The 43128-nt window shown below is 72.8% G+C and carries 36 protein-coding genes and 4 pseudogenes; 20 read left to right on the top strand and 20 right to left on the bottom strand.

Annotation, left to right across the window (positions count from 1 at the left end; genetic code table 11):
* A pseudogene (locus E4P40_RS08310) lies at positions 1 to 673 on the top strand (Asp-tRNA(Asn)/Glu-tRNA(Gln) amidotransferase GatCAB subunit B); the annotation flags it as partial.
* On the opposite strand, the gene E4P40_RS08305 reads toward E4P40_RS08310, so the two are convergent.
* Positions 674 to 1822, bottom strand: coding sequence for a PQQ-dependent sugar dehydrogenase (locus E4P40_RS08305; protein WP_135158249.1), 1149 nt, complete (start codon positions 1820 to 1822; stop codon positions 674 to 676). It lies immediately after the preceding pseudogene.
* 50 nt (positions 1823 to 1872) lie between these two features.
* Here E4P40_RS08305 and E4P40_RS08300 point away from each other — a divergent pair, with 50 nt between their 5' ends.
* Positions 1873 to 2814, top strand: a complete 942-nt coding sequence (locus E4P40_RS08300) for a 2-hydroxyacid dehydrogenase (RefSeq protein ID WP_209305225.1) — start codon at positions 1873 to 1875, stop codon at positions 2812 to 2814.
* Here E4P40_RS08300 and E4P40_RS08295 read toward each other — a convergent pair.
* Both E4P40_RS08295 and E4P40_RS08290 read right to left on the bottom strand, forming a co-directional pair.
* On the bottom strand, positions 2808 to 3194 hold the full coding sequence (locus E4P40_RS08295) for a PH domain-containing protein (RefSeq protein WP_245160207.1): 387 nt from the start codon (positions 3192 to 3194) through the stop codon (positions 2808 to 2810). The genes E4P40_RS08300 and E4P40_RS08295 overlap by 7 nt on opposite strands.
* 23 nt (positions 3195 to 3217) lie before the next feature.
* On the bottom strand, positions 3218 to 4039 hold the full coding sequence (locus tag E4P40_RS08290; protein WP_209305226.1) for a helix-turn-helix transcriptional regulator: 822 nt from the start codon (positions 4037 to 4039) through the stop codon (positions 3218 to 3220).
* Between the two features lie 82 nt (positions 4040 to 4121).
* Between E4P40_RS08290 and ilvD (E4P40_RS08285) the strand changes: the two genes are divergently transcribed.
* The 5 genes from ilvD (E4P40_RS08285) to ilvC (E4P40_RS08265) all read left to right on the top strand — a co-directional run bounded on the left by ilvD (E4P40_RS08285) (position 4122) and on the right by ilvC (E4P40_RS08265) (position 12358).
* Positions 4122 to 5831: a dihydroxy-acid dehydratase gene (gene ilvD / locus E4P40_RS08285; protein ID WP_209305227.1), complete on the top strand. Its 1710-nt coding sequence runs from the start codon at positions 4122 to 4124 to the stop codon at positions 5829 to 5831.
* 39 nt (positions 5832 to 5870) lie between these two features.
* The gene (locus tag E4P40_RS08280) at positions 5871 to 8573 is read left to right on the top strand and encodes a GGDEF domain-containing phosphodiesterase (protein ID WP_135158250.1); all 2703 of its coding nucleotides are present in this window, start codon (positions 5871 to 5873) and stop codon (positions 8571 to 8573) included.
* 316 nt (positions 8574 to 8889) lie between these two features.
* On the top strand, positions 8890 to 10758 hold the full coding sequence (locus E4P40_RS08275; protein WP_135158251.1) for an acetolactate synthase large subunit: 1869 nt from the start codon (positions 8890 to 8892) through the stop codon (positions 10756 to 10758).
* Entirely contained in the window at positions 10758 to 11285 is a 528-nt protein-coding gene (ilvN, locus tag E4P40_RS08270; protein WP_135158252.1) for an acetolactate synthase small subunit, read from the top strand. The genes E4P40_RS08275 and ilvN (E4P40_RS08270) overlap by 1 nt, the downstream gene beginning before the upstream one ends.
* Positions 11285 to 12358, top strand: coding sequence for a ketol-acid reductoisomerase (gene ilvC, locus E4P40_RS08265; protein WP_167762153.1), 1074 nt, complete (start codon positions 11285 to 11287; stop codon positions 12356 to 12358). The genes ilvN (E4P40_RS08270) and ilvC (E4P40_RS08265) overlap by 1 nt, the downstream gene beginning before the upstream one ends.
* Positions 12359 to 12424: 66 nt before the next feature.
* Here ilvC (E4P40_RS08265) and E4P40_RS08260 read toward each other — a convergent pair whose 3' ends face one another.
* Complete coding sequence (locus tag E4P40_RS08260) at positions 12425 to 12976, bottom strand: hypothetical protein (RefSeq protein ID WP_135158254.1); 552 nt, start codon at positions 12974 to 12976, stop codon at positions 12425 to 12427.
* A 106-nt stretch (positions 12977 to 13082) separates the two neighbouring features.
* Positions 13083 to 13829 (bottom strand): hypothetical protein, encoded by a 747-nt coding sequence (locus E4P40_RS28510; RefSeq protein WP_135158255.1) that lies wholly within the window; start codon positions 13827 to 13829, stop codon positions 13083 to 13085.
* Between the two features lie 138 nt (positions 13830 to 13967).
* Here E4P40_RS28510 and serA (E4P40_RS08250) point away from each other — a divergent pair, with 138 nt between their 5' ends.
* Both serA (E4P40_RS08250) and E4P40_RS08245 read left to right on the top strand, forming a co-directional pair.
* A complete protein-coding gene (gene serA / locus E4P40_RS08250) occupies positions 13968 to 15569 on the top strand; it encodes a phosphoglycerate dehydrogenase (RefSeq protein WP_135158256.1) in 1602 nt (533 codons plus the stop codon).
* A 16-nt stretch (positions 15570 to 15585) separates the two neighbouring features.
* Positions 15586 to 16608, top strand: a complete 1023-nt coding sequence (locus tag E4P40_RS08245; protein WP_135158257.1) for a 3-isopropylmalate dehydrogenase — start codon at positions 15586 to 15588, stop codon at positions 16606 to 16608.
* Positions 16609 to 16611: 3 nt separating this feature from the next.
* Here E4P40_RS08245 and E4P40_RS08240 read toward each other — a convergent pair whose 3' ends face one another.
* Entirely contained in the window at positions 16612 to 17010 is a 399-nt protein-coding gene (locus tag E4P40_RS08240; RefSeq protein ID WP_135158258.1) for a hypothetical protein, read from the bottom strand.
* A 223-nt stretch (positions 17011 to 17233) separates the two neighbouring features.
* Between E4P40_RS08240 and cimA (E4P40_RS08235) the strand changes: the two genes are divergently transcribed.
* Positions 17234 to 18820 carry a citramalate synthase gene (gene cimA, locus E4P40_RS08235; protein WP_135158259.1) on the top strand — a complete coding sequence of 529 codons (1587 nt, stop codon included), beginning with the start codon at positions 17234 to 17236 and terminating at the stop codon, positions 18818 to 18820.
* A gap of 9 nt (positions 18821 to 18829) precedes the next feature.
* Here cimA (E4P40_RS08235) and E4P40_RS08230 read toward each other — a convergent pair whose 3' ends face one another.
* Both E4P40_RS08230 and E4P40_RS08225 read right to left on the bottom strand, forming a co-directional pair.
* Complete coding sequence (locus tag E4P40_RS08230; RefSeq protein WP_167762152.1) at positions 18830 to 19159, bottom strand: putative quinol monooxygenase; 330 nt, start codon at positions 19157 to 19159, stop codon at positions 18830 to 18832.
* 10 nt (positions 19160 to 19169) lie between these two features.
* Positions 19170 to 19547, bottom strand: a complete 378-nt coding sequence (locus tag E4P40_RS08225) for a VOC family protein (RefSeq protein WP_135158261.1) — start codon at positions 19545 to 19547, stop codon at positions 19170 to 19172.
* Between the two features lie 44 nt (positions 19548 to 19591).
* Between E4P40_RS08225 and E4P40_RS08220 the strand changes: the two genes are divergently transcribed.
* Positions 19592 to 20404, top strand: coding sequence for a fumarylacetoacetate hydrolase family protein (locus E4P40_RS08220; protein ID WP_135158262.1), 813 nt, complete (start codon positions 19592 to 19594; stop codon positions 20402 to 20404).
* Positions 20401 to 21585, top strand: a pseudogene (gene gltX / locus E4P40_RS08215) (glutamate--tRNA ligase); the annotation flags it as partial. The gene E4P40_RS08220 and the pseudogene gltX (E4P40_RS08215), both read left to right, overlap by 4 nt.
* A 150-nt stretch (positions 21586 to 21735) precedes the next feature.
* Here the strand turns inward: gltX (E4P40_RS08215) and gltX (E4P40_RS08210) are convergent.
* A pseudogene (gene gltX / locus E4P40_RS08210) lies at positions 21736 to 22728 on the bottom strand (glutamate--tRNA ligase); the annotation flags it as partial.
* Positions 22725 to 23537 carry a fumarylacetoacetate hydrolase family protein gene (locus E4P40_RS08205; protein WP_135158262.1) on the bottom strand — a complete coding sequence of 271 codons (813 nt, stop codon included), beginning with the start codon at positions 23535 to 23537 and terminating at the stop codon, positions 22725 to 22727. The pseudogene gltX (E4P40_RS08210) and the gene E4P40_RS08205, both read right to left, overlap by 4 nt.
* 44 nt (positions 23538 to 23581) lie before the next feature.
* Here E4P40_RS08205 and E4P40_RS08200 point away from each other — a divergent pair, with 44 nt between their 5' ends.
* Both E4P40_RS08200 and E4P40_RS08195 read left to right on the top strand, forming a co-directional pair.
* Positions 23582 to 23959 carry a VOC family protein gene (locus E4P40_RS08200; protein WP_135158261.1) on the top strand — a complete coding sequence of 126 codons (378 nt, stop codon included), beginning with the start codon at positions 23582 to 23584 and terminating at the stop codon, positions 23957 to 23959.
* A gap of 10 nt (positions 23960 to 23969) precedes the next feature.
* The gene (locus E4P40_RS08195; RefSeq protein WP_167762152.1) at positions 23970 to 24299 is read left to right on the top strand and encodes a putative quinol monooxygenase; all 330 of its coding nucleotides are present in this window, start codon (positions 23970 to 23972) and stop codon (positions 24297 to 24299) included.
* A gap of 9 nt (positions 24300 to 24308) precedes the next feature.
* On the opposite strand, the gene cimA (E4P40_RS08190) is transcribed toward E4P40_RS08195, so the two are convergent.
* The gene (cimA, locus tag E4P40_RS08190; protein WP_135158259.1) at positions 24309 to 25895 is read right to left on the bottom strand and encodes a citramalate synthase; all 1587 of its coding nucleotides are present in this window, start codon (positions 25893 to 25895) and stop codon (positions 24309 to 24311) included.
* A 223-nt stretch (positions 25896 to 26118) separates the two neighbouring features.
* Between cimA (E4P40_RS08190) and E4P40_RS08185 the strand changes: the two genes are divergently transcribed.
* Positions 26119 to 26517, top strand: coding sequence for a hypothetical protein (locus E4P40_RS08185; protein ID WP_135158258.1), 399 nt, complete (start codon positions 26119 to 26121; stop codon positions 26515 to 26517).
* Between the two features lie 3 nt (positions 26518 to 26520).
* Here E4P40_RS08185 and E4P40_RS08180 read toward each other — a convergent pair whose 3' ends face one another.
* A complete protein-coding gene (locus E4P40_RS08180; protein WP_135158257.1) occupies positions 26521 to 27543 on the bottom strand; it encodes a 3-isopropylmalate dehydrogenase in 1023 nt (340 codons plus the stop codon).
* Between the two features lie 16 nt (positions 27544 to 27559).
* On the bottom strand, positions 27560 to 29161 hold the full coding sequence (serA, locus tag E4P40_RS08175; RefSeq protein WP_135158256.1) for a phosphoglycerate dehydrogenase: 1602 nt from the start codon (positions 29159 to 29161) through the stop codon (positions 27560 to 27562).
* A gap of 138 nt (positions 29162 to 29299) precedes the next feature.
* On the opposite strand from serA (E4P40_RS08175), the gene E4P40_RS28505 reads away from it, so the two are divergent.
* Both E4P40_RS28505 and E4P40_RS08165 read left to right on the top strand, forming a co-directional pair.
* The gene (locus E4P40_RS28505) at positions 29300 to 30046 is read left to right on the top strand and encodes a hypothetical protein (protein ID WP_135158255.1); all 747 of its coding nucleotides are present in this window, start codon (positions 29300 to 29302) and stop codon (positions 30044 to 30046) included.
* Positions 30047 to 30152: 106 nt separating this feature from the next.
* On the top strand, positions 30153 to 30704 hold the full coding sequence (locus E4P40_RS08165; protein ID WP_135158254.1) for a hypothetical protein: 552 nt from the start codon (positions 30153 to 30155) through the stop codon (positions 30702 to 30704).
* 66 nt (positions 30705 to 30770) lie between these two features.
* On the opposite strand, the gene ilvC (E4P40_RS08160) is transcribed toward E4P40_RS08165, so the two are convergent.
* The 5 genes from ilvC (E4P40_RS08160) to ilvD (E4P40_RS08140) form a co-directional block, all read right to left on the bottom strand.
* Positions 30771 to 31844, bottom strand: coding sequence for a ketol-acid reductoisomerase (ilvC, locus tag E4P40_RS08160; RefSeq protein ID WP_167762153.1), 1074 nt, complete (start codon positions 31842 to 31844; stop codon positions 30771 to 30773).
* Positions 31844 to 32371, bottom strand: a complete 528-nt coding sequence (gene ilvN / locus E4P40_RS08155; protein WP_135158252.1) for an acetolactate synthase small subunit — start codon at positions 32369 to 32371, stop codon at positions 31844 to 31846. Before ilvN (E4P40_RS08155) ends, ilvC (E4P40_RS08160) begins: the two co-directional genes overlap by 1 nt.
* Positions 32371 to 34239: an acetolactate synthase large subunit gene (locus E4P40_RS08150; protein WP_135158251.1), complete on the bottom strand. Its 1869-nt coding sequence runs from the start codon at positions 34237 to 34239 to the stop codon at positions 32371 to 32373. The genes ilvN (E4P40_RS08155) and E4P40_RS08150 overlap by 1 nt, the downstream gene beginning before the upstream one ends.
* A gap of 316 nt (positions 34240 to 34555) precedes the next feature.
* Complete coding sequence (locus E4P40_RS08145) at positions 34556 to 37258, bottom strand: GGDEF domain-containing phosphodiesterase (RefSeq protein WP_135158250.1); 2703 nt, start codon at positions 37256 to 37258, stop codon at positions 34556 to 34558.
* 39 nt (positions 37259 to 37297) lie between these two features.
* Positions 37298 to 39007 (bottom strand): dihydroxy-acid dehydratase, encoded by a 1710-nt coding sequence (gene ilvD, locus E4P40_RS08140; RefSeq protein WP_209305227.1) that lies wholly within the window; start codon positions 39005 to 39007, stop codon positions 37298 to 37300.
* 82 nt (positions 39008 to 39089) lie between these two features.
* Between ilvD (E4P40_RS08140) and E4P40_RS08135 the strand changes: the two genes are divergently transcribed.
* Both E4P40_RS08135 and E4P40_RS08130 read left to right on the top strand, forming a co-directional pair.
* Entirely contained in the window at positions 39090 to 39911 is an 822-nt protein-coding gene (locus E4P40_RS08135) for a helix-turn-helix transcriptional regulator (RefSeq protein ID WP_209305226.1), read from the top strand.
* A 23-nt stretch (positions 39912 to 39934) separates the two neighbouring features.
* Complete coding sequence (locus E4P40_RS08130; protein ID WP_245160207.1) at positions 39935 to 40321, top strand: PH domain-containing protein; 387 nt, start codon at positions 39935 to 39937, stop codon at positions 40319 to 40321.
* On the opposite strand, the gene E4P40_RS08125 is transcribed toward E4P40_RS08130, so the two are convergent.
* Positions 40315 to 41256 (bottom strand): 2-hydroxyacid dehydrogenase, encoded by a 942-nt coding sequence (locus E4P40_RS08125; RefSeq protein ID WP_209305225.1) that lies wholly within the window; start codon positions 41254 to 41256, stop codon positions 40315 to 40317. The two genes, E4P40_RS08130 and E4P40_RS08125, sit on opposite strands and share 7 nt — an antisense overlap.
* Before the next feature lie 50 nt (positions 41257 to 41306).
* On the opposite strand from E4P40_RS08125, the gene E4P40_RS08120 reads away from it, so the two are divergent.
* Positions 41307 to 42455: a PQQ-dependent sugar dehydrogenase gene (locus E4P40_RS08120; protein ID WP_135158249.1), complete on the top strand. Its 1149-nt coding sequence runs from the start codon at positions 41307 to 41309 to the stop codon at positions 42453 to 42455.
* Here E4P40_RS08120 and E4P40_RS08115 read toward each other — a convergent pair.
* Positions 42456 to 43128, bottom strand: a pseudogene (locus E4P40_RS08115) (Asp-tRNA(Asn)/Glu-tRNA(Gln) amidotransferase GatCAB subunit B); the annotation flags it as partial.

Here is a 43128-nt window from a genome sequence, read left to right as displayed (position 1 = left end):
CGAGGACACCGGCACGACCTCGCCGGGCCGCAGCAAGGAGGAGGCGACCGACTACCGGTACTTCCCCGAGCCCGACCTCGTGCCCGTCGCACCCGACGAGGAGTGGGTCGCGAAGCTGCTGGCCACGCTCCCCGAGCTGCCGGCCGCGCGCCGCACCCGGCTGTCGGACGAGTGGGGCATCGCACCCACCGAGATGGCCTGGCTCGTCAACGCCGGCGCCGTCGAGCTGGTCAGCGACACCGTGGCCGCCGGTGCCTCGCCCGCCGACGCCCGCAAGTGGTGGCTGGGCGAGCTGGCCCGCCGCGCGAACGACGCCGGTGTCGAGCTGGGGGGACTCGCCGTGACGCCGCAGCAGGTCGCGGAGCTCGTCGGCCTCGTCTCGGCCGGCACCATCAACGACCAGCTGGCGCGGCAGGCCCTGGACGGCGTGCTCGCGGGCGAGGGCGGTCCGGCAGAGGTCGTGGAGAGCCGCGGCCTGGCCGTCATGGGGGAGTCCGACGAGCTCGTGGCGGCCGTCGACGCCGCGATCGAGGCGAACCCGGACGTCGCCGAGAAGGTGCGCGGCGGCAAGGTCCAGGCGATCGGTGCACTGGTCGGCGCGGTCATGAAGACCACCCGCGGCAAGGCCGACGCCGCCACCGTCAAGCGGATGCTCGAAGAGCGGCTCAGCTGATCACAACGGCGAGTTGCCTGCCGAGGACGGGGGGAGGATGCGCAGCACCTTGTCGTCGTCCTCGGCGGGCGTGCCGACGCCGTCCTTGTTCGACGTCGTGATCCACAGCGCGCCCTCGGTGTCCAGGACGACGGTGCGCAGCCGCCCGTACTGACCGCCGAGGAACTCCTCGGGGTCGCCGACGACGGCCCCGGCGTCGTCGAGGGTGAGCGCGGTGATCCGCTCGCCGTCCAGCGCGCCGAGGAAGATCGCTCCCGGCGCGGCCGCGCACCCGCCCAGGCCGCCCTCCTCGGCGGGCACCTCGGCCAGCGGCGGGGCCAGCGCGTAGTTGGCGCCGAGCGTCAGCGCATCGATCTGGTCCGGGCCCGTCGTGGCGGCGTCGGTGGCCGCGTCGGTCGCGTAGACGGCGGTCTCACCGGTCGCACAGATGGCGGTGACGTCGCGGTGCCCCCGGCTGAAGACGATGTCCCCGTTGACGGGTCGGCCGAAGACGTCCATGCGCAGGACCTTGCCCCCGGTCGACGTGGGGTCCGTCGCGAGGGCGGGGTTCCCGGCGTCGCCGGTGCCGACGAGCAGGTGGCCGTCGAGGCCGAAGACCAGGGCGCCGCCGTTGTGCACGTCCCCGCGCGGGATGCCGGTGAAGACGTCGTTGGGCGTGCCGCCGATCGGGAAGCGGACGACGCGGTTGTCGGTCGGCGTGGTCATGTACGCGTAGACGAGGCCGTCCTCGAGGAACGTCGGCGACAGGGCCAGCCCCAGCAGCCCGCCGTCCCCGGAGGTGTCGATGCCGGGCACCGTCATCAGCTCCCGGGCGGGGGAGCGGTCGGGGAAGACCTGGATGATCCGGCCGGTGTCCCGCTCGCCGACGAGCGCCGAACCGTCGGGCATCAGCGTCAGGCCGGTGGGCACGGTCAGCCCGGAGGCGACGACGTTGGGGTCGCCGTCGGTGTCACCGGAACCGGGCTGCGCGGGCTGCCCGGGGACGGGCGCCTGCGAGGACGGGGGCCCGACCTCGGGCGGTGCTCCCTCCGGCTTCGGCCGGAACGGGCCGGACGGCTCGTAGCCGTCGCTCCCGCAGCCGGTCAGCACGGTGCCGGCGAGCAGGAGGACGACGGGCCAGGAAGCCCGTCCGCCGGTCCGCCGCCTCACCTGCTTCACAGTACGTGCGCTTCCTGGGGACCCGCCTAGAGTCGCTGCTCGTGCCTTCCCCGATCCTCCCGCCGGACGAGACCCTCCACGTGCTGGTGCCCTCGCGGGCCATCGGCAGCGCGATCGAGGCGGTCTCGCCGCGCGTGCGCGCCCACCGGATCGACGCCGGCGACGGCCCGCCGGAGGGGGAGGCGGCCCTGGCGCAGATGTGGGTCCCGCGCGCCGGTGGAGTGCCGGACGGCGACTTCCTGGAGGCGCTGCCCCGGTTGAAGCTGGTCCAGCTGCTCAGTGCCGGAGCCGAGCTGTTCGTCGACCGGCTGCCCGACGGGGTGCTCCTGTGCAACGCGCGGGGAGCGCACACGCCCTCGACCGCCGAGTGGGCCGTGACCGCCACCCTCGCCGTGCTGCGCGGGATTCCCTTCTTCGTCCGGGAGCAGGAGGCCGGGCGGTGGACGTTCGGCACCCACTCCTCGCTCGTCGGAGCGCGGGTGCTGCTGGTCGGGGCCGGCGACATCGCGCAGGCCATCGGCCGGATGATGGCGGGCTTCGACGTCGAGCTCACCTACGTCGGGCGGTCCGCGCGCGAGGGGGTGCACTCCACCGCGGAGCTGCCGGAGCTCCTGCCGCAGGCCGACGTCGTGATCGTCATCGTCCCCGTCACGCCGGAGACGACCGGGATGGTCGACGCCGGCTTCCTGGCCGCGATGAAGGACGGCGCTCTGCTGGTCAACGCCGCGCGGGGCGTCGTCGTCGACACCGGGGCGCTGCTGGCAGAGCTCTCCAGCGGCCGGCTCCGGGCCGCGCTGGACGTCACCGACCCCGAGCCGCTGCCGGCGGGGCATCCACTCTGGTCGGCGCCCGGACTCCTGCTGACACCGCACGTCGGGGGCGCGGTCCCCGAGACCAACGCGCGCGCGGCGGCGGCAGTCGTCGCGCAGGTGACCCGACTCCTGGCCGGCGAGCCGCCGGCCGACGTGGTCGACCGCTACTGACCGGCCGAGGGGGGAGCCGGCACCTCGATCCGGCCGCCGGAGAGCTCCGCCAGGCGCGGCAGGTCGCGGGCGCGGATGACCGGCACGCGCACCTCGGTGCCACCGGTGGTCACCAGCCAGAGGGCGCCCCGGTCGGCCACCCGGATGCCGGCGAGCTCCGGCCACCGCACGGTCCGGCTGCCGACGAGCGAGTGCACCGTGAGCCCGTCGTCGCCGACGTCGACGCCGCTGCGCAGCACCCAGAGCGCGACCGCCAGCGGGAGGAGGAAGACGACCAGCGTCCACGCGCTCGCGGTGGCGAGCGGGACGGCGCACAGCGCCAGGAAGGCGACCGGGACCAGCGCGGTCCGGTTCATGCGCAGCCGGGCGGTGGTGCTCACGACGGCCGATCCTCCCAGACGGGTCAGGCGGCGAGGCGGGACAGGCGGGCGGCTGTCTCGCTGCCGTCGGCGGCCGTGTAGACGACCAGGTGCAGGCCCGGGGCATCGGCGGGGGTGAGCTGGTGGTGCTCCAGCAGGAGGGTGCCCACCACCGGGTGCTCGAAGCGGCGCTCGCCGGAGCTGAACCGGTCCACGTCGTGGCTGGCCCAGCCCTCGCGGAAGTGCGGGCTGGCCGCCCGCAGCCGGTCGACCAGGTCCGCGACGTCGCGATCTGCCAGCCGTGGGCCGACCTCCGCCCGGAATTGGGTGAGGAACCGCCGGCTGTCGGTCGTCCAGTCGCCCAGGAGTTCGCGGACGGCTGGGTCGGTGAACACGAGCCACAGCAGGTTCCGGTCGGACGCCGGCACCCGGGCCACCCCGGGGTAGAAGCGCTCGTAGGCCCGGTTCCAGCCCACGATGGCCCAGTTCGCCGTGATCGCGTAGGCGGGGGAGGTGCCGAGGGCGTCCAGCAGCCGTTGCACGTGCACCGGCATCGCGTCGGCGTCCTCGCCCGGTGGCCGGCCGCCGTGTCCGGACAGGTGCAGCACGTACTCGTGCTCGGCCGGTGTGAGCAGCAGCGTCCGGGCCAGGGCGTCGATGACCTGCCGCGACGGCCGGATGTCCCGGGCCTGCTCCAGCCACGTGAACCAGGTGTGGCTCACGCCCGCGAGGAGGGCGACCTCCTCCCGGCGCAACCCGGGGGTGCGCCGGTTGCCGCCCGCGGGCAGGCCGACGGCGCGCGGGTCCAGCTGACGGCGCCGCGAGCGGAGGAACTCCGCCAGCTCGCGGCGGGTGGCGACGGTCACGCGACCCCCTTCGATGGTGGTGTCGGTACCAGTATCGAGGCAGCCAGTGAGCGGCTCGGTCACCGGCCTACGATCGGCGACCGTGACCACCGTGGAGGACCGCCCCGCCGGCAGCGAGACCGCCGATCTGAAGCCGCGCAGCTTCGAGGTGACCGACGGCGACGCCAGGGCGCCGGCTCGCGCCATGCTGCGCGCCGTCGGCATGGAGGACGAGGACTTCGCCAAGCCGCAGATCGGCGTGGCGTCGTCGTGGAACGAGATCACCCCCTGCAACCTCTCCCTGGACCGGCTGGCCAAGCGGGCGAAGGAGGGCGTCCGCGTCGCGGGCGGGTTCCCGCTGGAGTTCGGCACCATCTCCGTGAGCGACGGCATCTCCATGGGGCACGAGGGCATGCGCGCCTCGCTGGTCTCACGCGAGGTCATCGCCGACTCCGTCGAGACGGTGATGTTCGCCGAGCGCCTCGACGGCTCGGTGCTGCTGGCCGGCTGCGACAAGTCGCTGCCCGGGATGCTCATGGCCGCGGCCCGCCTCGACCTCGCGGCCGTCTTCCTCTACGCCGGCTCGACGCTGCCGGGCAAGCTCGGCGACCGCGACCTGACGATCATCGACGTCTTCGAGGGCGTCGGCGCCTGTGCCGCGGGCAAGATCACCCGCGAGGAGCTGACCGCCATCGAGAAGGCCACCTGTCCCGGCGAGGGCGCCTGCGGCGGCATGTACACCGCCAACACCATGGCCAGCGCGGCCGAGGCCCTCGGCATGAGCCTGCCGGGCAGCGCGGCCCCGCCGGCCCCGGACCGGCGCCGCGACGCGTTCGCCGTCGCCTCCGGGGAGGCGGTCGTGCAGATGCTGCGCAAGGGCATCACCGCGCGGCAGATCATGACGAGGAAGGCGTTCGAGAACGCGATCACCGTCGTCATGGCGCTCGGCGGCTCGACCAACGCCGTCCTCCACCTGCTGGCGATCGCGCACGAGGCGCAGGTGGACCTGACGCTGGAGGACTTCAACCGGATCGGCGACCGCACGCCGCACCTGGCCGACGTCAAGCCGTTCGGCCGCTTCGTCATGACCGACATCGACCGCATCGGCGGCGTCCCCGTCGTCATGCGCGCGCTGCTGGACGCGGGCCTGCTGCACGGCGACGCGCTCACCGTGACCGGCAAGACCATGGCGGAGAACCTCGCCGAGATCGCCCCGCCGGACCCCGACGGCGCGATCATCCACGCGATGAACGACCCGATCCACAGGACCGGGGGCCTCTCCATCCTCCGCGGGTCGCTCGCCCCCGAGGGCGCGGTCGTCAAGTCCGCCGGCTTCGACGCGGCCACCTTCGAGGGCACCGCGCGTGTCTTCGACGGCGAGCAGGGCGCCATGGACGCCGTCACCGAGGGCACGCTCAAGCCGGGGGACGTGGTGGTCATCCGGTACGAGGGACCCCGCGGGGGCCCGGGCATGCGCGAGATGCTGGCCGTGACCGGCGCGATCAAGGGAGCCGGGCTCGGCAAGGACGTCCTCCTCCTCACCGACGGCCGCTTCTCGGGCGGGACGACGGGGCTCTGCATCGGGCACGTGGCCCCGGAGGCGACCGACGGCGGACCCATCGCCTTCGTCCGCGACGGGGACCGCATCCGCCTCGACCTCGCCGCCCGCACCCTCGACCTCGTCGTCGGCGAGGCCGAGCTGGCCGCGCGCAAGGAGGGGTGGACCCCGCTCCCGCCGCGCTACACCACGGGTGTGCTCGGCAAGTACGCCAAGCTCGTGGGCTCGGCGGCGCAGGGCGCCATCTGCGGCTGAGCCGCCGGAACACGCGATTCGGGGACACCCCTCGAACGGGTGACCCGACCCCCCGCCCGGCTTGTCACCCTCGGTGAGCATGCCGAGGTAGCGGGTGTGGACTTCCGTCGATGGTGGCTGCTCGCAGCGGTCGTGCCGGTGCTCGTCGCCTGCGCGGTGGCCGTGGGCGACCCCGCCCTGAGCCTGGTCGGCGACCTGGGCGTCGTGGCCGCCGGTCTCACCGCCTCGGCCGTCCTCTGGGTGGTCGGTGGCCGGCGGCCGCAGCGGCGCAGCTGGCGCCTGCTCGCGGCGGCCCCGCTGCTCCCGGTCCTCGGCACGCTGCTGTCCAGCGTCGTCGACCCCGCCGACCCACTGCAGTTGGTCGTCCTGCGCTGGGTGCCCACCGTGCCCGGCTACCTCATCGCCATCGTGGCCATCCTCTCGCTCGTCGACCGGAAGCGACTGCGCAACGGCGGGCTCCGCCTCGTGGTGGAGCTGGCCCTGTTCTCCGCGGCGTCCGTAGTCGTGGTCCAGCTCCTGGTCGTGGGTCCCGCCGGCAGCTGGTCTCACCTGGCCGTCGCCGAGCAACTGGTCCTCGCCGCCGCCGTGGTATCCACCTCGGCCACCATGGCCGCCGCCCTCACCGTGCTCGGCGTGATCGAAGGGCGCCGTCAGCGGATGGCGCTCGTCCTGCTGGCCGGCGCCGTCCTGCTCACCTCCGGCCGCGGACTGGCCACGCGGGCCCTCCTCGGCGACTGGATGGTCGGCGTGGACCTCAGCCGGTTCCTCGTCGCCGGCGGCCTGGGCCTCCTCGCGGCGGCCGTGCTGATCGACCCCGGATTCGACCCGGACGGCGGCGTTCCGGCTGCCAAGGGCCGCACCACCGAGCTGGGACAGCTCCTGCCGCACGTGGCGATGGCCATCGCGATCGTCGTCCTCGGCGCCGTGCCCATGGCGGGCCACGTGCCGACGGCGGTCAACTTCGTCGGTGCCGTCGTGTGCGTCGTCCTCACGGCGGTGCACCGCTGGGTCACCAGTCGCGACGCGCGGCGCATGGCCGGGCGCCTGCGCCGCAGCGAGGCCTACTTCCGCTCCCTGGTGCGCTCGAGCGGCGACGCGGTCGTCATCCTCGACGACAAGCTGCAGATCACCTGGGCGTCGCCGGCGCTCGACCGGGCCCTCGGCCCGGCCGCGGCCCGGCTGCTCGGCCGCCGCCTGCTCGACGCCGTCCACCCCGAGGACGTCGCCGCGCTGACCGGTGCCCTGCCGGCGTCGCCCTGCGAGGCGATGCCGGAGGACGCGCACCACCTGCTGCTGCTGCGGCTCCAGGACGACGAGGGGGTGTGGCGCTACCTCGAGGCCGGTGTCTCGGACCTGCGGGACGACCCGGACGTCGGCGCCGTCGTCCTGCACTGCCGGGACATGACCGAGCGGCACGCCCGCGAGCAGGCGCTGCAGAGCGTGGCCTACACCGATCCGATGACCGGGCTGCCCAACCGTGCCGGCATCCTGCAGACCCTGCAGGCCGAACTGGCCGACGCCGACCGCGGGCCGTCGTCCCTGCTGATGATCGCGCTCGACGGCCTCGCCGAGGCGCGGGAGAGCGCCGGCCGCGAGACCGTGACCGCGGTGATGGCCGAGATCGGCCGTCGCCTGCGCTCCACCGTGCGCGGCGAGGACACCGTCGCCCGGATGGGCGGTGGCGCCTTCGCCGTCCTCGCCCACGGCGGGGACGGCGACGCCGACCGGCTGGCCGCGCGCTGCCTGTCCGTCGTCGAGCAGCCGTTCGTCACTCCGGCGGGCCTGCTCGAGCTGACCGCCGGCGTGGGTGTCGCGCCCCTCGAGGCGGGACTCGGAGTCGACGAACTGCTCGCACACGCCGACCTGGCCGTGCGCGCATCCCACACCAACGGTGCGGGTTCGGCCGCCCGCTACTGCCCGTCACTCGGTGAGGCGGCCGCCCGGCAGGAGCGGCTGCGCGCCGACCTCCAGGGCGCCTGCGCACGCGACGAGCTCTTCCTCCTGGTGCAGCCGATCGTCTCCATCGCCGAGGAGCGCATCACCGGTCTGGAGGCGCAACTGCACTGGCGGCACCCCGAGCTCGGCGAGATCCCGCCGGCCGAGTTCCTCTCCCTCGCCGAGCGCACCGGTCTCATCGGCGAGGTGGTGCGCTGGGCCCTCGAGGAGGCGACCTCCGTCGCCGCCGGGCTGCCCGGCGGCGAGCAGCCGTTGCGCATCGGGTTCAAGGTGCCCGCGCGGCATGCCGCCACCGGCACCCTCGTCGCCGATGTCGAGCACGCGCTGAACCGGTCCGGGCTCGCCCCCGAGCGGCTCGTGCTGCAGGTCTCCGCCTCCACGGTCATGGCCGCTGACGACCGCACCGGCATGGACATCACGTCGCTGCGGCTGATGGGCGTGCACGTGGCCCTGGACGGCTTCGGCAGCGGCAACTCGACGCTGGCGCACCTCACCCAGCTGCCCATCGACATCGTCCGGCTCGACCGGACGATGATCGCCCGCATCGACCGCGACCCCCAGAGCCGGGCCCTCTGCGAGTCGGTCATCGGCATCGCCAAGGCGCTCAGCATCGACGTCGTCGCCGAAGGGGTGGAGACCCCCGCCCAGCTCGCCGCACTGGCCGGCTTCGGCTGCGACTTCGCCCAGGGCTTCCTCATCTCGCGCCCGGTGCCGCTGGGCCGGCTGACCGCGATGCTCGCCGACGGGGCGGGGTCGCTGTTGCCCGGCTTCGTGAGCCGCGTGTGACCGGGGACCGGCGCCCGCACCCTGGCCCCGCGCCCGCGTCGCCGCCTTCGATCCTCGCCGTCCTCGACGTGGGTCGGCCGGAAATGGACACCGGTGTCCATCTGGTGGGACGGGCCGGTTGACGGCTCGACCGACCGAGGCGCACAGTGTGCAGGTGCCACGCGCCTGCCTGCTCGTTCCTGGCTGCCCGCGCAGCCTCGTAGTCGCCTAGCGCGTCGGTCTGCGACCGACGCGCTGACCCCTCCGTGCCTGTGGCACGAGGGGTTTTTTGTTGCCCGAACACCCGTCAGCCCAGCAAGGCCAGGAGAACGCCGAGATGACCACCACCCCGAGCGAGCAAGCCACCCGGGAAGCCGCCGCGTCGCTGGCCGGTGTCGAGACCGCTGCCCGCACCGTCGCCGAGGCCGCCGCCGAGCCGGCCACCGGCATCACCGGCGCGCAGAGCCTCGTCCGGTCGCTGGAGGCCGTGGGCGTCGAGGTCATCTTCGGGATCCCGGGCGGCGCGATCCTCCCGGCCTACGACCCGCTGTTCGACTCCAAGGTGCGGCACGTCCTCGTCCGCCACGAGCAGGGCGCCGGCCACGCGGCCACCGGCTACGCGCAGGCGACCGGCAAGGTGGGCGTCTGCATGGCCACATCCGGCCCCGGGGCCACCAACCTGGTCACGCCGCTGGCCGACGCGCACATGGACTCGGTGCCGATCGTCGCCATCACCGGTCAGGTGCCCAGCCACGCCATCGGCACCGACGCGTTCCAGGAGGCCGACATCCGCGGGATCACGATGCCGGTCACGAAGCACAACTTCCTGGTGACCGACGCCGCCGAGATCCCGCAGCGGATCGCCGAGGCCTTCCACCTGGCGGCGACCGGCCGGCCCGGACCGGTCCTGGTCGACATCCCCAAGGACGTCCTGCAGGCGACCACCGACTTCGCCTGGCCGCCGCGCATGGACTTGCCCGGCTACAAGCCGACGACGCGTCCGCACGGCAAGCAGGTCCGCGAGGCGGCGTCGCTCATCGCCGCTGCGTCCCGGCCCGTCCTTTACGTCGGTGGCGGCGTGCTCAAGGCCGGTGCCACCGAGCAGCTCGCCGAGCTCGCCGAGCTGACCGGGGCTCCCGTCGTCACCACCCTGATGGCCCGCGGTGCCTTCCCGGACAGCCACCCGCAGAACCTGGGCATGCCCGGCATGCACGGCAACGTCACCGCGGTGACCGCGCTGCAGAAGGCCGACGTCCTGGTCGCCCTCGGCGCCCGCTTCGACGACCGCGTGACGGGTCAACTGTCGACCTTCGCGCCGCACGCGCAGGTGGTGCACGCCGACATCGACCCGGCCGAGATCGGCAAGAACCGCAAGGCCGACGTGCCGATCGTCGGGGACGCGAAGGAGACGATCGTCCAGCTGGTCGAGGCGCTGCGCGGCGAGCGGGAGACCGTCGGTGCCGCCGACCTCTCCGCCTGGTGGGCGCAACTCGACGACTGGCAGCAGCGCTACCCGATGGGCTACGACTGGCCCGAGGACGGCACGCTCTCGCCGCAGTACGTCATCGAGCGGCTCGGGGCCATCGCCGGCCCCGACGCGATCTACACGGCAGGCGTCGGGCAGCACCAGATGTGGGCCGCGCAGTTCGTCAGGTACGAGAAGCCCAACACCTGGCTCAACAGCGGCGGGCTCGGGACCATGGGGTACGCCGTCCCGGCCGCCATGGGCGCGAAGTACGGCCGGCCGGAGGCGACGGTCTGGGCGATCGACGGCGACGGCTGCTTCCAGATGACCAACCAGGAGCTGGCCACCTGCGCCATCGAGGGCATCCCGATCAAGGTGGCCGTCATCAACAACGGCAACCTGGGCATGGTGCGGCAGTGGCAGACCCTGTTCTACGAGGGCCGCTACTCCAACACCCGACTGCACGCCCAGGACGCCGACGGCAAGCCGAAGGCGGTGCGCATCCCCGACTTCGTCACGCTGGCGGAGGCACTGGGCTGCGTGGGCCTGCGCTGCGAGACCAAGGACGACGTCGACGCGGTGATCGAGAAGGCCATGGCGATCGACGACGCCCCGGTGGTCATCGACTTCGTGGTCGGCCACGACGCCCAGGTGTGGCCGATGGTCGCCGCGGGCGCGAGCAACGACGACATCCTGGCCGCGCGCGACGTGCGGCCCGTGTTCGGAGAGGGACAGGTCTGATGACACGCCACACGCTGTCGGTGCTGGTCGAGAACAAGTCCGGCGTGCTGGCCCGCGTCTCGGCCCTGTTCAGCCGGCGCGGGTTCAACATCGAGTCCCTCGCCGTCGGGCCGACGGAGAACCCGGACCTCTCCCGCATGACGATCGTGGCGGACGCCGAGTCGGCGCCGCTGGAGCAGATCACCAAGCAGCTCAACAAGCTGATCGAGGTCATCAAGATCGTCGAGCTGGACGGCGGCGCCGCGGTGCAGCGCGAGCTCCTCCTGGTCAAGGTGCGTGCGCCGATGGCCGAGCGCACCCAGGTGCTGCAGACGGCCGAGCTCTTCCGGGCCCGGGTGGTCGACGTCAACCCCGACACCGTCACCCTCGAGGCGACCGGCACGCCGGAGAAGCTGCAGGCGCTGCTCGCCGTCCTCGCCCCGCTGGGCATCAAGGAGATGGCGCAGTCGGGCACCGTCGCGCTGGGCCGCGGTCCGCGGTCGATGAGCGGCGCCGGTACGTTGCGGCCCGTCGAGCGCACCGCCTGATCCCAGAGACCTACCGAGAAACAGACGAAGGGACGTACCACCGCATGGCCGCCGAGATCTTCTACGACGACGACGCCGACCTCTCCATCATCCAGGGGCGCACCGTCGCCGTCCTGGGCTACGGCAGCCAGGGGCACGCGCACGCGCTCTCGCTGCGCGACTCCGGGGTCGACGTCCGCGTCGGCCTGCCCGAGGGCAGCAAGAGCCGCCCCAAGGCCGAGGCCGAGGGCCTGCGGGTCGTCACGCCGGCCGAGGCGGCCGCCGAGGCCGACCTGATCATGATCCTGGCGCCGGACCACGTGCAGCGGACTCTGTACGCGGACTCCGTCGAGCCCAACCTGCAGGACGGCGACGCGCTGTTCTTCGGCCACGGCTTCAACATCCGCTTCGGCTACATCAAGCCGCCGGCCGGCGTCGACGTCGCGATGGTCGCGCCCAAGGGCCCCGGCCACCTCGTCCGCCGCGAGTTCGAGAACGGCAAGGGCGTGCCCTGCCTCGTGGCCGTCGAGCAGGACGCCACCGGCTCGGCGCTGCAGCTCGCGCTGTCCTACGCCAAGGCCATCGGCGGCAGCCGCGCCGGCGTCATCAAGACCACCTTCGCCGAGGAGACCGAGACCGACCTCTTCGGCGAGCAGGCCGTGCTCTGCGGCGGCGCCAGCGCGCTCATCACCGCGGGGTTCGAGACCCTGACCGAGGCCGGCTACCAGCCCGAGGTCGCCTACTTCGAGTGCCTGCACGAGCTCAAGCTCATCGTCGACCTCATGTATGAGGGCGGCATCGCCAAGCAGCGCTGGTCGGTGTCCGACACCGCCGAGTACGGCGACTACACGTCGGGTCCGAAGATCATCGACGCCCGCGTGAAGGCCGCGATGGGCGACGTCCTCGCCCGGATCAAGGACGGCTCGTGGGCGGCGGAGTTCATCGCCGACCAGGACGCCGGTGCGCCCGACTTCAAGCGCCGTCGCGCCGAGGCCGAGGCGCACCCGATCGAGGAGACCGGGCGCAAGCTGCGCGGCCTCATGAGCTGGGTCTCTGCGTCCGACGACTACACGGGCACCGCTGCCCGGAGCTGATCGGCGACGAAGAGAGCCCCCGCGACCGATCCGGTGGCGGGGGCTCTCTCGTGCGGCGGGGTGTGCTCAGTACGTGATGCCCCGCGAGGCGTAGAACTGCTTGGACTGCGGGTTGAGCAGCAGGAACACCACGATGCCGGGCAGGACGAAGCCCAGCAGGCCGCTCAGGATCGAGGCGCCCTCGATGACCGCCCAGATCGTGGTGAGCAGGTTGACGCCGATGGCGACGTAGCTGATCAGGAGCAGCAACCGCGGCGACTTGTCCTGGATCACCTGGATGCCGGCCCAGAGGAGCGCCGCCGAGACGGCGATGGACAGCAGCAGCAGCAGGCCGTAGACCGCACCGAAGGCGAACGCCAGGCTCAGGGCGAGCAGGCCGAAGAGCAGCCCGAGGCCACCCCAGACGATGCCGATGATGCCGGCGGCGGTCACCATGCCCGGGCGCTGGCCGGGAGCTGCCGGCCCGCCGGAGTAGGCAGGCGCACTGCCGTACCCCTGCGGGCTCTGGACGCCGTACCCCTGGGCGGGCGGCGGAGGCGGAGCGCTCCAGCCGGGCTGTCCCTGCGGAGCACCCCCCTGGGGAAGGTTCGGGTCGGAACCGGGGGTGGGGCTGGACATGCAGCTTCCTCCTAGTCGTCCTCCGCCACGCTGGCGGACCGGTGGCGGAGTGTAAGGCCCGTCACACCTATCCAGGAGGTGCGACGGCCCGATCGAGGTACAGCCGTTACCGGCCGCGCTGGGCGCGCTTCGCGGCGAAGAACTGCGCGGACGCCTTCATGGACAGCAGGACGACGATCGCCACGGCGGCCAGGAGCAGCAGCAGGTTGAACACGATGCCGCCGCCGCTGGTGGTGTCGTCGCCGAGGCTGCCGAGGAAGCCGATCAGGGTGAGGGCCAGGGCGATCGAGCCTCCGACCAGGAGCATCACCCGGCTGCGGCCGGACAGCGCCCACACCGAGCCCCAGATCATGACCACCGTCCAGGCCAGGGCGATGATGCCGAAGACGATGAGCACGCCGCCGACCGCGCCGGCGATCGCACCGAAGCCGGGGATCTCGTCGTCCACGCTGTCGCCGGCACCGGAGGCCACCGCCCCCCCGATGATGGCGGCGAGGGAGACCAGGACGCCGAAGGCGCCGAAGATGAAGCCGAGGACGGCGGCGGTGATGACGTGCGGCGGCTTGGCCGGCGCCGCGGACGTCCCGTACTGCCCGTAGGCCTGCCCGTACTGCTGCGGGTAGCCGGCCTGCTGCCCGTAGGCGGGCTGCTGGCCGTACTGGTCGCCGTAGGGCGCGGGCTGGGCGTACTGCTGCTGCCCGTACTGCTCCTGCCCGTACTGCGGCTGACCCGACGGGGGCTGGCCGTACTGGGGCTGCTGGCCGTACTGGGGCTGCTGTCCGTAGGCGGAGCTTCCCCCGCTCTGGCCGTAGGGGTCGGGCTCGGAACGACCCTGGTCGTCGGTCTGGCTCATGATCTCCTCCGTCGGCGCCGGTGGTCCCGACTGTCTCCAGCGGTCAGGATGTCGGTGCGGCCGACCGCGCACAAGGACGTGACCCCCGGACGGGTGCGGTGTCGTCCCACTGTGTGGGCGCTCCTAGGCTGTCGCCCTGTGACCACGTCCCCGCCCGTCGTCCTGATCGCCGAAGAGCTGGCCCCCAGCGTGCTGGAGGTGCTCGGGAGCGACGTCGAGATCCGGCACGTCGACGGCGCCGACCGGGCCGCGCTCCTGCCGGCGCTCGCCGACGCGGCGGCGGTGATGATCCGCAGCGCCACGCAGATCGACGCCGAGGCGCTGTCGGCCGCGCCCAACCTCAAGGTGGTCGCCCGTGCCGGGATCGGGCTGGACAACGTCGACGTCGCCGCCGCGACCGAGCGCGGCGTCATGGTGGTGAACGCGCCCACCTCGAACATCGTCAGCGCCGCCGAGCACGCCGTGGCGCTGCTGCTGGCGGCCGCCCGCCAGATCCCGGCCGCCGACGCGTCACTGCGCGAGGGCGCGTGGAAGCGGTCGAAGTTCATGGGCGTCGAGGTCACCGACAAGACCGTCGGCGTCGTCGGCCTGGGCCGCATCGGCATCCTCGTCGCGCAGCGGCTGGCCGCGTTCGGCGTCACCCTGATCGCCTACGACCCCTACATCCAGCCCGGCCGCGCCGCCCAGCTCGGGGTCCGGCTGGTCCCGCTCGAGGAGCTGCTCCGCGAGGCGGACTTCATCACGATCCACCTGCCCAAGACGCCGGAGACCGTGGGCCTCATCGGTGCCGCGGAGCTGGCCACGACGAAGCGTGGCGTGATCATCGTCAACGCCGCCCGGGGTGGGCTGGTCGACGAGCAGGCGCTGGCGGACGCGCTGAAGTCGGGCCAGGTCGGCGCCGCGGGCATCGACGTGTACGCCAAGGAGCCCACCACCGACAGCCCGCTGTTCGGGCTGCCCAACACCGTGGTCACCCCGCACCTCGGCGCCTCCACCACCGAGGCGCAGGACAAGGCCGGCACCGCCGTGGCGCGGTCGGTGCGCCTGGCGCTGCAGGGCGAGTTCGTACCCGACGCGGTCAACGTCCAGGCCGGTGGCGTGGTCGCCGAGGACGTCCGGCCCGGCCTGCCCCTGGGCGAGAAGCTCGGCCGGGTCTTCACCGCGGTCGCCGGTGGCCTGGCCCAGTCGGTCACCGTCGAGGTGCGCGGCAAGATCGCCGAGTTCGACGTGTCGGTCGTGCAGCTCGCCGTCCTGAAGGGCGTGTTCTCCGACGTCGTCGAGGAGCAGGTGACCTACGTGAACGCGCCGCTCCTGGCCGAGCAGCGCGGCCTGGAGGTCGCGCTGTCCAGCGATGTGGAGAGCCCCGATTACCGCAACCTGATCACCGTGCGCGGCGCGATGGCCGACGGCACGCAGGTCACCGTCTCCGGCACGCTGTTCGGCAAGAACCAGGTGCCGAAGCTGACCGAGGTGAACGGGTTCGACATCGACCTCGACCTGTCGGGCTACCTGCTCTTCTTCATCTACACCGACCGTCCCGGCGTCGTGGGCACCGTCGGCGCGGCGCTCGGCGAGGCCACGATCAACATCGCTGGGGCGCAGGTCAGCCGCACCACGCGCGGCGGCGAGGCCCTGATGGCGGTCACCGTCGACAGCCCGGTACCCGCGGAGCTGCTCGAGGACATCGCCGGCCGGATCGGTGCCCGCGAGGCCCGGTCCGCAGACATCACCCCCGTCTGACCTAGGGTCGGCAGCCATGCGCCTGGCAGTGATCCCTGGAGACGGCATCGGCCCCGAGGTGGTCGACGAGGCCCTGAAGGTCCTCCGCGAGGTGGCACCCGACATCGAGAGCACCTCCTACGACCTCGGTGCGTCCCGCTGGCAGCGCACGGGCGAGCTGCTGCCCGACGCCGTGCTCGAGGAGCTGCGCGAGCACGACGCGATCCTGCTCGGCGCCGTCGGTGACCCCGGCGTCCCGCCGGGGATCCTCGAGCGCGGGCTGCTGCTGCGGTTGCGCTTCGAGCTCGACCACCACGTCAACCTGCGGCCGGCGCGGCTGTTCGACGGCGTGGCGAGCCCGCTGGCCGCTCCGGGTGCGATCGACATGCTGTGCATCCGCGAGGGGACCGAGGGCCCCTACGTCGGCAATGGAGGCGTCCTCCGGAAGGACACCCCGCACGAGGTCGCGACCGAGGTCTCGCTCAACACCGCGTTCGGCGTCGAGCGCGTGGTCCGGTACGCGTTCGAGCGGGCGGTGGTCCGCCCGCGCAAGCACCTCACGCTGATCCACAAGACCAACGTGCTCACCCACGCGGGCGGGCTCTGGTCGCGCACGGTCGAGGAGGTGGCCGCGGAGTTCCCCGAGGTCACCGTCGCCTACCAGCACGTCGACGCCGCCTCGATGTTCTTCATCACCGACCCGGGCCGCTACGACGTCATCGTCACCGACAACCTGTTCGGCGACATCGTCACCGACATCGCCGCCGCGGTGACCGGTGGCATCGGGCTGGCCGCGAGCGGCAACCTCGACGTGTCGGGCACCAACCCGAGCATGTTCGAGCCGGTGCACGGCTCGGCGCCCGACATCGCCGGTCAGGGCGTCGCCGACCCGACGGCCGCCGTCCTCTCGGTCGGCCTGCTGCTCGACCACCTGGGCCGCACCGACCAGGCGAAGAAGGTCAACGCCGCGGTCGCCTTCGACCTCTCCACGCGTTCCCCGCAGGGCCCGATCCGGACGTCGGACGTCGGCGACCGGCTCGCCGCCCTCGCCAGCGGCTAGGGCTCACGCGGGCGGCTCCGCCCGCAGCAGGTCGCCGACCGGCACCGGCAGCGTCGCCTGCCCGCCGAGCTCTGCGGGCTCCGGCCACTCCGGGCGGACCCGGCAGCCGGTGGGGGAGGCCTCCACGAGGACGACGGGCCGCCAGCCCCACCCGGGCTCGGGCTCGCCCGCGTCGGTGACACCGCGGGGGAGCGGGTCGGGCAGCCGGCACCACCACCGGCGGTCGAGCACCGCGAGTCCCCGGGAGCGGAGCAGTGCGGTCGCATCGGCCTCTGTCCGCGCGGCGCCGAGCGGCGTCCCGACGAGGGTGACCGGCACGACGAGGTCGCCGTCGGGGACCACGTAGCCGACGGACTCCCCGTCGTCCGGCCGGCGGACGACGTCCCATCCCGTGGTGAGCACCGGAGGTGGGTACCAGGCGCAGCCACCGTCCGTCGCCTGATTTGTGCGACGCGGGTGACATCGGCGGGCGCTGTCCGTGGTTTACTCGTCGGCGATGTACCGCACCGGCACGATCATTCTCAGCTAGCGCGCAGTCACCTCCCGACCGCGCGCAGACCTCCCGTTCCCGGGGGGTCTTTTTCGTGTGCGGAGGGGTGCCGCCGATGAGCACCAGGAGTTCCGCGTGAGCACCGATCTCGATTTCCACGTCTTCGACACCACCCTGCGCGACGGGGCGCAGCGCGAGGGCGTCAGCTACTCCGTCGCCGACAAGCTCGCCGTCGCGCGGCTCATGGACGAGATCGGGGTCGGGTTCATCGAGGGTGGCTGGCCCGGGGCGCTGCCGAAGGACACCGAGTTCTTCGCCCGCGCCCGCACCGAGCTCAAGCTCCGGCACGCGCAGCTGGTCGCCTTCGGGGCCACCCGCAAGGCCGGCGTCCGCGTGGAGGACGACCCGCAGGTGCGCGCGCTGCTCGACGCCGAGACGCCGGTGGTCTGCCTGGTCGCCAAGTCCGACGTCCGGCACGTGCGTGAGGCCCTGCGGACGACGCTCGAGGAGAACCTCGCGATGGTCGCCGACACGGTCGCCTTCTTCGTCTCGCACGGACGCCGGGTGTTCCTCGACTGCGAGCACTTCTTCGACGGCTACGCGCACGACCGGGACTACGGCGTGCAGGTGCTGGAGACCGCGTTCGCGGCGGGCGCCGAGGTCGGGGTCATGTGCGACACGAACGGCGGCATGCTGCCGATGGGCGTGGGCCGGGTGGTCGCCGAGGTGCGGGCCCGCACGTCCGGCAAGCTCGGCATCCACTGCCAGGACGACACGGGATGCGCCGTGGCCAACTCCCTCGCCGCCGTCGAGGCCGGGGTGACCCATGTGCAGGGGACCGCGAACGGCTACGGCGAGCGGGCGGGCAACGCCGACACGTTCGCGCTGGTCGGGAACCTGGTGACCAAGATGGGGCTCCCCGTCGTGCCGACCGAGTGCCTGCCCGAGCTGCAGCGGGTCAGCCACGCCATCGCCGAGCTCGCCAACATCGCGCCGGACGAGCACCAGCCGTTCGTCGGCGCCTCGGCCTTCGCGCACAAGGCCGGCCTGCACGCCAGTGCCATCAAGGTCAGCCCCGAGCTGTACAACCACCTCGACCCGGCGGTGGTGGGCAACGACATGCGCATCCTCGTCACCGAGATGGCCGGGCGGGCGTCGATCGAGCTCAAGGGCCGGGAGCTCGGCGTCGACCTCGCGGGGCAGGGCGACGCGATCAGCCGCGTCGTCGACCAGGTCAAGGTGCTCGAGGCCGACGGCTGGTCCTTCGAGGCCGCCGATGCCTCCTTCGAGCTGCTGCTGCGCGCGCAGCTGCCGGACGCCCCGAAGCCGCTCTTCGAGCTGGAGAGCTACAAGACCTCCGTCGAGCACTGGGGCAACGGCGTCGTCGTCAGCGAGGCGACGGTCAAGGTGCATGTCGACGGGGAGCGCATCATCACCACGGCGGAGGGCAACGGCCCGGTCAACGCCCTCGACAACGCGCTGCGCCAGGCGCTGGTCAGCCGGCACCCGCAGCTGGCCGAGGTCTCCCTGGCCGACTACAAGGTCCGCATCCTCGGCTGGAAGGGCGGCACCAGCGCCACCACCCGGGTCCTGATCAGCACGACCGACGGCGTGGGGGAGTGGACCACCGTCGGCGTCCACGACAACATCGTCGAGGCCTCCTGGCACGCCCTGGTCGACGCGCTGACCTACGCCGTGCTGCGACGTCCCGGCCAGGGCTGAGCCGAGGTCTCAGCCGCGCGGCTGGATCTCGCCCATCGGACCCCAGCCGGGGACGTCCGGCGCGTCGACGTAGATGATCTGCGGCTGCGCGGCCACGAGGACCGGCGCGCGCTCGACGAAGTCCTTGAACGCCTGGGTGCCCACGTGCGCCGCGCCGGCGTCGGAGTCCCGGAAGCCCTCGACGCAGACGTAGGTGTCCGGCTCGTCGAGGCTCTTCGACCATTCGAAGAAGAGGCTGCCCTCCTCGGCGCTGACCGCACGGGCGTAGTCGGCGGCCAGCGCGGACCACTCCTCGGCACGCTCGGGGCGGACGGGGATCTTGACGACGATCAGGATCAAAGGAGCTCCTTCACAGCGGGTCGAGGCGGCGCTTGAGCAGGCAGAACTCGTTGCCCTCCGGGTCGGCGAGCACGTGCCAGCCTTCATCACCCGTCTGCCCGACGTCCGCAGGGGTGGCGCCGAGCTCCAACAGCCGCTGCAGCTCGGCGTCCTGGTCGCGGTCGGTCGGATTGACGTCGATGTGCAGCCGGAGCTTGCCGGGCGTCGGGTCGGGGACCCGTCCGAAGACGATCGTGGGTGCCGCCCCACCGAAGCCGGCCTCGGGGCCGATCTCGACCTCGCCCTCCTCGCGGGAGAGGACCTCGTAGTCGAGGACGGCCGCCCAGAATGCGGCCAGTGCCTCGGGGTCGCGGCAGTCGACGACGATCTCGGAGAAGCGGCAGGCCATGAGGGCACGGTAGGCAGGAATCGCACCCGACTAACCTCGGCTGCGTGCGCATCGTCCGTTTCGCCTCACCTCAGGGCATGTCCTTCGGCGTCCTCGACGGGGACGGCCAGGTGGCCCAGATCGAGGGACACCCCTTCGGCCGGATCTCCTTCACCGGGGCCCGCTACGCGCAGGCCGACATCCGGCTGCTGTCGCCGATCCTCCCGAGCAAGGTGGTCTGCGTCGGCAAGAACTACGCCGCGCACATTGCGGAGATGAACACCGGCGACGCCCCGAAGGAGCCGCTGCTGTTCCTCAAGCCCTCCACGTCGGTGATCGGACCCGGCGACGCGATCCGCATCCCCCCGGGCAGCACGAACGTGCACCACGAGGCCGAGCTGGCCGTCGTCATCGGCGCCCGGGGTGCCCGCAACGTGACGCCGGACCAGGTGCCGGCGAGCATCTTCGGCTACACGATCGGCAACGACGTCACCGAGCGGGACATGCAGAAGAGCGACGGGCAGTGGACCCGGGCCAAGGGCTTCGACTCCTTCTGCCCGATCGGGCCGTGGATCGAGACCGACCTGCCCGGCCTCGGCCTCGACCCCGCCGACCTCGAGGTCGCCTGCACCGTGGACGGCGAGGAGCGCCAGCGGGGCCGCACCAGCCAACTGATCTTCGACGTCCCGACGCTCATCTCCCACATCTCGCAGGTGATGACGCTGCTGCCGGGTGACGTCGTCCTCACCGGCACGCCGTCCGGGGTCGGGCCGATCCGGCCGGGCCAGAAGGTGGACGTCACGATCGAGGGGCTGGGCACGCTGTCCAACAGCGTCGCCGCGGCCGAGGCCGTCTCCACCGCCGGCGGCAACCGATGACCGTCCCGGGGCCGGTCCGGACGCGCTTCTGCCCGTCGCCGACCGGCCTGGTGCACGTCGGGCTGATCCGCACCGCGCTGTTCAACTGGGCGCACGCCCGGCACACCGGCGGCACGTTCGTCTTCCGGATCGAGGACACCGACGCGGCCCGCGACTCCGAGGAGTCCTACCAGCACCTGCTCGACAGCCTGCGCTGGCTGGGCCTGGACTGGGACGAGGGCCCGGAGGTGGGCGGCCCGAACGGTCCCTACCGCCAGTCGGAGCGGCACGACCTCTACCGCGAGGTCGCGGCCAAGCTGCTGGCCGCCGGGCACGCCTACGAGTCCTTCTCGACCAACGAGGAGGTCGACGCCCGCCGGCGGGCGGCCGGGCAGGATCCCAAGCTCGGCTACGACAACCACGACCGGTTCCTCACCGACGCGCAGAAGGCCGCGTTCCGGGACGAGGGCCGTCAGCCGGTGCTCCGCCTGAAGATGCCCGACGAGGACCTGGTGTGGACCGACCTCGTCCGCGGCGAGGTCCGCTTCGCGGCCGGCGCGGTGCCGGACTTCGTGCTCGTCCGCGGCAACGGCGTGCCGCTGTACCCGTTCGTCAACCCGGTCGACGACGCCCTGATGGGCATCACCGATGTCCTCCGCGGCGAGGACCTCCTGCCCTCCACCCCGCGGCAGCTGGCGCTGTACGCCGCGCTGACCGACATCGGCGTCGCCCGGGGCACGCCGCGCTTCGGGCACCTGCCGCTGGTCACCGGCGAGGGGACGAAGAAGCTCTCCAAGCGCGACCCCACCTCCAACCTCGACGTCTACCGCGAGCGGGGCTTCCTGCCCGAGGGCCTGGTCAACTACCTGGCGCTGCTGGGCTGGTCGATCGCCGACGACCGCGACATCTTCTCCGTCACCGAGCTCGTCGAGGCCTTCGACGTCACGCGGGTCAGCGCCAACCCGGCCCGCTTCGACCTGAAGAAGGCCGAGGCGATCAACGCCACGCACCTGCGGGCACTGCCGGTGGATGAGTTCATCGAGCGGGTCGTCCCGTTCCTGGCCCGGGCGGGCCTGGTCGCAGATCCCCCGACCGAGGACCAGCACCGGATCCTGACCGCGGTCGCCCCGCTGGCCCAGGAGCGGATGATCGTCCTCTCCGAGGCCGTCGGCCTGCTCCGCTTCCTGTTCGTCGACGAGGTCGAGATCGACCCGGTCTCGGCCGAGAAGCAGCTGAAGGGGACCGACGCGGTGGAGGTGCTGGACCTCGGTCGGGGGATCTGCGACCAGGCCCGCCCGGGCCAGGAACGGGACGACCCGCTCGATGAACTCATCCACCGGCAGTGCCCGCAGGTGCGTGGCGTTGATCGCCTCGGCCTTCTTCAGGTCGAAGCGGGCCGGGTTGGCGCTGACCCGCGTGACGTCGAAGGCCTCGACGAGCTCGGTGACGGAGAAGATGTCGCGGTCGTCGGCGATCGACCAGCCCAGCAGCGCCAGGTAGTTGACCAGGCCCTCGGGCAGGAAGCCCCGCTCGCGGTAGACGTCGAGGTTGGAGGTGGGGTCGCGCTTGGAGAGCTTCTTCGTCCCCTCGCCGGTGACCAGCGGCAGGTGCCCGAAGCGCGGCGTGCCCCGGGCGACGCCGATGTCGGTCAGCGCGGCGTACAGCGCCAGCTGCCGCGGGGTGGAGGGCAGGAGGTCCTCGCCGCGGAGGACATCGGTGATGCCCATCAGGGCGTCGTCGACCGGGTTGACGAACGGGTACAGCGGCACGCCGTTGCCGCGGACGAGCACGAAGTCCGGCACCGCGCCGGCCGCGAAGCGGACCTCGCCGCGGACGAGGTCGGTCCACACCAGGTCCTCGTCGGGCATCTTCAGGCGGAGCACCGGCTGACGGCCCTCGTCCCGGAACGCGGCCTTCTGCGCGTCGGTGAGGAACCGGTCGTGGTTGTCGTAGCCGAGCTTGGGATCCTGCCCGGCCGCCCGCCGGCGGGCGTCGACCTCCTCGTTGGTCGAGAAGGACTCGTAGGCGTGCCCGGCGGCCAGCAGCTTGGCCGCGACCTCGCGGTAGAGGTCGTGCCGCTCCGACTGGCGGTAGGGACCGTTCGGGCCGCCCACCTCCGGGCCCTCGTCCCAGTCCAGGCCCAGCCAGCGCAGGCTGTCGAGCAGGTGCTGGTAGGACTCCTCGGAGTCGCGGGCCGCGTCGGTGTCCTCGATCCGGAAGACGAACGTGCCGCCGGTGTGCCGGGCGTGCGCCCAGTTGAACAGCGCGGTGCGGATCAGCCCGACGTGCACCAGGCCGGTCGGCGACGGGCAGAAGCGCGTCCGGACCGGCCCCGGGACGGTCATCGGTTGCCGCCGGCGGTGGAGACGGCCTCGGCCGCGGCGACGCTGTTGGACAGCGTGCCCAGCCCCTCGATCGTGACGTCCACCTTCTGGCCCGGCCGGATCGGCCCGACCCCGGACGGCGTGCCGGTGAGGACGACGTCACCCGGCAGCAGCGTCATCACCTGCGAGATGTGGGAGATGAGCGTCGGGACGTCGAAGATCAGTTGGCTGGTGCGGCCCCGCTGGCGCTCCTCGCCGTCCACGGTGCAGGCGACCTCGAGGTCGGCGGGGTCGAGGCCGAGGCCGGGCAGGTCGGTCTCGATCCACGGCCCGATCGGGCAGAAGGAGTCGAAGCCCTTGGCCCGGGTCCACTGCCCGTCGCTCTTCTGCATGTCCCGCTCGGTGACGTCGTTGCCGATCGTGTAGCCGAAGATGCTCGCCGGCACCTGGTCCGGCGTCACGTTGCGGGCACCCCGGGCGCCGATGACGACGGCCAGCTCGGCCTCGTGGTGCACGTTCGTGCTGCCCGGGGGGATGCGGATCGCGTCGCCGGGTCCGATCACCGACGTGGAGGGCTTGAGGAACAGCAGCGGCTCCTTCGGGGCGTCGCCGGTGTTCATCTCCGCAATGTGCGCGGCGTAGTTCTTGCCGACGCAGACCACCTTGCTCGGGAGGATCGGCGACAGCAGCCGGATGTCGGCCTGCGCGTAGCGGGCCCCGGTGAAGGAGATCCGGCCGAAGGGGTGTCCCTCGATCTGGGCCACCTGGCCGTCCCCGTCGAGGACGCCGAAGGACATGCCCTGAGGTGAGGCGAAACGGACGATGCGCACGCAGCCGAGGTTAGTCGGGTGCGATTCCTGCCTACCGTGCCCTCATGGCCTGCCGCTTCTCCGAGATCGTCGTCGACTGCCGCGACCCCGAGGCACTGGCCGCATTCTGGGCGGCCGTCCTCGACTACGAGGTCCTCTCCCGCGAGGAGGGCGAGGTCGAGATCGGCCCCGAGGCCGGCTTCGGTGGGGCGGCACCCACGATCGTCTTCGGACGGGTCCCCGACCCGACGCCCGGCAAGCTCCGGCTGCACATCGACGTCAATCCGACCGACCGCGACCAGGACGCCGAGCTGCAGCGGCTGTTGGAGCTCGGCGCCACCCCTGCGGACGTCGGGCAGACGGGTGATGAAGGCTGGCACGTGCTCGCCGACCCGGAGGGCAACGAGTTCTGCCTGCTCAAGCGCCGCCTCGACCCGCTGTGAAGGAGCTCCTTTGATCCTGATCGTCGTCAAGATCCCCGTCCGCCCCGAGCGTGCCGAGGAGTGGTCCGCGCTGGCCGCCGACTACGCCCGTGCGGTCAGCGCCGAGGAGGGCAGCCTCTTCTTCGAATGGTCGAAGAGCCTCGACGAGCCGGACACCTACGTCTGCGTCGAGGGCTTCCGGGACTCCGACGCCGGCGCGGCGCACGTGGGCACCCAGGCGTTCAAGGACTTCGTCGAGCGCGCGCCGGTCCTCGTGGCCGCGCAGCCGCAGATCATCTACGTCGACGCGCCGGACGTCCCCGGCTGGGGTCCGATGGGCGAGATCCAGCCGCGCGGCTGAGACCTCGGCTCAGCCCTGGCCGGGACGTCGCAGCACGGCGTAGGTCAGCGCGTCGACCAGGGCGTGCCAGGAGGCCTCGACGATGTTGTCGTGGACGCCGACGGTGGTCCACTCCCCCACGCCGTCGGTCGTGCTGATCAGGACCCGGGTGGTGGCGCTGGTGCCGCCCTTCCAGCCGAGGATGCGGACCTTGTAGTCGGCCAGGGAGACCTCGGCCAGCTGCGGGTGCCGGCTGACCAGCGCCTGGCGCAGCGCGTTGTCGAGGGCGTTGACCGGGCCGTTGCCCTCCGCCGTGGTGATGATGCGCTCCCCGTCGACATGCACCTTGACCGTCGCCTCGCTGACGACGACGCCGTTGCCCCAGTGCTCGACGGAGGTCTTGTAGCTCTCCAGCTCGAAGAGCGGCTTCGGGGCGTCCGGCAGCTGCGCGCGCAGCAGCAGCTCGAAGGAGGCATCGGCGGCCTCGAAGGACCAGCCGTCGGCCTCGAGCACCTTGACCTGGTCGACGACGCGGCTGATCGCGTCGCCCTGCCCCGCGAGGTCGACGCCGAGCTCCCGGCCCTTGAGCTCGATCGACGCCCGCCCGGCCATCTCGGTGACGAGGATGCGCATGTCGTTGCCCACCACCGCCGGGTCGAGGTGGTTGTACAGCTCGGGGCTGACCTTGATGGCACTGGCGTGCAGGCCGGCCTTGTGCGCGAAGGCCGAGGCGCCGACGAACGGCTGGTGCTCGTCCGGCGCGATGTTGGCGAGCTCGGCGATGGCGTGGCTGACCCGCTGCAGCTCGGGCAGGCACTCGGTCGGCACGACGGGGAGCCCCATCTTGGTCACCAGGTTCCCGACCAGCGCGAACGTGTCGGCGTTGCCCGCCCGCTCGCCGTAGCCGTTCGCGGTCCCCTGCACATGGGTCACCCCGGCCTCGACGGCGGCGAGGGAGTTGGCCACGGCGCATCCCGTGTCGTCCTGGCAGTGGATGCCGAGCTTGCCGGACGTGCGGGCCCGCACCTCGGCGACCACCCGGCCCACGCCCATCGGCAGCATGCCGCCGTTCGTGTCGCACATGACCCCGACCTCGGCGCCCGCCGCGAACGCGGTCTCCAGCACCTGCACGCCGTAGTCCCGGTCGTGCGCGTAGCCGTCGAAGAAGTGCTCGCAGTCGAGGAACACCCGGCGTCCGTGCGAGACGAAGAAGGCGACCGTGTCGGCGACCATCGCGAGGTTCTCCTCGAGCGTCGTCCGCAGGGCCTCACGCACGTGCCGGACGTCGGACTTGGCGACCAGGCAGACCACCGGCGTCTCGGCGTCGAGCAGCGCGCGCACCTGCGGGTCGTCCTCCACGCGGACGCCGGCCTTGCGGGTGGCCCCGAAGGCGACCAGCTGCGCGTGCCGGAGCTTGAGCTCGGTGCGGGCGCGGGCGAAGAACTCGGTGTCCTTCGGCAGCGCCCCGGGCCAGCCACCCTCGATGAACCCGACCCCGATCTCGTCCATGAGCCGCGCGACGGCGAGCTTGTCGGCGACGGAGTAGCTGACGCCCTCGCGCTGCGCCCCGTCGCGCAGGGTGGTGTCGAAGACGTGGAAATCGAGATCGGTGCTCACGCGGAACTCCTGGTGCTCATCGGCGGCACCCCTCCGCACACGAAAAAGACCCCCCGGGAACGGGAGGTCTGCGCGCGGTCGGGAGGTGACTGCGCGCTAGCTGAGAATGATCGTGCCGGTGCGGTACATCGCCGACGAGTAAACCACGGACAGCGCCCGCCGATGTCACCCGCGTCGCACAAATCAGGCGACGGACGGTGGCTGCGCCTGGTACCCACCTCCGGTGCTCACCACGGGATGGGACGTCGTCCGCCGGCCGGACGACGGGGAGTCCGTCGGCTACGTGGTCCCCGACGGCGACCTCGTCGTGCCGGTCACCCTCGTCGGGACGCCGCTCGGCGCCGCGCGGACAGAGGCCGATGCGACCGCACTGCTCCGCTCCCGGGGACTCGCGGTGCTCGACCGCCGGTGGTGGTGCCGGCTGCCCGACCCGCTCCCCCGCGGTGTCACCGACGCGGGCGAGCCCGAGCCCGGGTGGGGCTGGCGGCCCGTCGTCCTCGTGGAGGCCTCCCCCACCGGCTGCCGGGTCCGCCCGGAGTGGCCGGAGCCCGCAGAGCTCGGCGGGCAGGCGACGCTGCCGGTGCCGGTCGGCGACCTGCTGCGGGCGGAGCCGCCCGCGTGAGCCCTAGCCGCTGGCGAGGGCGGCGAGCCGGTCGCCGACGTCCGACGTCCGGATCGGGCCCTGCGGGGAACGCGTGGAGAGGTCGAAGGCGACCGCGGCGTTGACCTTCTTCGCCTGGTCGGTGCGGCCCAGGTGGTCGAGCAGCAGGCCGACCGAGAGGACGGCGGCCGTCGGGTCGGCGACGCCCTGACCGGCGATGTCGGGCGCCGAGCCGTGCACCGGCTCGAACATGCTCGGGTTGGTGCCCGACACGTCGAGGTTGCCGCTCGCGGCCAGCCCGATGCCACCGGTCACCGCGGCGGCGATGTCGGTGACGATGTCGCCGAACAGGTTGTCGGTGACGATGACGTCGTAGCGGCCCGGGTCGGTGATGAAGAACATCGAGGCGGCGTCGACGTGCTGGTAGGCGACGGTGACCTCGGGGAACTCCGCGGCCACCTCCTCGACCGTGCGCGACCAGAGCCCGCCCGCGTGGGTGAGCACGTTGGTCTTGTGGATCAGCGTGAGGTGCTTGCGCGGGCGGACCACCGCCCGCTCGAACGCGTACCGGACCACGCGCTCGACGCCGAACGCGGTGTTGAGCGAGACCTCGGTCGCGACCTCGTGCGGGGTGTCCTTCCGGAGGACGCCTCCATTGCCGACGTAGGGGCCCTCGGTCCCCTCGCGGATGCACAGCATGTCGATCGCACCCGGAGCGGCCAGCGGGCTCGCCACGCCGTCGAACAGCCGCGCCGGCCGCAGGTTGACGTGGTGGTCGAGCTCGAAGCGCAACCGCAGCAGCAGCCCGCGCTCGAGGATCCCCGGCGGGACGCCGGGGTCACCGACGGCGCCGAGCAGGATCGCGTCGTGCTCGCGCAGCTCCTCGAGCACGGCGTCGGGCAGCAGCTCGCCCGTGCGCTGCCAGCGGGACGCACCGAGGTCGTAGGAGGTGCTCTCGATGTCGGGTGCCACCTCGCGGAGGACCTTCAGGGCCTCGTCGACCACCTCGGGGCCGATGCCGTCTCCAGGGATCACTGCCAGGCGCATGGCTGCCGACCCTAGGTCAGACGGGGGTGATGTCTGCGGACCGGGCCTCGCGGGCACCGATCCGGCCGGCGATGTCCTCGAGCAGCTCCGCGGGTACCGGGCTGTCGACGGTGACCGCCATCAGGGCCTCGCCGCCGCGCGTGGTGCGGCTGACCTGCGCCCCAGCGATGTTGATCGTGGCCTCGCCGAGCGCCGCGCCGACGGTGCCCACGACGCCGGGACGGTCGGTGTAGATGAAGAAGAGCAGGTAGCCCGACAGGTCGAGGTCGATGTCGAACCCGTTCACCTCGGTCAGCTTCGGCACCTGGTTCTTGCCGAACAGCGTGCCGGAGACGGTGACCTGCGTGCCGTCGGCCATCGCGCCGCGCACGGTGATCAGGTTGCGGTAATCGGGGCTCTCCACATCGCTGGACAGCGCGACCTCCAGGCCGCGCTGCTCGGCCAGGAGCGGCGCGTTCACGTAGGTCACCTGCTCCTCGACGACGTCGGAGAACACGCCCTTCAGGACGGCGAGCTGCACGACCGACACGTCGAACTCGGCGATCTTGCCGCGCACCTCGACGGTGACCGACTGGGCCAGGCCACCGGCGACCGCGGTGAAGACCCGGCCGAGCTTCTCGCCCAGGGGCAGGCCGGGCCGGACGTCCTCGGCGACCACGCCACCGGCCTGGACGTTGACCGCGTCGGGTACGAACTCGCCCTGCAGCGCCAGGCGCACCGACCGCGCCACGGCGGTGCCGGCCTTGTCCTGCGCCTCGGTGGTGGAGGCGCCGAGGTGCGGGGTGACCACGGTGTTGGGCAGCCCGAACAGCGGGCTGTCGGTGGTGGGCTCCTTGGCGTACACGTCGATGCCCGCGGCGCCGACCTGGCCCGACTTCAGCGCGTCCGCCAGCGCCTGCTCGTCGACCAGCCCACCCCGGGCGGCGTTGACGATGATCACGCCACGCTTCGTCGTGGCCAGCTCCGCGGCACCGATGAGGCCCACGGTCTCCGGCGTCTTGGGCAGGTGGATCGTGATGAAGTCCGCCTCGCGGAGCAGCTCCTCGAGCGGGACCAGCCGGACCCCGAGCTGGGCGGCGCGGCCGGGCTGGATGTAGGGGTCGTAGGCGATCAGGGTGACGCCGAACGCGGCCAGCCGCTGCGCGACGAGGATGCCGATGCGGCCCAGGCCGACGACGCCGACGGTCTTGTCGGTGACCTCGACGCCCATGAACTTCGACCGCTTCCACGCGCCCTCGCGCAGTGACGCGTCGGCGGCCGGGATCTGGCGGGCGGCCGCCAGCAGCAGCGCCACGGCGTGCTCGGCGGCGCTGACGATGTTCGAGGTGGGCGCGTTCACCACCATGACGCCGCGCTCGGTCGCGGCGGCGACGTCGACGTTGTCCAGCCCGATCCCGGCACGGGCGACCACCTTGAGGTTGGGCGCGGCCGACAGCGCCTCGGCGTCGATCTGCGTGGCGCTGCGGATCATCACCGCCGCCGCGTCGGCGAGCGCCGGCAGGAGCGCGGCCCGGTCGGCGCCGTCGACGTGCCGGATCTCGACGTCGCTCCCGAGCACCTCCAGCACGCTGGGGGCCAGCTCTTCGGCGATCAGGACGACGGGCGGGGACGTGGTCACAGGGCGACAGCCTAGGAGCGCCCACACAGTGGGACGACACCGCACCCGTCCGGGGGTCACGTCCTTGTGCGCGGTCGGCCGCACCGACATCCTGACCGCTGGAGACAGTCGGGACCACCGGCGCCGACGGAGGAGATCATGAGCCAGACCGACGACCAGGGTCGTTCCGAGCCCGACCCCTACGGCCAGAGCGGGGGAAGCTCCGCCTACGGACAGCAGCCCCAGTACGGCCAGCAGCCCCAGTACGGCCAGCCCCCGTCGGGTCAGCCGCAGTACGGGCAGGAGCAGTACGGGCAGCAGCAGTACGCCCAGCCCGCGCCCTACGGCGACCAGTACGGCCAGCAGCCCGCCTACGGGCAGCAGGCCGGCTACCCGCAGCAGTACGGGCAGGCCTACGGGCAGTACGGGACGTCCGCGGCGCCGGCCAAGCCGCCGCACGTCATCACCGCCGCCGTCCTCGGCTTCATCTTCGGCGCCTTCGGCGTCCTGGTCTCCCTCGCCGCCATCATCGGGGGGGCGGTGGCCTCCGGTGCCGGCGACAGCGTGGACGACGAGATCCCCGGCTTCGGTGCGATCGCCGGCGCGGTCGGCGGCGTGCTCATCGTCTTCGGCATCATCGCCCTGGCCTGGACGGTGGTCATGATCTGGGGCTCGGTGTGGGCGCTGTCCGGCCGCAGCCGGGTGATGCTCCTGGTCGGAGGCTCGATCGCCCTGGCCCTCACCCTGATCGGCTTCCTCGGCAGCCTCGGCGACGACACCACCAGCGGCGGCGGCATCGTGTTCAACCTGCTGCTGCTCCTGGCCGCCGTGGCGATCGTCGTCCTGCTGTCCATGAAGGCGTCCGCGCAGTTCTTCGCCGCGAAGCGCGCCCAGCGCGGCCGGTAACGGCTGTACCTCGATCGGGCCGTCGCACCTCCTGGATAGGTGTGACGGGCCTTACACTCCGCCACCGGTCCGCCAGCGTGGCGGAGGACGACTAGGAGGAAGCTGCATGTCCAGCCCCACCCCCGGTTCCGACCCGAACCTTCCCCAGGGGGGTGCTCCGCAGGGACAGCCCGGCTGGAGCGCTCCGCCTCCGCCGCCCGCCCAGGGGTACGGCGTCCAGAGCCCGCAGGGGTACGGCAGTGCGCCTGCCTACTCCGGCGGGCCGGCAGCTCCCGGCCAGCGCCCGGGCATGGTGACCGCCGCCGGCATCATCGGCATCGTCTGGGGTGGCCTCGGGCTGCTCTTCGGCCTGCTCGCCCTGAGCCTGGCGTTCGCCTTCGGTGCGGTCTACGGCCTGCTGCTGCTGCTGTCCATCGCCGTCTCGGCGGCGCTCCTCTGGGCCGGCATCCAGGTGATCCAGGACAAGTCGCCGCGGTTGCTGCTCCTGATCAGCTACGTCGCCATCGGCGTCAACCTGCTCACCACGATCTGGGCGGTCATCGAGGGCGCCTCGATCCTGAGCGGCCTGCTGGGCTTCGTCCTGCCCGGCATCGTGGTGTTCCTGCTGCTCAACCCGCAGTCCAAGCAGTTCTACGCCTCGCGGGGCATCACGTACTGAGCACACCCCGCCGCACGAGAGAGCCCCCGCCACCGGATCGGTCGCGGGGGCTCTCTTCGTCGCCGATCAGCTCCGGGCAGCGGTGCCCGTGTAGTCGTCGGACGCAGAGACCCAGCTCATGAGGCCGCGCAGCTTGCGCCCGGTCTCCTCGATCGGGTGCGCCTCGGCCTCGGCGCGACGGCGCTTGAAGTCGGGCGCACCGGCGTCCTGGTCGGCGATGAACTCCGCCGCCCACGAGCCGTCCTTGATCCGGGCGAGGACGTCGCCCATCGCGGCCTTCACGCGGGCGTCGATGATCTTCGGACCCGACGTGTAGTCGCCGTACTCGGCGGTGTCGGACACCGACCAGCGCTGCTTGGCGATGCCGCCCTCATACATGAGGTCGACGATGAGCTTGAGCTCGTGCAGGCACTCGAAGTAGGCGACCTCGGGCTGGTAGCCGGCCTCGGTCAGGGTCTCGAACCCCGCGGTGATGAGCGCGCTGGCGCCGCCGCAGAGCACGGCCTGCTCGCCGAAGAGGTCGGTCTCGGTCTCCTCGGCGAAGGTGGTCTTGATGACGCCGGCGCGGCTGCCGCCGATGGCCTTGGCGTAGGACAGCGCGAGCTGCAGCGCCGAGCCGGTGGCGTCCTGCTCGACGGCCACGAGGCAGGGCACGCCCTTGCCGTTCTCGAACTCGCGGCGGACGAGGTGGCCGGGGCCCTTGGGCGCGACCATCGCGACGTCGACGCCGGCCGGCGGCTTGATGTAGCCGAAGCGGATGTTGAAGCCGTGGCCGAAGAACAGCGCGTCGCCGTCCTGCAGGTTGGGCTCGACGGAGTCCGCGTACAGAGTCCGCTGCACGTGGTCCGGCGCCAGGATCATGATCAGGTCGGCCTCGGCGGCCGCCTCGGCCGGCGTGACGACCCGCAGGCCCTCGGCCTCGGCCTTGGGGCGGCTCTTGCTGCCCTCGGGCAGGCCGACGCGGACGTCGACCCCGGAGTCGCGCAGCGAGAGCGCGTGCGCGTGCCCCTGGCTGCCGTAGCCCAGGACGGCGACGGTGCGCCCCTGGATGATGGAGAGGTCGGCGTCGTCGTCGTAGAAGATCTCGGCGGCCATGCGGTGGTACGTCCCTTCGTCTGTTTCTCGGTAGGTCTCTGGGATCAGGCGGTGCGCTCGACGGGCCGCAACGTACCGGCGCCGCTCATCGACCGCGGACCGCGGCCCAGCGCGACGGTGCCCGACTGCGCCATCTCCTTGATGCCCAGCGGGGCGAGGACGGCGAGCAGCGCCTGCAGCTTCTCCGGCGTGCCGGTCGCCTCGAGGGTGACGGTGTCGGGGTTGACGTCGACCACCCGGGCCCGGAAGAGCTCGGCCGTCTGCAGCACCTGGGTGCGCTCGGCCATCGGCGCACGCACCTTGACCAGGAGGAGCTCGCGCTGCACCGCGGCGCCGCCGTCCAGCTCGACGATCTTGATGACCTCGATCAGCTTGTTGAGCTGCTTGGTGATCTGCTCCAGCGGCGCCGACTCGGCGTCCGCCACGATCGTCATGCGGGAGAGGTCCGGGTTCTCCGTCGGCCCGACGGCGAGGGACTCGATGTTGAACCCGCGCCGGCTGAACAGGGCCGAGACGCGGGCCAGCACGCCGGACTTGTTCTCGACCAGCACCGACAGCGTGTGGCGTGTCATCAGACCTGTCCCTCTCCGAACACGGGCCGCACGTCGCGCGCGGCCAGGATGTCGTCGTTGCTCGCGCCCGCGGCGACCATCGGCCACACCTGGGCGTCGTGGCCGACCACGAAGTCGATGACCACCGGGGCGTCGTCGATCGCCATGGCCTTCTCGATCACCGCGTCGACGTCGTCCTTGGTCTCGCAGCGCAGGCCCACGCAGCCCAGTGCCTCCGCCAGCGTGACGAAGTCGGGGATGCGCACCGCCTTCGGCTTGCCGTCGGCGTCCTGGGCGTGCAGTCGGGTGTTGGAGTAGCGGCCCTCGTAGAACAGGGTCTGCCACTGCCGCACCATGCCCAGGTTGCCGTTGTTGATGACGGCCACCTTGATCGGGATGCCCTCGATGGCGCAGGTGGCCAGCTCCTGGTTGGTCATCTGGAAGCAGCCGTCGCCGTCGATCGCCCAGACCGTCGCCTCCGGCCGGCCGTACTTCGCGCCCATGGCGGCCGGGACGGCGTACCCCATGGTCCCGAGCCCGCCGCTGTTGAGCCAGGTGTTGGGCTTCTCGTACCTGACGAACTGCGCGGCCCACATCTGGTGCTGCCCGACGCCTGCCGTGTAGATCGCGTCGGGGCCGGCGATGGCCCCGAGCCGCTCGATGACGTACTGCGGCGAGAGCGTGCCGTCCTCGGGCCAGTCGTAGCCCATCGGGTAGCGCTGCTGCCAGTCGTCGAGTTGCGCCCACCAGGCGGAGAGGTCGGCGGCACCGACGGTCTCCCGCTCGCCGCGCAGCGCCTCGACCAGCTGGACGATCGTCTCCTTCGCGTCCCCGACGATCGGCACGTCGGCCTTGCGGTTCTTGCCGATCTCGGCCGGGTCGATGTCGGCGTGCACCACCTGCGCGTGCGGCGCGAAGGTCGACAGTTGACCCGTCACGCGGTCGTCGAAGCGGGCGCCGAGGGCGACCAGGACGTCGGCCTTCTGCAGCGCGGTCACCGCGGTGACGTTGCCGTGCATGCCGGGCATGCCCAGGTTCTGCGGGTGGCTGTCCGGGAAGGCACCGCGGGCCATCAGGGTGGTGACGACGGGAGCCCCGGTCAGCTCGGCGAGCTCGGCGAGCTGCTCGGTGGCACCGGCCTTGAGCACGCCGCCACCGACGTAAAGGACGGGCCGGGACGCAGCGGCGATGAGCGACGCCGCCTCGCGGACCTGCTTGCCGTGCGGACGCGTCGTCGGCTTGTAGCCGGGCAAGTCCATGCGCGGCGGCCAGGCGAAGTCGGTGGTCGCCTGCAGGACGTCCTTGGGGATGTCGACCAGGACCGGTCCGGGCCGGCCGGTCGCCGCCAGGTGGAAGGCCTCGGCGATCCGCTGCGGGATCTCGGCGGCGTCGGTCACCAGGAAGTTGTGCTTCGTGACCGGCATCGTGATCCCGCGGATGTCGGCCTCCTGGAACGCGTCGGTGCCGATGGCGTGGCTGGGCACCTGACCGGTGATGGCGACGATCGGCACCGAGTCCATGTGCGCGTCGGCCAGCGGCGTGACCAGGTTGGTGGCCCCGGGGCCGGATGTGGCCATGCAGACGCCCACCTTGCCGGTCGCCTGCGCGTAGCCGGTGGCCGCGTGGCCGGCGCCCTGCTCGTGGCGGACGAGGACGTGCCGCACCTTGGAGTCGAACAGCGGGTCGTAGGCCGGGAGGATCGCGCCGCCCGGGATCCCGAAGATGACCTCGACGCCCACGGCCTCCAGCGACCGGACGAGGCTCTGCGCGCCGGTGATGCCGGTGGCCGGCTCGGCGGCGGCCTCGGCGACGGTGCGGGCAGCGGTCTCGACACCGGCCAGCGACGCGGCGGCTTCCCGGGTGGCTTGCTCGCTCGGGGTGGTGGTCATCTCGGCGTTCTCCTGGCCTTGCTGGGCTGACGGGTGTTCGGGCAACAAAAAACCCCTCGTGCCACAGGCACGGAGGGGTCAGCGCGTCGGTCGCAGACCGACGCGCTAGGCGACTACGAGGCTGCGCGGGCAGCCAGGAACGAGCAGGCAGGCGCGTGGCACCTGCACACTGTGCGCCTCGGTCGGTCGAGCCGTCAACCGGCCCGTCCCACCAGATGGACACCGGTGTCCATTTCCGGCCGACCCACGTCGAGGACGGCGAGGATCGAAGGCGGCGACGCGGGCGCGGGGCCAGGGTGCGGGCGCCGGTCCCCGGTCACACGCGGCTCACGAAGCCGGGCAACAGCGACCCCGCCCCGTCGGCGAGCATCGCGGTCAGCCGGCCCAGCGGCACCGGGCGCGAGATGAGGAAGCCCTGGGCGAAGTCGCAGCCGAAGCCGGCCAGTGCGGCGAGCTGGGCGGGGGTCTCCACCCCTTCGGCGACGACGTCGATGCTGAGCGCCTTGGCGATGCCGATGACCGACTCGCAGAGGGCCCGGCTCTGGGGGTCGCGGTCGATGCGGGCGATCATCGTCCGGTCGAGCCGGACGATGTCGATGGGCAGCTGGGTGAGGTGCGCCAGCGTCGAGTTGCCGCTGCCGAAGCCGTCCAGGGCCACGTGCACGCCCATCAGCCGCAGCGACGTGATGTCCATGCCGGTGCGGTCGTCAGCGGCCATGACCGTGGAGGCGGAGACCTGCAGCACGAGCCGCTCGGGGGCGAGCCCGGACCGGTTCAGCGCGTGCTCGACATCGGCGACGAGGGTGCCGGTGGCGGCATGCCGCGCGGGCACCTTGAACCCGATGCGCAACGGCTGCTCGCCGCCGGGCAGCCCGGCGGCGACGGAGGTCGCCTCCTCGAGGGCCCAGCGCACCACCTCGCCGATGAGACCGGTGCGCTCGGCGAGGGAGAGGAACTCGGCCGGCGGGATCTCGCCGAGCTCGGGGTGCCGCCAGTGCAGTTGCGCCTCCAGACCGGTGATGCGCTCCTCGGCGATGGAGACGATCGGCTGCACCAGGAGGAAGAGCTCGTCGCGTGCGCAGGCGCCCTGGAGGTCGGCGCGCAGCCGCTCCTGCCGGGCGGCCGCCTCACCGAGTGACGGGCAGTAGCGGGCGGCCGAACCCGCACCGTTGGTGTGGGATGCGCGCACGGCCAGGTCGGCGTGTGCGAGCAGTTCGTCGACTCCGAGTCCCGCCTCGAGGGGCGCGACACCCACGCCGGCGGTCAGCTCGAGCAGGCCCGCCGGAGTGACGAACGGCTGCTCGACGACGGACAGGCAGCGCGCGGCCAGCCGGTCGGCGTCGCCGTCCCCGCCGTGGGCGAGGACGGCGAAGGCGCCACCGCCCATCCGGGCGACGGTGTCCTCGCCGCGCACGGTGGAGCGCAGGCGACGGCCGATCTCGGCCATCACCGCGGTCACGGTCTCGCGGCCGGCGCTCTCCCGCGCCTCGGCGAGGCCGTCGAGCGCGATCATCAGCAGGGACGACGGCCCGCGGTCGGCGTCGGCCAGTTCGGCCTGCAGGGTCTGCAGGATGCCGGCACGGTTGGGCAGCCCGGTCATCGGATCGGTGTAGGCCACGCTCTGCAGCGCCTGCTCGCGGGCGTGCCGCTCGGTCATGTCCCGGCAGTGCAGGACGACGGCGCCGACGTCCGGGTCGTCCCGCAGGTCCGAGACACCGGCCTCGAGGTAGCGCCACACCCCCTCGTCGTCCTGGAGCCGCAGCAGCAGCAGGTGGTGCGCGTCCTCCGGCATCGCCTCGCAGGGCGACGCCGGCAGGGCACCGGTCAGCGCGGCGACGTCCTCGGGGTGGACGGCGTCGAGCAGGCGGCGGCCGAGCAGCCGGGCCGCGGCCGGGCCGAGGGCCCGGTCGAGCGCCGGCGACGCCCAGGTGATCTGCAGCTTGTCGTCGAGGATGACGACCGCGTCGCCGCTCGAGCGCACCAGGGAGCGGAAGTAGGCCTCGCTGCGGCGCAGGCGCCCGGCCATGCGCCGCGCGTCGCGACTGGTGACCCAGCGGTGCACCGCCGTGAGGACGACGCACACGACGGCACCGACGAAGTTGACCGCCGTCGGCACGTGGCCCGCCATGGGCACGGCGCCGAGGACGACGATCGCGATGGCCATCGCCACGTGCGGCAGGAGCTGTCCCAGCTCGGTGGTGCGGCCCTTGGCAGCCGGAACGCCGCCGTCCGGGTCGAATCCGGGGTCGATCAGCACGGCCGCCGCGAGGAGGCCCAGGCCGCCGGCGACGAGGAACCGGCTGAGGTCCACGCCGACCATCCAGTCGCCGAGGAGGGCCCGCGTGGCCAGTCCGCGGCCGGAGGTGAGCAGGACGGCGCCGGCCAGCAGGACGAGCGCCATCCGCTGACGGCGCCCTTCGATCACGCCGAGCACGGTGAGGGCGGCGGCCATGGTGGCCGAGGTGGATACCACGGCGGCGGCGAGGACCAGTTGCTCGGCGACGGCCAGGTGAGACCAGCTGCCGGCGGGACCCACGACCAGGAGCTGGACCACGACTACGGACGCCGCGGAGAACAGGGCCAGCTCCACCACGAGGCGGAGCCCGCCGTTGCGCAGTCGCTTCCGGTCGACGAGCGAGAGGATGGCCACGATGGCGATGAGGTAGCCGGGCACGGTGGGCACCCAGCGCAGGACGACCAACTGCAGTGGGTCGGCGGGGTCGACGACGCTGGACAGCAGCGTGCCGAGGACCGGGAGCAGCGGGGCCGCCGCGAGCAGGCGCCAGCTGCGCCGCTGCGGCCGCCGGCCACCGACCACCCAGAGGACGGCCGAGGCGGTGAGACCGGCGGCCACGACGCCCAGGTCGCCGACCAGGCTCAGGGCGGGGTCGCCCACGGCCACCGCGCAGGCGACGAGCACCGGCACGACCGCTGCGAGCAGCCACCATCGACGGAAGTCCACACCCGCTACCTCGGCATGCTCACCGAGGGTGACAAGCCGGGCGGGGGGTCGGGTCACCCGTTCGAGGGGTGTCCCCGAATCGCGTGTTCCGGCGGCTCAGCCGCAGATGGCGCCCTGCGCCGCCGAGCCCACGAGCTTGGCGTACTTGCCGAGCACACCCGTGGTGTAGCGCGGCGGGAGCGGGGTCCACCCCTCCTTGCGCGCGGCCAGCTCGGCCTCGCCGACGACGAGGTCGAGGGTGCGGGCGGCGAGGTCGAGGCGGATGCGGTCCCCGTCGCGGACGAAGGCGATGGGTCCGCCGTCGGTCGCCTCCGGGGCCACGTGCCCGATGCAGAGCCCCGTCGTCCCGCCCGAGAAGCGGCCGTCGGTGAGGAGGAGGACGTCCTTGCCGAGCCCGGCTCCCTTGATCGCGCCGGTCACGGCCAGCATCTCGCGCATGCCCGGGCCCCCGCGGGGTCCCTCGTACCGGATGACCACCACGTCCCCCGGCTTGAGCGTGCCCTCGGTGACGGCGTCCATGGCGCCCTGCTCGCCGTCGAAGACACGCGCGGTGCCCTCGAAGGTGGCCGCGTCGAAGCCGGCGGACTTGACGACCGCGCCCTCGGGGGCGAGCGACCCGCGGAGGATGGAGAGGCCCCCGGTCCTGTGGATCGGGTCGTTCATCGCGTGGATGATCGCGCCGTCGGGGTCCGGCGGGGCGATCTCGGCGAGGTTCTCCGCCATGGTCTTGCCGGTCACGGTGAGCGCGTCGCCGTGCAGCAGGCCCGCGTCCAGCAGCGCGCGCATGACGACGGGGACGCCGCCGATGCGGTCGATGTCGGTCATGACGAAGCGGCCGAACGGCTTGACGTCGGCCAGGTGCGGCGTGCGGTCGCCGATCCGGTTGAAGTCCTCCAGCGTCAGGTCCACCTGCGCCTCGTGCGCGATCGCCAGCAGGTGGAGGACGGCGTTGGTCGAGCCGCCGAGCGCCATGACGACGGTGATCGCGTTCTCGAACGCCTTCCTCGTCATGATCTGCCGCGCGGTGATGCCCTTGCGCAGCATCTGCACGACCGCCTCCCCGGAGGCGACGGCGAACGCGTCGCGGCGCCGGTCCGGGGCCGGCGGGGCCGCGCTGCCCGGCAGGCTCATGCCGAGGGCCTCGGCCGCGCTGGCCATGGTGTTGGCGGTGTACATGCCGCCGCAGGCGCCCTCGCCGGGACAGGTGGCCTTCTCGATGGCGGTCAGCTCCTCGCGGGTGATCTTGCCCGCGGCACAGGCGCCGACGCCCTCGAAGACGTCGATGATCGTCAGGTCGCGGTCGCCGAGCTTGCCCGGCAGCGTCGAGCCGGCGTAGAGGAAGACGGCCGCGAGGTCGAGGCGGGCCGCGGCCATGAGCATCCCGGGCAGCGACTTGTCGCAGCCGGCCAGCAGCACCGAGCCGTCGAGGCGCTCGGCGAACATCACCGTCTCGACGGAGTCGGCGATGACCTCGCGTGAGACCAGCGAGGCGCGCATGCCCTCGTGCCCCATGGAGATGCCGTCGCTCACGGAGATGGTGCCGAACTCCAGCGGGAACCCGCCCGCGACGCGGACGCCCTCCTTCGCCCGCTTGGCCAGCCGGTCCAGGGAGAGGTTGCAGGGGGTGATCTCGTTCCACGACGACGCCACGCCGATCTGCGGCTTGGCGAAGTCCTCGTCCTCCATGCCGACGGCGCGCAGCATGGCGCGAGCCGGCGCCCTGGCGTCGCCGTCGGTCACCTCGAAGCTGCGCGGCTTCAGATCGGCGGTCTCGCTGCCGGCGGGGCGGTCCTCCACGGTGGTCACGGTCGCCGATCGTAGGCCGGTGACCGAGCCGCTCACTGGCTGCCTCGATACTGGTACCGACACCACCATCGAAGGGGGTCGCGTGACCGTCGCCACCCGCCGCGAGCTGGCGGAGTTCCTCCGCTCGCGGCGCCGTCAGCTGGACCCGCGCGCCGTCGGCCTGCCCGCGGGCGGCAACCGGCGCACCCCCGGGTTGCGCCGGGAGGAGGTCGCCCTCCTCGCGGGCGTGAGCCACACCTGGTTCACGTGGCTGGAGCAGGCCCGGGACATCCGGCCGTCGCGGCAGGTCATCGACGCCCTGGCCCGGACGCTGCTGCTCACACCGGCCGAGCACGAGTACGTGCTGCACCTGTCCGGACACGGCGGCCGGCCACCGGGCGAGGACGCCGACGCGATGCCGGTGCACGTGCAACGGCTGCTGGACGCCCTCGGCACCTCCCCCGCCTACGCGATCACGGCGAACTGGGCCATCGTGGGCTGGAACCGGGCCTACGAGCGCTTCTACCCCGGGGTGGCCCGGGTGCCGGCGTCCGACCGGAACCTGCTGTGGCTCGTGTTCACCGACCCAGCCGTCCGCGAACTCCTGGGCGACTGGACGACCGACAGCCGGCGGTTCCTCACCCAATTCCGGGCGGAGGTCGGCCCACGGCTGGCAGATCGCGACGTCGCGGACCTGGTCGACCGGCTGCGGGCGGCCAGCCCGCACTTCCGCGAGGGCTGGGCCAGCCACGACGTGGACCGGTTCAGCTCCGGCGAGCGCCGCTTCGAGCACCCGGTGGTGGGCACCCTCCTGCTGGAGCACCACCAGCTCACCCCCGCCGATGCCCCGGGCCTGCACCTGGTCGTCTACACGGCCGCCGACGGCAGCGAGACAGCCGCCCGCCTGTCCCGCCTCGCCGCCTGACCCGTCTGGGAGGATCGGCCGTCGTGAGCACCACCGCCCGGCTGCGCATGAACCGGACCGCGCTGGTCCCGGTCGCCTTCCTGGCGCTGTGCGCCGTCCCGCTCGCCACCGCGAGCGCGTGGACGCTGGTCGTCTTCCTCCTCCCGCTGGCGGTCGCGCTCTGGGTGCTGCGCAGCGGCGTCGACGTCGGCGACGACGGGCTCACGGTGCACTCGCTCGTCGGCAGCCGGACCGTGCGGTGGCCGGAGCTCGCCGGCATCCGGGTGGCCGACCGGGGCGCCCTCTGGCTGGTGACCACCGGTGGCACCGAGGTGCGCGTGCCGGTCATCCGCGCCCGCGACCTGCCGCGCCTGGCGGAGCTCTCCGGCGGCCGGATCGAGGTGCCGGCTCCCCCCTCGGCCGGTCAGTAGCGGTCGACCACGTCGGCCGGCGGCTCGCCGGCCAGGAGTCGGGTCACCTGCGCGACGACTGCCGCCGCCGCGCGCGCGTTGGTCTCGGGGACCGCGCCCCCGACGTGCGGTGTCAGCAGGAGTCCGGGCGCCGACCAGAGTGGATGCCCCGCCGGCAGCGGCTCGGGGTCGGTGACGTCCAGCGCGGCCCGGAGCCGGCCGCTGGAGAGCTCTGCCAGCAGCGCCCCGGTGTCGACGACGACGCCCCGCGCGGCGTTGACCAGCAGAGCGCCGTCCTTCATCGCGGCCAGGAAGCCGGCGTCGACCATCCCGGTCGTCTCCGGCGTGACGGGGACGATGACGATCACGACGTCGGCCTGCGGCAGGAGCTCCGGCAGCTCCGCGGTGGAGTGCACCCCCTCGCGCGCGGACCGCCCGACGTAGGTGAGCTCGACGTCGAAGCCCGCCATCATCCGGCCGATGGCCTGCGCGATGTCGCCGGCCCCGACCAGCAGCACCCGCGCTCCGACGAGCGAGGAGTGGGTGCCGAACGTCCACCGCCCGGCCTCCTGCTCCCGGACGAAGAAGGGAATCCCGCGCAGCACGGCGAGGGTGGCGGTCACGGCCCACTCGGCGGTCGAGGGCGTGTGCGCTCCCCGCGCGTTGCACAGGAGCACCCCGTCGGGCAGCCGGTCGACGAACAGCTCGGCTCCGGCACTGAGCAGCTGGACCAGCTTCAACCGGGGCAGCGCCTCCAGGAAGTCGCCGTCCGGCACTCCACCGGCGCGCGGGACCCACATCTGCGCCAGGGCCGCCTCCCCCTCCGGCGGGCCGTCGCCGGCGTCGATCCGGTGGGCGCGCACGCGCGGCGAGACCGCCTCGATCGCGCTGCCGATGGCCCGCGAGGGCACCAGCACGTGGAGGGTCTCGTCCGGCGGGAGGATCGGGGAAGGCACGAGCAGCGACTCTAGGCGGGTCCCCAGGAAGCGCACGTACTGTGAAGCAGGTGAGGCGGCGGACCGGCGGACGGGCTTCCTGGCCCGTCGTCCTCCTGCTCGCCGGCACCGTGCTGACCGGCTGCGGGAGCGACGGCTACGAGCCGTCCGGCCCGTTCCGGCCGAAGCCGGAGGGAGCACCGCCCGAGGTCGGGCCCCCGTCCTCGCAGGCGCCCGTCCCCGGGCAGCCCGCGCAGCCCGGTTCCGGTGACACCGACGGCGACCCCAACGTCGTCGCCTCCGGGCTGACCGTGCCCACCGGCCTGACGCTGATGCCCGACGGTTCGGCGCTCGTCGGCGAGCGGGACACCGGCCGGATCATCCAGGTCTTCCCCGACCGCTCCCCCGCCCGGGAGCTGATGACGGTGCCCGGCATCGACACCTCCGGGGACGGCGGGCTGCTGGGGCTGGCCCTGTCGCCGACGTTCCTCGAGGACGGCCTCGTCTACGCGTACATGACCACGCCGACCGACAACCGCGTCGTCCGCTTCCCGATCGGCGGCACGCCCAACGACGTCTTCACCGGCATCCCGCGCGGGGACGTGCACAACGGCGGCGCCCTGGTCTTCGGCCTCGACGGCCACCTGCTCGTCGGCACCGGCGACGCCGGGAACCCCGCCCTCGCGACGGACCCCACGTCGACCGGGGGCAAGGTCCTGCGCATGGACGTCTTCGGCCGACCCGTCAACGGGGACATCGTCTTCAGCCGGGGGCACCGCGACGTCACCGCCATCTGTGCGACCGGTGAGACCGCCGTCTACGCGACCGACGCGGCCACCGACGCCGCCACGACGGGCCCGGACCAGATCGATGCGCTGACGCTCGGCGCCAACTACGCGCTGGCCCCGCCGCTGGCCGAGGTGCCCGCCGAGGAGGGCGGCCTGGGCGGGTGCGCGGCCGCGCCGGGAGCGATCTTCCTCGGCGCGCTGGACGGCGAGCGGATCACCGCGCTCACCCTCGACGACGCCGGGGCCGTCGTCGGCGACCCCGAGGAGTTCCTCGGCGGTCAGTACGGGCGGCTGCGCACCGTCGTCCTGGACACCGAGGGCGCGCTGTGGATCACGACGTCGAACAAGGACGGCGTCGGCACGCCCGCCGAGGACGACGACAAGGTGCTGCGCATCCTCCCCCCGTCCTCGGCAGGCAACTCGCCGTTGTGATCAGCTGAGCCGCTCTTCGAGCATCCGCTTGACGGTGGCGGCGTCGGCCTTGCCGCGGGTGGTCTTCATGACCGCGCCGACCAGTGCACCGATCGCCTGGACCTTGCCGCCGCGCACCTTCTCGGCGACGTCCGGGTTCGCCTCGATCGCGGCGTCGACGGCCGCCACGAGCTCGTCGGACTCCCCCATGACGGCCAGGCCGCGGCTCTCCACGACCTCTGCCGGACCGCCCTCGCCCGCGAGCACGCCGTCCAGGGCCTGCCGCGCCAGCTGGTCGTTGATGGTGCCGGCCGAGACGAGGCCGACGAGCTCCGCGACCTGCTGCGGCGTCACGGCGAGTCCCCCCAGCTCGACACCGGCGTCGTTCGCGCGGCGGGCCAGCTCGCCCAGCCACCACTTGCGGGCGTCGGCGGGCGAGGCACCGGCGGCCACGGTGTCGCTGACCAGCTCGACGGCGCCGGCGTTGACGAGCCAGGCCATCTCGGTGGGTGCGATGCCCCACTCGTCCGACAGCCGGGTGCGGCGCGCGGCCGGCAGCTCGGGGAGCGTGGCCAGCAGCTTCGCGACCCACTCCTCGTCGGGTGCGACGGGCACGAGGTCGGGCTCGGGGAAGTACCGGTAGTCGGTCGCCTCCTCCTTGCTGCGGCCCGGCGAGGTCGTGCCGGTGTCCTCG

Source organism: Blastococcus sp. CT_GayMR20 (genome assembly GCF_004570345.1).
This window is presented reverse-complemented; position numbering and strand designations above follow the sequence as displayed.

What these genes read in the sequence shown, in the direction of transcription:
- E4P40_RS08275 (WP_135158251.1), top strand. Translation starts at nt 8,890, where the DNA reads ATGACCACCACCCCGAGCGAGCAAGCCACCCGGGAAGCCGCCGCGTCG.
- ilvN (WP_135158252.1), top strand. Translation starts at nt 10,758, where the DNA reads ATGACACGCCACACGCTGTCGGTGCTGGTCGAGAACAAGTCCGGCGTG.
- E4P40_RS08260 (WP_135158254.1), bottom strand. Translation starts at nt 12,976, where the DNA reads ATGTCCAGCCCCACCCCCGGTTCCGACCCGAACCTTCCCCAGGGGGGT.
- E4P40_RS28510 (WP_135158255.1), bottom strand. Translation starts at nt 13,829, where the DNA reads ATGAGCCAGACCGACGACCAGGGTCGTTCCGAGCCCGACCCCTACGGC.
- E4P40_RS08245 (WP_135158257.1), top strand. Translation starts at nt 15,586, where the DNA reads ATGCGCCTGGCAGTGATCCCTGGAGACGGCATCGGCCCCGAGGTGGTC.
- E4P40_RS08225 (WP_135158261.1), bottom strand. Translation starts at nt 19,547, where the DNA reads ATGGCCTGCCGCTTCTCCGAGATCGTCGTCGACTGCCGCGACCCCGAG.
- E4P40_RS08200 (WP_135158261.1), top strand. Translation starts at nt 23,582, where the DNA reads ATGGCCTGCCGCTTCTCCGAGATCGTCGTCGACTGCCGCGACCCCGAG.
- E4P40_RS08180 (WP_135158257.1), bottom strand. Translation starts at nt 27,543, where the DNA reads ATGCGCCTGGCAGTGATCCCTGGAGACGGCATCGGCCCCGAGGTGGTC.
- E4P40_RS28505 (WP_135158255.1), top strand. Translation starts at nt 29,300, where the DNA reads ATGAGCCAGACCGACGACCAGGGTCGTTCCGAGCCCGACCCCTACGGC.
- E4P40_RS08165 (WP_135158254.1), top strand. Translation starts at nt 30,153, where the DNA reads ATGTCCAGCCCCACCCCCGGTTCCGACCCGAACCTTCCCCAGGGGGGT.
- ilvN (WP_135158252.1), bottom strand. Translation starts at nt 32,371, where the DNA reads ATGACACGCCACACGCTGTCGGTGCTGGTCGAGAACAAGTCCGGCGTG.
- E4P40_RS08150 (WP_135158251.1), bottom strand. Translation starts at nt 34,239, where the DNA reads ATGACCACCACCCCGAGCGAGCAAGCCACCCGGGAAGCCGCCGCGTCG.